The following is a 56,544-nucleotide window of genomic DNA, read 5'->3' on the forward strand; positions in this document are numbered from 1 at the left end:
AACGAAGCGAGGATAGCGACGGGTATGGTGGACGATACTTTCCTTCCGACGGTTCTGGTTGTGGACGACGAACCGCAGGTCCTTGCCGCCATTGCTGACACGCTCGAGGACGATTTCCATGTCCTGGTCAACGCTTCGCCTTTGTCGGCCATAGAGACGTTGCGCGAGACGAAGGACCTCTCGGTCATCATTTCCGATCAGCGCATGCCGGGGCTGAGCGGGCACGAGTTCCTGACGCGCGCGAAAGAAATCTCCAATGCGACGCGCATTCTCATCACCGGCTATTCGGACATGGATGCCGTCGTCGCGGCGGTCAATTCCGGCCGCATCTTCGGCTATATCTCCAAGCCGTGGGACCCGACGAAGCTCAAGCATCTCATCCGCCAGGCCGCCGATCATTGCGAGCTCTTGCGGGCGCTCACCGACGAGCAGCGCCTGCTCAGCAACCTGATGGATAACGTCCCGGACGCGATCTACTTCAAGGACAGCGAGCACCGTTACCTGCGCAGCAACCGGGCCCATGCCCGCGCCCTGGGGCTCAAGGACCCGACGCTCGCGATCGGGAAGCGCGCCGGCGATTTCCTGCCTCCCGAGCAGGCGCAGCTCCTGGAGGACGAGGACGCTCGCGTCCTTCACGCGATGCAGGCCCCGTTGAGCACCGTGGTCAAGCTGCAGGCCAAGGGCGAGGAGCCGCGCTGGCTCTCGACGACCCGGGCGGCAATCAGGGACGAGGTCGGCAAGGTCGCGGGGCTCGTCGCCATCGCACGAGACGTCACCGCCGATCAGCTGGCTGAGGAGCGGCTCCGCGAGGCGCACGATCTGCTCGAGCGCCGGGTCGAGGAGCGTACGGCCGAGCTTACCGCCACGGCCGAGCAGCTGGCGGTCGCCCGGGCCGCCGCCGAGGCCGCGAACCGCGCGAAGTCGCAATTCCTCGCGACCATGTCCCATGAGCTGCGCACGCCGCTGACCGGCCTCATCGGCTTTCCCGAACTCTTGCTGCGCACACAGCCCGACCCGGACGAGCTGCGCCGCTTCCTCGAGCTTCAGCGCGACGCCGGCCGCGCACTCCTGGCGCTCGTCAACGATATTCTCGACCTATCGAAGATCGAAGCGGGCAAGCTCGAGCTCGAGCAGGTCCCGTTCGAACCGCGGGGCATCTTCGCCGGGTGCGAGGCGCTCGTCGTCCATAACGCGGAGGCCAAGGGGCTCGCGGTCGAGAGCCGGATCGACGGGAGGGTGCCGAGCTGGCTCGTGGGCGATCCGATGCGCCTGCGGCAGGTCACGCTCAATCTGCTGAACAATGCAATCAAGTTCACCGATGCCGGTCGTGTCTCGCTGACCGCCGACTGGATCGAGCCCATGCTGGGCAATACTGTGCCGGGCGGCACCGCGCTCCGCGTCACCGTGGCCGATACCGGCATCGGCATTCCGGCCGACCGGCTCGACCGGCTGTTCCAGGAATTCAGCCAGGTCGATGATTCGACCAGCCGACGCTTCGGCGGATCGGGACTGGGCCTCGCCATCTGCCGGCGCCTGGTCGAGCTGATGGGCGGCCGGATCGGCGTCGACAGTGTTCCGGACCGGGGCAGCACGTTCTGGTTCGAAGTGCCCGCGACGATCGCGCCGGCGACGAGCGCCGACGGGAACGAGCCCGCAGATGCGGAACAGCCGAGCACCGCCGCGCGCTCTGTCCTGCTGGCCGAGGACAGCGCGCCGGTCCAGATCCTCGTCACCGCCCTGTTGGAGACGGCAGGGCACCGCGTCGACGTCGTCGACAACGGCGCCGCCGCCGTCCAGGCCGCCAAGGCCGGCAAGTACGACCTCATCCTCATGGACGTGCAGATGCCGGTCCAGGACGGCCTCGCCGCGACACGGGAAATCCGTGCCGCCGAACACGGTGGTCATCGCATCCCGATCGTGGCGCTGACGGCCAATGCGACGAGCGACGAGCTGGAGCGGTGCCGGCAGGCCGGCATGGACGTCTGCCTGACCAAGCCGATCGACCTCGATCAGCTGATCGCGACGATCCAGCGCCTCACCCCCGACGCGGCCACGGAGTGAGCGCCTGTGGCCCCAGCACTCTTTCTGCTCAGCTTCACCCTCGGCCACCAACGTTACGCGCTGCACCTTGCCGCCGTGGAGCGCGCGGTCCGCATCGTCGAGATCGTGCCGCTGCCCGAGGCGCCGGACATTGTGCTCGGCATCATTAACATGCACGGGCGCGTCATCCCGGTTGTCGACACCCGCAAGCGTTTCGGCCTCGCTGCCCGCCGCCCGACGCTCGACGATCATCTGATAGTCGCGCGCACGAGCAGCCGGTCCGTGGCGCTGCTGGTCGATCGCGTGGGCGACGTGCTGGAGTTGGCACCGGCGGACGTGATTGCCGCCACCGATATCCTGCCGAACATGGCCTATGTCGACGGCGTCGCGAAGCTCAAGAACGGCACGATCGTCGTGCACGACCTCACGACGTTCCTCTCGCTCGATGAAGAGGCGAAGCTCGATGCGGCGGTTGGCGCCGCGGCGGAGGCTTCCCATGGATTCTAGCCTGTCCGACGGACTGCTCGCGCGCTTCAGCGACTATCTCGCGGCGCAAGTCGGGCTGCACTTTGCGCCGGATCGCTGGACCGAGCTCACGCGGGGGCTCGACCGGGCCGCTGCCGACCTCGGCTTCGCTGACGCCGCCGCCTGCGTGCTCCATCTGCTGTCGACCGGTCTCACCCGGGCGCAGATCGAGGTGCTGGCGAGCCATCTCACGGTCGGCGAGACCTATTTCTTTCGAGAGCCGCGCAGCTTCGAGGTGCTCGCGACCCGGGTTCTGCCGGATCTCATCCAGGCTCGGCGGGCGGACGGCCGGGCGCTCCGCATCTGGAGTGCCGCCTGCTGCACGGGCGAGGAGCCCTATTCGATCGCGATGCTGCTCGATCGGCTGATCCCCGATCTCGCCGACTGGAACATCACGCTGCTTGCGACCGACATCAATCCGCAATTTCTGCGGCGCGCGGAGGAGGGGGTCTACAAGGACTGGTCGTTCCGAGGCGTCGGCCAGGATATCAGGGACCGGTACTTCACCCGGGAGCCCGACGGCGGAAGCCGCATCGTCCCGCGCATCAAGGCGATGGTGACCTTCTCCTACCACAATCTGGTCGAGGACCGCTTCCCGTCGATCGACAGCAATACGAACGCGATGGACGTGGTGCTGTGCCGGAACGTGCTGATGTATTTCAGCCCGGATCGGGCGCGCGCGGTCGTGGGCTATCTCCATCGGGCCTTGCGGGATGGCGGCTGGCTGGTGCCGAGCGCCGTCGACGGCTCGCCGGCGCTCTTTGCCCCCTTCGTCCTCGCCGATGTCGAAGGCACGACGCTCTACCGAAAACAGGCGGCCGTCGTCCCGCAGCCGCGACCGCCGGTGCGGCCGATCGTCCCAGCGCCGGCACCGATGGCGCCGCGACCCGAGCCGATCCGCAGCGTCGAAGGCCAGCCCGATCCCTGCCGCGCGGCATCCGCGCTGCACGATCAGGGGCGCTATGCCGAGGCCTCGGAAATCCTGGTCAAGTATCTGGCGAGCCGCCCGGCCGACGTCTCGGCCATGCTTCTCCTGGCGCGGACCTATGCCAATCAAGGTCGCCTTGCGGATGCGCTGCATTGGAGCACAAAGCTGGTCGCGGCCGATCGGCTCAACGCCGGCCACCATTATCTGCTGGCCATGATCCAGCAGGAAATGGGCGCGCTGGCGGATGCGGCCGCTTCGCTGCACCGCGCGCTGTTTCTCGATCCCGGCTTCGTGCTCGCCCATTTCGCGTCGGCCAATCTCGCCCGGATCGAAGGCAAGCGCCCGGAGGCACGCAAGCATTACCGCAATACCTTGGAGCTGCTCAGGGGACGGGCGCCGGGCGACGTGCTGCCCGAATCCGAAGGACTGACGGTCGACCGGCTCCGCGAAATCGTCCGTCACGCCGCCGAGATGGTCGAGGGAGGGAAGCCGTGACCGGAGCTAAATCATGACCGACTGGGAGGCGATCCATCGGCGCCTGGCGCAGATCGAGGCCGCGCTGAGCCGCGGCAGCCGGCGGAGCGCGCAAGCCATGCGCGACGTCCTGCGCGAGCGCGCTGAGGTGATGGCACGCCCGATCGGCACGCGCCGGGTCGCCGATGATCAGGTCGAGTTCCTCGAATTCGCCGTGGCGGGCGAGCGCTACGGCATAGAGACGGCCCACGTCCGCGAGGTCGCGACGATCAGCGGGGTGACCCGGGTGCCCGGCGTCCCGGCGTTCATCGGCGGCATCGCCGCCGTGCGCGGCCAGATCCTGTCCGTCCTCGACATCGCCCGCCTGTTCGATCTGCCGCCGTTCGACGGGCCGGCGGCGGAGCGGCTCGTGGTGCTCGAAGCGCCGGACATGCCGGTCGGCGTGCTCGCGACGGCGATCCATGGCGTGCGTGCCGAGCCGCCGTCCGAGATCGAGACCTCGCTGCCGACGCTCGGCGGCGGGCGCGCACCCTACCTGCTCGGCGTCGACCGTACCGGCGTCGCCATCCTCGATGCCGCGGCGCTGCTCGCGGCCCAGGAGGTCATCATCGGAGTGGACGCGGCGCAATAGAACCAAACCGAAAACAACCACCGAGCCGAAGCGCGACAAGGGGGATCGTCATGAAATTTTCCGTCGGTGCTAAGATCTGGGCCTGCCTGGGGGCCGTTCTGCTGATCCTGCTCATCGTCGCGGCAGTCTCGTACCAGAATACGCAGAAGCTGACCCAGACAGCGATCTGGCGCGCGCATAGCTTCGAGGTGCAGGTGGCGCTTACCGGTCTGCTGTCGGTCCTGCAGGATGCGGAAACCGGCCAGCGCGGCTATCTCATCACCGGCGAAGAGCGGTATCTCGAGCCCTATCAGACGGCAGTCCGGAACATCGACCGCGCGGTGCAGTCGCTGAAAGACCTGACGGCCGACAATCCGGCCCAGCAGCGCAACATCGAAGCCCTGCGCGCGCCGATCAAGGACAAGCTGGACGAGCTCAAGGAAACCGTCGATCTGCGCCGGGCACAGGGCTTCGAGCCCGCCCGGCAGATCGTCCTGACCGACCGCGGCAAGCAGGTGATGGACGAGGTGCGCCGCCAGATCACCGGCATGCAGGCCATCGAGAGCGAGTTGCTGCGGCAGCGCGAAGCGGCGATGACGGCGAGCTCGGAGAATACGCTCTGGGTGATCCTGGGCGGTGCCACCATCGCGGCGCTGTTCGTCATTGCCGCCGGCTATTTCCTCGGCCGGAATATCTCGGGCCCGCTGCGCGACATCACCGTGACCGCCGAGCAAATCGGCGGCGGCGATCTGACGGTCAGTACGCCCACCAATACCGTGCGGACCGACGAGATCGGCATGCTCGGCCGGACGTTCCACGCCATGACCGGCAAGCTGCGGGTGCTGATCCAGGAGATCCGCGAGGGCATCAATGTGCTGGGCACGGCGGCGAACCAGATCGTCACGATCACGGCCCAGGTCGCCGCCGGCGCGTCCGAGACGGCGACGGCGCTCGCCCAGACCAGCGCCACGATGGAGGAAGTGAAGAAGACCTCGCAGGTCTCGAGCGAGAAGGCGCTCTACGTCTCGGAAACCGCCCAGAACACGATCCAGGTGTCGCAAAGCGGTCGCCGGGCGGTCGAGCAGTCGATCGACGGCATCAGCAAGGTCCGCGAGCAGATCGGTGCGATCGCCGAGGCGGTCATGCAATTGAGCGAACAGGGCCAGGCGATCGGTGAGATCGTCGCCTCGGTCAACGACCTGGCCGAACAGTCCAATCTCTTGGCGGTCAACGCCGCGATCGAGGCGGCGCGCGCCGGCGACCAGGGCCGGGGCTTCGTCGTCGTGGCGCAGGAGGTGAAGAGTCTCGCCGAGCAATCCAAGCAGGCGACGGCACAGGTGCGCACGATCCTGGGCGATATCCAGAAGGCGACGGCGACCGCCGTGCTCGCGGCGGAGCAGGGCAGCAAGGCGGTCGATACGAGCGTGAAACTGTCGGTCGAGGCGGGCGAGGCCATCGAGCGGCTGTCCCAGAGCATCGCGGTTGCGACCCAGGCCGCAACCCAGATCGCCGCGTCGAACCAGCAGCAGCAGGTCGGCATCGATCAGGTGGCGCTCGCCATGGAGAACATCCGGCAGGCGAGCGTGCAGAACCTGGGCGCCACGAAGCAGGCCGAGAGCGCAGCGCAGAACCTGAACGAGCTCGGCCATAAGCTGAAGGCGATGGCGGTGCAGTATCGAGCGTAGAGCGAGGTCGGTCGATGACCCGTCAGGACGAACAGCTCCTGAAGAAGCTGCTGGCCATGTTCGAGGTCGAAGCGGAGGAGCATCTGAGCGCCATCGCCACCGGACTGCTGGCGCTCGAGCAGAACCCGGCGGACGACCGGCGGCAGGAGCTCATCGAGACGACCTTTCGCGAGGTCCACACGCTGAAGGGTGCCGCCCGGGCGGTCAATCTCGAGGTCGTGGTCGAACTCTGCCACGCGCTCGAGACCGTGTTCGCCGTCTTGAAGCGAAACCGGCTGACGCCGCCGGCGGAGCTGCTCGATCTGCTGCATCGAGGCTTCGCGCAGATCAGGGAGCTGCTGCCCGGCGGCGCGCAGGAGGGATCGCGCGAGGCCGCGGCGACGGTGATCGAGAGCCTCGGCCAGGCGACGAACGGCCTTGACGGCCCGGCCGGCATTGTCGTCCCCACGACGACAGTGACGCCATTGGCGCCGCCCCCGACGCTTCCGCCGCCTGCCGCGACACCCGCCCGGCCTGGCGCGCCGCGGCAGACGGTGCGCATTGCCACCACCAAGCTCGACGCCCTGCTGCATCAAGCGGAGGAACTGGTCGCGGCAAAGCTTGCCGCCGCCCGGCAGGCGAGCGAACTGAGCGCGCTTGCGGACGAGCTCGCCCATCGGAGGAGGGTCCGCGACCAGGCCCGCCGCTTCGCCGGCGCCGACGGGTCCACCGGGCTGGCGGCTGCCGACGACGAAACCTACCGGTGGGTTGCCGACCGCCTGGCCGGTCTCGCCAGTGCCGCGCGAGACGATTTTCGATCGCTCGGCAAGATGATCGACAATCTGCTCGACGGCACCAAGCAGGTCCTGATGGTGCCGTTCTCGGCCGTGCTCGAGCCACTGCCGTCGGTCGTGCGCGACCTGTCGCGCGCTGAGGGCAAGGAGGTGGAGCTCGTCGTCCGGGGCGAGGAGCTCGAGATCGACCGGCGCATCCAGGAGGAAATCAAGGACGCGCTGCTGCATCTCGTCCGCAATGCGGTCGATCACGGCATCGAGGCGCCGGCCGAGCGCGTGCGCCGGAACAAGCCGGCGCGCGGCGTCATCACCATCGCCATCACCCAACATGACTCGGGCCGGGCGGAGCTCGCGATCAGCGACGACGGCGCCGGGATCGATCCGGCCGGCCTGCGCCGGGCGGCGCGCCAAGCAGGCCTGATCTCGGCAGAGCAGGACGCGGCGATGAGCGATGCGGACGCGCTTGCGCTCGTCTTCCGCTCCGGGCTGTCGACGAGCCCGATTGCGACCGACCTGTCGGGCCGTGGCCTGGGGCTCGCCATCGTCCAGGAGAAGGTCGAACGGCTCGGTGGCTCGGTGCGCGTCGAGGCCCGGCCCGGGGGGGGTACGAGCTTCCGCCTCGTGCTGCCGGTGACGCTCGCCTCGTTCCGCGGCGTTCTGGTCGAGGCCGCGGGCGCCGCCTTCATCCTGCCGACCCGGCATGTCGAACGGGTGGCGCGGGTTTCGGTCGACGAGATCAGCACGGTCGAAGGCCGCGAGACTATTCGTCTCGGCGGCCGTACGCTGGGCCTGGTCTGGCTCCAGGATGTCATGGGAATACCGGGCGCCATCGACGGCGCCGCCGATCATCGCAACGTCATCGTCCTCAGCTGGGGTGGCCAATCCGTCGCCTTCGCGGTCGACCGGATCCATGACGAGCGCGAAGTGCTGATGAAGGGGCTGGGCCGACAGCTGCGCCAGGTGCGCCATGTTACCGGGGGCTCCGTGCTGCCCACGGGAACGATCGCGCTGATCCTGAACGTCCGCGATCTCATGGACGGGGCGGCGCTGGCGCCGGCACCGACGCGCATCGTCACCGGGCCGCCACGGCGCAAGTCGGTCCTGATCGCGGAAGATTCGATCACGGCGCGGACCCTGTTCAAGCATGTGCTGGAAGCCGCCGGCTATCGGGTCAAGACCTCGGTCGACGGGCGCGACGCCTGGGCCAGCCTCACGGCAGAGCCGTTCGATCTGCTGGTCTCGGACATCGAAATGCCGGGCATCAACGGTCTCGACCTGACAGCGAAAGTGCGGAGCGACCGCACGCTCGCGAACCTGCCGGTCATTCTCGTCACATCGCTCGGATCCGCGGCGGATCGCGAGCGGGGGATCGATGTCGGCGCGAACGCCTACATCGTCAAGGACAGTTTCGACCAGAGCAACCTGTTGCAGATTGCCAGCCGCCTGACGTGAGGAAGTGCTAGTTGATCAGAGTGTTGGTCGCCGAGGATTCGCCTACATTGCGCGAATTCCTGGTGCATATCCTGAGCGCCGAAGCGGATATCCGGGTGATCGCAACGGCCGTTGACGGCGTGCAGGCGGCGGAGGCGGTGGCGCGGCTGCGGCCCGACGTCGTCACGATGGACATCCACATGCCGCGGCTGGACGGCTTCGCCGCGACGCGCCGGATCATGGAAGACCATCCGACGCCGATCGTCATCGTCAGCAGCACCATGAGCGATCAGGTCGCCGCGACCTTCCGCGCGATCGAGGCGGGCGCGCTCGCCTTCGTGCGGCGCCCGCACGGCATCGGACATCGCGAGCATGCCGCGGATGCCGGCGAGCTGGTGCAGACCGTTCGCCTGATGGCGGAGGTGAAAGTCGTCCGACGTTGGCGGAAGTCCAGTATCGGCAGCCGACGTATCGCGCCGACGGCAGCGAGCGTCGGGGCGGGGGCCAAGGGGCGGATCGTGGCGATCGGCGCGTCGACCGGCGGTCCGATCGCGCTCCAGACTCTTCTCAAGGGCCTGCCGTCGGACTTTTCGGCCCCGCTCGTCATCGTGCAGCACATATCGCCGGGTTTCGTCGAAGGCTTCGTCGATTGGCTCGGCGGTGCGTCGTCCTTGCCGGTTCGTCTCGCCCAGCATGGCGAGCCGCTGCTGCCTGGGCATGTCTATCTGGCGCCGGACGGCAGCCACATGGGTGTCACGGCCGACGCCATCCGCCTCGACACCGGTCATGCGGAGAACGGAAGCCGGCCGGCGATTTCCTATTTGTTCAGATCGGTTGCCGAGAGCTTCGGCGCGAACGCGGCCGGTATCCTGCTGTCGGGCATGGGTGCTGACGGTGCGGCGGAGCTGAAGGCGCTCCGGGAGCTCGGCGCCACGACCGTCGCCCAGAGCAAAGAGAGCTCGGTCGTCCACGGCATACCGGGTGTTGCCATCGACCTCGGGGCTGCCGGTCACGTGCTGGACCCGGTCGAAATTTCGAAGCTGCTGACCCGCTGGGCGTCATAGCGATTTTGACAGTAAGCTCGCCTACACCGTGCTGCAGCGCCTGATCGCGCTCGCCAAGACGACGAGCGCGCGGGGCACGGTCATCACGATTGCCGCCGGATGATCCGCGACGCCGGGCGTTAGCCCTCGTGCAGGAGGCCAGTAGTTCTCAAGCCTGAACCCGCGCGAGAGGAGAGAGCCATGACCGGCGACGCTGCCTTTCTGTTCGATCTGGACGGTACGCTGATGGACAGCGTCTACCAGCACGTCCTGTCCTGGGCGGAGGCCCTGGACGCGGAAGGCATCCAGGTGCCGATCTGGCGCATTCACCGGCGCATCGGCATGAGCGGCGGCCTGTTCGCGCGCGCGCTCATGCGCGAGTCGGGACTGGAACTCGACGAGGAGCTGCGCGCCAAGCTCAGCCGCGGCCATGCCCAGGCCTTCCTGCGGCGGCTCGACGGCATTCGGCCGCTGCCGGGGGCAGAAGCGCTCTTGAGCCATCTGACGGACATCGGCATCGCCTGGGCCATCGCGACCAGCGGGCGCGCCGAGACCGCGCTGCCGATGATCGAGAAGCTGGGGCAGCCGATGGACCGGTTGACGATCGTGACGCGCGATCAGGTGGCGTTCGCCAAGCCGAACCCGGACCTGTTCATCGAAGCGGCTCGCCGGTTGAACAAGCCGCCCAGCCAATGCTTCGTCGTCGGCGACAGCATCTGGGACATGCTCGCCGCCCAACGGGCCGGTACGCTGGGCGTGGGGCTGCTCTCAGGCGGTTATGGTGACGACGAGCTCGTGCGGGCCGGCGCCTTTCGCGTGTTCGGCGAGCCAGCCGACCTCCATGCCGGGCTGTTCGAGCTCGGCATCCGATCTTGAGCATCGTGCCGAGGGTGACTGCTTTCCTTTGCCGATCATCGGCTTGACCGAACGCTGAACGTCGTCGCAGGCTTGACGCCCAGTGGTCGCGCTCTGCCCGAGCGGCGGCGCGCCCGGAAGCCTGTGTACCCGTTGCTGGTGTGCTATCGTCGCCGTCACACACCGCTCCGGGGGCGCGGGTTCCCTCGATTGCAGCGAAAGTACGAATGCGGCCAGCATGTTGACGAAACCGGCGGAGCCACGGGGCAAGGCGCAAATCGCGAACTTGATTCGCCGAATCGAGACCGCCAATTTTTCAGCCGATCAGGTTGCTGCGGCCGACGAGCTGGCGATGCTCGCACGGGACAGTGGCGACGATTCGGTGCTCGCCGAGGCGCTCGGCTGTGCCCAGCAGGTCTATTACAACGCCCGTCAATGGCGTGAGGTGGCCGATCTCGGTGTGGAATCTGCCGGGCTTTTGTCGGAGCGCGATCAGCGCTTCGAGGAGTGGCGCTGCTGCTACTACACCGGCCAGGCATCGCTGCACCTTAGCCGTATGGGCGAGGCGCTCAGTTGGCTTGATCGCGCGAGTGCGCTCGCGGTCGAAATGGGGGATGTCATCCGCCAAGGACGGTCCCTCAACGTGACCGGCATCGTCCTCGGCAGTCTCAGGAACTATCAGGGCGCGGAGCTCGCCTACGAACGGGCGCTGGCCTTGTGCGAGGAGGCGAACGCGGATGGCGACCGCCTTCTCGTGCTCAATAATCGGGTGCAGACGCTGCTCTATCGTGCCCGTGAGGAAAGCGACAAAGTGCTGGCCGCACAGCACGCTCAGGAACTGCTCGATATTGTCGACGACAAGTTCCAGGCTGAGATCAAGGAAAAATGGCCGGTCTTTACCGATGCGGTCGCCGATACAGCGGCCCAATGCCATCTGATTCTCGGCAACTACCAGACTGCCATCGACATCTTTGGCCGGATCAAGGAGTCTGCCGATTCGGCTGGTAATTCCTACCTCAGGAACGGCTGCTATATCGGTATGGGCGAAGCGCTTCTCGGCCTCGGCAAATATCGAGAAGCGATCAGCAGCTGCGCGCAAATCGACGCAGCCCAGGTCTCCGGCCTTTTGTCGTACTCGCAGTCCAAATACCACGAGCTGCTCGCCGAGTCGTATCGACAGACCGGAGATTATGAAAACGCGCTAAAGCACTTTAAGGCTCATCATGATCTCTATGTGCTGATCAACAACGACTATGCCGAACAATATGCGAGCTACGTATCGGTTGCGCTGGAACTCGAGAAAAGCAAATCCGACCTCGCCACGTCCCGACGGCTTGCGGACGATCTTCGGCAGGCCAAGCAGCAGGCCGAGGATGCCAGCAAGGCGAAGTCGGAATTCCTCTCCAACATGAGCCACGAGTTGCGCACGCCGTTGAATGCGATCATCGGCTTCTCCGAGGCGCTGCTCGAGGGCGTGCTGGGGCCGATGGAGGGCAGGCATCGCGAATATGTCGGCGACATCCATGCGAGCGGCCGGCATCTGCTCGAGCTGATCAATCAACTGCTCGACATCTCGAAGGCCGAGGCAGGCAAGATCGAGCTCAGCGAAGAGGTCGTCCCCTTGGTCGACGTGATCCGTGACGCCAAGATGCTGGTGCGCGAGAAGGCGCTTGCGAAGGGCGTCATCATCGAGCCGTTTGCCGGCAGCCCGCTTCGCGTCTGGGCGGATCGGCTTCGGCTCAAGCAGTGCCTCATCAATCTGCTGTCCAACGCCGTCGAATTCACGCCAGCGGGCGGCAATGTCGCCGTTCAGGTCGACGTCGACGTCGGGGGCGTCGGCATCCATGTCGTCGACACAGGCGCCGGCATTGCCGCGGAAGACGTGCCGCGGGCGTTCGAGCGGTTCGGTCAGGGTGGCCGGGGTCGTGCCGCGAGCGGGACCGGGCTCGGCCTGCCGTTGACCCGGCAGCTCATCGAGCTCCATGGCGGTTCGGCGGAACTCGTCAGCGAGTTGGGCCGAGGCACCACCGTCACACTTCGGCTGCCGAAGTCGCGCCTCCGCGCCTAAACGTCCTTCGAAAGCGTTTTCGGTTCGGAAGCAAAAGGGGCCGTCGCAGCCGCGACCGCCCCTCTGCGGGCCGGCTATTTCGACGAGCTGGACGGGACCGTGATCGTCGTCGTCCGCGCCGCCGGCGGAAGCACATACTGGTAAGGAGTCGAGCGAAGGCTCGAGCCGCTGCTGCTGCTCGGCGGCGTGGGCATGGACCGCCCGCCGTGTGGCGCGCCAGCCGCAAGAGCCGGAGCCGTGACCGCAAGAGTTAGGGCAAAGCCTGCAACGAGATATTTTAGCAAAATTGTCCCCCGGATTATCAAGCTTAGGGTCATTGCTTATATGGATTTCGCAAATCCGAAGAAATGATTATATTTCGAAGATAAATATCAATTTTGTGGAAAGTTTTCATTTCTCCGGACCGACTGACCTCTGTCTATGCTCCGAACAGTGCTGCAGGCAAAAGTCATTGCATTCCCAGCGAGTCCACGGATGGGCGCACGGCGGGCGAAAGGTTCTCGGCGCCGTCCCCGACATAAGCATTGCGCCGATCGATTCAACCTTTTTTCTATTGCTGGTTGGGCGTTCTTCCCTTGGTCGAAACGCGCATTGTCCGCACGAAGTCTTCGCAAGTGGAGGAGCTGCTGCGATCGCTTTGGCACGAACAACGCCGCCTCTCAGCTTTCCCGTGCTGGGGCCTTCTGGCTAGAATGCAGCGCGAGCCGAAAGTCGACCGACAGGAGGCGCCCGGCGCAGCCGCGGCGTTGGCACGGCAAGGGGGCACGACAGGGGGGCGAGGTCCGATGCGCAAGCGACTTCTTGGGTCTGCTACCGTTCTCGCCGCCGTCGGGACGCTTTGGCTCGGCGCGATGCCGCCTCGCGCACAGGCGGCGAGCGGTGGGTTCGCGCTCGTGGTCGGCGAGGCCGGCTACAGCGGCCTGCCGGCGCTTGCCGGTTGCGCGCTGTCGGCGCATGCGGTCTCCGCCGCGTTGCGCGGGCTCAACTTCACCGTGGACGAGCAGGACGATCCCAGCAGCGGCGCGCTCTATGCCGCGCTCGGCGCGCTCAAGCGGCAGCTCGCCGCCCAGCCCGATGCGCCGACGTTCATCTATGTCTGCGCCTATGCCATGGGGTACGAGGGCCGTCCGTTCCTGCTGCCGGCCTCGGCCAGTATCGGCCGGCCGGCCGATGTGCTGACCCAGGGCTTGCTTGTGAAGTCGCTGCCCGACGCGATGCCCGCCAGCCGATCCGCGGCGGCCGTGCTGGCGCTTGACGTGGTGCCGGTGCCGACATCGGTCTCAGGCGAGGGGGGCTCGGGCGAAGGGGCATCCCTGGCGCTCGATGCCGCGGTGCCGCCGACATCGCCCTCGACCCTCGGCTATCTGGCGGCGGCGAACACGCCGCAGGGCAATACGCCGCTGGCGCTGGCCGCAACCCTGGTGCCGCTGCTGCACGGATCGACGATAGAAAGCTCCAAGCTGCTCAGCGACGCGCAGCAGCGCCTGGCCGGGACGAAGGCCGCGACGGTGGCGGCACTTCGACTGCCGGACGCCGGGCTGTTCCTGGCCGGCACCGTGCCACCCACGGCTCCCGTTGCGGCAACACCGCCGGCTTCGCCGGCTGCCGCCACGACGGTCCTGCCGGACGAGGACCAGATGACCGAGGCCCAGCGCCGCCAGGTGCAGCATGCCTTGGCACGGCTCGGCTATTACGACGCCCAGACGGACGGCGTGTTCGGTCCCGAGACCCGGGCCGCGATCCGCCGCTGGCAGCATGAGCAGCACGCACCGATGACGGGCCATCTGACCGCGGGGGAGGCCAGCAAGCTGGCGACGACATGGGACTGAAAATCAAATTCAACCTGGTGATGCTGGCGGCCTTCATCGTCGGCCTCGCACTCGCGGCGGCCTATTCCTGGCGCGTCGCCGAGGAGACGGCGCGGAGCGAGGTGGAGCAGCTGGCATCCGTCATGCTCGAGGAGGCCAATGCCGTTCGCCACTACACGGACGCGCAGATCGGCCCGCTGCTCGCCGAACAGAACCAGCTGCATTTCCTGCCGCAGACCATTCCGTTCTATGCGGCGGAAACGACGATGCGGGCGCTCGGCGAGAAATTCCCCGACTACGGCTATAAGGAGGCGGCGCTCAACCCGACGAACCCGGCCGACCAGGCGACCGAGTGGGAGGCCGGCATGATCGACGCGTTCCGGCGCAATCCGACGCTGACCAGCCTCACCATCACCCGCGGTTCCCCGACCGGGCCGATCCTGTCGATCGCCCGTCCGGTGCGGATCACGGACAAGGATTGCCTCGGCTGCCACGCGACGCCGCAGATGGCGCCGGCCGCCATGGTCGATCTCTACGGGGCCAAGAACGGCTTCGGCTGGGAGCTGGGTGCGGTGCAGGGCGCGCAGATCGTCTCCGTGCCGATGCAGGTGCCGCTCGCCCATGCCAGGCAGCAACTGCTGACCCAGGTGGGCGGCCTCGCCGTCGTATTCGCCGTCATGCTGGTGATGCTGAACCTGCTGCTGCACTATGTCGTCGTGCGGCCGATCCGGCGTATGTCGCTTCTCGCCGAAGAGGTCAGCACCGGCAGGACCGGGCTGCCCGAGTTCGATGCAAACGGCAAGGACGAGATTGCTTCGCTCGCCGCCTCGTTCAACCGCATGCGGCGCAGCGTGGAGGGCGCGATGCGCCTGTTGGAGACTTGAGCGAGATCGGATCCGCGCCTCTGCCGGAGAGCATCGGCCGTTATCGGGTGGAACGCCTGCTCGGCCGCGGCGCGATGGGCGTGATCTACCTGGCGCATGATCCGGTGATCGACCGCAAGGTGGCGATCAAGCTGGTGCGCGCCGATCTGATCGGCGGGCAGGGGCAGACCGACTATCTCGCCCGCTTCCAACGCGAGGCGCAGGCGGCGGGACGCTGCATGCATGCCAACATCGTCGCGATCTATGATTTCGCGCTGCATGACGGCAATCCGTATCTCGCCATGGAATATGTCGACGGTGCCAATCTGGCCGACGTGCTCCGTGCGCGCGGGCGCCTGGCATCGGAGGCGGCCGTCCGGGTGGCGCTGCAGATGCTGGAGGCGCTCGGCTGCGCCCATGGCATCGGCGTGGTGCATCGCGACGTCAAGCCGGCGAACATCCTGCTGCTGCCGGGCGACCGGGTGAAGATGACGGACTTCGGCGTTGCCCGGTTCGACAATTCGGACATGACGCAGGACGGCACGATGATCGGCACGCCCAGCTACATGTCACCCGAGCAATGTCTCGGCCAAGCCGTGGATGCGCGCAGTGATTTGTTCTCGGTCGGCGCCGTACTCTACGAGATGCTGTCCGGCACGCGGGCATTTCCCGGCCGCAGCGCCACCGAAGTGATCTACCGGCTGATGCACGAGCAGCCGGTAGAGATCGACACGCTGGTCACGGGCGTGACGCCAATGATCGGCGCTGTGTTGCGCCGGGCGCTGGCGAAGGTGCCGCAGGATCGGTTCGGCTCGGCCGCGGAAATGGCCGAGGCGCTGCGCATGGCCTCGGTTGCGCCAGTTCCGCCGCTATCGGCCGCAGATGTGACGGTTTTGGCGCCTGCAGCCGCACGGCCGGCGGCGCCAATCGTTCCGGCGTCGACTATGTCTGCGCAGACGATGCCGGAGCAGACGATGCCTGCGCAGACGATGCTGGCGCGCGTGACACCGGCCGAGGTCGAGCGAGCGGAGCGGGCGCTCGCTCTCCTCCTCGGGCCAATCGCGAAGGTCTTGGTGAAGCGCGCCCTCCAGGATGTCGCGTCACCGGCGGCCCTGTGGGACAGGCTTGCGGCCCATATCGAACGGGAGGCCGATCGGACGGCCTTCCTGCGCCAGCGCGACCGGTTTTAGAGCCGGATCGCATTGGCTGCTTCTAGCCAATGCGATAGTGCTCTGTATTCGCGACTGCCCTTCATTTTCTTCCATGCTGAAAGAGGTGATCACACTCCTTGGCAGCGCCGAACAAGGTGTGATTTTCTTGTTCCGCACACGAATCTACGCACCGGCCCAACTCGAGAGCATCTCCGGAGCTGACACATTTGGATTGGCAGCGGCTTTCTGCGTTAAACAAGATATTGCCGCCCGTTTTCCCGCGATCCACGCCCTCGTTCAGGATCTTTGGATCTGGATTTTCCACATGTTGCCCGAGAGCCTCCAACAATTTACTCATCCATTCCATCTCGGACGATAGAAACAGCACCTTCGCTGAAAGGTACAAGGCAGATACTTCGAGTTCGTTGATTTTAGCGGTCCGATTGACAGCGCCAGGCCCGCTCTGTTGCGCTTGAAGTGCTTTGACCAGCTGACTGTTTGCGACGAATAGGTCTTTGAACTTCAATCCGCGCGCCATCGCCTGGCCGAGGCAATATGAAGACACCCAGATTGCGCCATCATTACTGCCAGCGGGGGCCTTGGCCGGCTCGTCGGCCGCGCTTGCACTGGACACGAAAACAAGAGCGAGAAGTGCGAAAGGCGCGAATGCTGTCGGCAGTGCTTTTGAGCACTTGAAAGTTCCCGCGCTAGACCGCGTGTCCATCAATCGTCTCCCGAGAGACAATGTTCAACAGCGACACCTCAGGACGAAAGCCTGGCTTGTCGCCCTTCAATTGACCCGGGACGCGTGCGGCCCTTCTGCAGATGACGTCACTTGTGGTGATCTCGGCAAAGCGTGACGCTGATAGAGATCGGATGCCCGTCGCTCGAGCGCATGGGTTGCCCCACGCTGCTACAATCGGCGGGCCGCCCCAGGGCCGCCGGCCCGGATGTCAGAGAGTGTGATAGAGCGCGGTCAGACCGGCGACGATCACGCCCCAGCACATGAATGATGCGCCGAAGATCGCGACGACGGCTCGTCGATCGATAAACGCTTGATCTGAGTCAAAGTCTTCGGAGACCGACCAGGCGACCGCTTTCGCCCGAGGTGCCTTTGCACCGACTTGGAGTGGCCGCTTCTCGACGGCAAAGATGCTTTCGAACATGCGAGTTCTCCCGACCCGTGGGTATTATGTTAATCGGCGATCGGGCGCGGCGTTTCACAATTTTCGCGGCATAGCTCGGCGATCCGCTTGTGCTCGGCTACGGGTTATGAAACCCAGCCCTAGAGAAACCGGCGCAGCGGCATCAAGGCCCGCAGTGCCGGCGTGCGCAGCCAGAGCCCACCCCAGGCAAGCGCGCCCAGATAGACGCCGAACAGCGTGTGGCTGAACAACGGATCGTCCAGGCGGAGGTGGCTCGCGATCGCGCCGCCCATGATGCCGGTCAGCAGGATGGCGCCCAGCACCGACGTCCGCGGGATCAGGTAGAGCAGCGTAACGACGGCTTCGAGCGCGCCGATGCCGCGGGCGAGCGTGTCGGGATAGCCGAGCGCCGCGAAGGACTCGGTGACCGGCGCGATCTTGATGAGCTTGATCGTGCTGTCGAAGGCCATGAACAGCACGACGAGGCCGCTCATGACGCGGCCGGTCCAGCGGAGTGCCGCCGGCGCGTCAGGAACGGCGTGGGGCAGGGCGGCGGTTTGATCGACCATGGGGGCTTCCTCCTTGAAGGCGACGCCGTCCCGTCGATGGCGTCTTTACCTTCAAGGACGAAGCTCCGGTGAGGCCGCCGACGACCCCGCGAAAATTTTTTCGCCGGATCGTTCGGTTCGCGGCGGCTCAGTTGTACTGCTTCAGCTCCAGCCGGCCGATCTGGTTGCGGTGGACTTCGTCCGGGCCGTCGGCAAGGCGCAGCGTGCGCGCCGCGGCATAGGCCTTGGCCAGGCCGAAATCGTCCGACACGCCGCCGCCGCCATGGGCCTGGATCGCCCAGTCGATCACCTGGCACGCCATGTTGGGGGCAGCGACCTTGATCATGGCGATCTCCTTCGCCGCCGCCTTGTTGCCGACCGTGTCCATCATATGCGCGGCGTTCAGCACCAGGAGGCGCGTCTGGTCGATCATGATGCGCGCATTGGCGATGCGCTCGAGCGTTACCGTCTGGTCCGCCACCGGCCGGCCGAAGGCGACGCGGCTCTTCGTCCGTTGGCACATTTTCTCGAGCGCACGCTCGGCCTGGCCGATGAGGCGCATGCAATGATGGATGCGGCCGGGGCCCAGGCGGCCCTGGGCGATCTCGAAGCCACGGCCCTCGCCCAGCAGCATGTTCGACGCCGGCACGCGCACGTTCTGGAACAGCACCTCGCCATGGCCGTGCGGCGCATCGTCATAGCCGAACACCGGCAGGTGGCGCAGCACCGTGACGCCGGGCGTCTCGCGCGGCACGATGATCATCGACTGCTGGCGATGCCGGTCCGGATGGTCCGGGTCGGTCTTGCCCATGAAGATGAACAGCTTGCAGCGCGGATCGTTGGCGCCCGACGACCACCATTTGCGGCCGTTGATCACATAGTCGTCGCCGTCGCGCCGGATGGCGCTTTCGATGTTGGTCGCATCCGACGAGGCGACCGCCGGCTCGGTCATGGCAAAGCAAGAGCGGATCCGACCCTCCAGCAGCGGCGCCAGCCAGTCGCGCTTCTGCGCCTCGGTGCCGTAGCGGACCAGCACCTCCATGTTGCCGGTGTCGGGTGCGGAGCAGTTGAACACCTCCGGCGCCCAGAGCACGCGGCCCATCGTCTCGCACAACGGGGCATATTCGAGGTTGGTGAGGCCGGCACCCAGGTCGGAATCGGGCAGGAAGAGGTTCCAGAGCCCGGCCGCGCGCGCCTTTCCCTTCAGTTCTTCGATGAGTGGCACCGGCTGCCAACGATCGCCGTCGGCGACTTCCCGCGCGTAGCGCTCCTCGTTCGGATAGACATGGGCCTCCATGAATGCACCGAGGCGGGCCAGCAGCTCGCGCGTCTTGGGGTTCGGGTCGAAGCTCATGGGGGCGTTCCTTCCGGATTAGCGATAGGTGAGGAGGGTGGCGTCACCGGCCCATTCGAAATGGCCGTGGCCGTTGAGCGTCGCGAGGCCCAGGCGGCCCGGGCGATAGAGGAGCTTGGTGACGCCGCCGTTGACGAGCGACCAGTTGAGCTCGGCCGCGCGCGCCGGCGGCAGGTCCAGGATATGCTGGCACACGGCGGCGATCGGCCCGCCTGACGTGAAGACGATGACGCGGCGCGAGGGGCCGGCGGCGGCGATCAAGGCCTCGAGTGCGCCCAGGCAACGCGCGCGGAATGCATCCCAGGCTTCGCGGTACTCGGCATCGTGCCGGCCACTCATCCAGCGCGCCATGGCGGCCGCGAACATCGCCTGGAAGGCGCTGCGCGACGGTGCGTTTTCGGCGAGCCAGCGGCCGAGCCCGGCCAGATCGCCGGCCTCGGGATGGGCGCGCAGCAGCATCTCGCGATGGTCGTATTCGTCGAAGCCGCGCTCGACGATCCAGTCGGCCGGCGCGGGTGATCCCGGGTTCTCGCTGGCCCAAGCCTCTGCCGTCTGGCGATGGCGCTTGAGGCCGCCCAGCGCCACCAGATCGAAGCGTTGGGCGACCGTGGCATGCCAGCGGCCGAGCACGCGGCCCTGCTCATGACCCACGGGCGAGAGTTCATCATAGTCCGCGGCACCGAACGAGGCCTGCCCGTGCCGCACCAGATGAATCTCGCCCATGGCGCGTTTCCTCCCGCGATCTTGCCGCGAGGATAGGACTGGGCCTACGATCGATCAAATGCATGTTTTTGATGGAAATCCATCAACATGGTTCATGTTCCGCGCCTCGATCTCAACCTGTTCATCGTGTTCGACGCGATCTATGCCGAGGGTGGTGTGACCCGGGCGGCCGAGAAGCTGCATTTGACCCAGCCGGCGATCAGCCACGCGCTCGGTCGGCTGCGCCAGATGTTCGACGACCCGCTGTTCGTGCGCCAGGGCCATGCCATGATCCCGACGCCGGTCGCGCGCAGCATCGTCGATCCGGTGCGCCGGGCGCTCCGCCAGCTCGAGGCGACGGTGACGGAGACCGGCCGGTTCGATCCGGCCGAAGCGCACAAGCAGGTGGCGCTAGGCGTGCATGAGAGCCTGGAGGCGACGGTGCTGCCGGCCGTGATGCAGCGCCTGGTCGAGGCGGCGCCGCTCATCGACGTGACGGTGCAGCCAATCGATCGGCGCCGGCTCGAGGGGCTGCTTGCCGACGGCACGTTCGACCTGGCGCTCGACGTGTTCCTGCCGCTGTCGGGCGACGTCATGCACCGGCGGGTGGCGCAGGACCGGCTGGTCGTGGTCGCCCGGCGCGACCATCCGGCGATCGGCCCGACGCTCGATCTCGCAACCTATCTCGAGCTGGCGCACGTGCTGGTAACCTCGCGCCGGCGCAGCGCCGGGGCGGTTGATGCGGCGCTCGCACGCCTGGGCCTGAAGCGGCGCATCCGGCTGCGCGGCCAATATTATTTCGCAGCCTGCCGGGTCGTCGCGGAGACCGATCTGCTCTTGACCATGCCGGAATATGACGCGCGCCTGTGCAGCCGGCAGTTCGGCAACCGGATCCTGCCGCTGCCGTTCGAGATGCCGCCGATCGACGTGCATCTCTATTGGCATGCGTCGACCGACCGCGACCCGGCCAACCAATGGCTGCGCGAGGAGCTCGTGCGCGCCTTTGCGGCGGCGCCGTTCGGCGAGCGATGAGGGGTGCGCCGGATTGGGCTCGGTCGGACGAAGATGCTAGAACAGGGCGCGACGGGCAGAGCGCATTCATCGGGCAGCGGAAGAGCGAGGTCGTGTTCCCATGAAGGATCCATACAAGGTGCTGGGCCTGGAGCGCGATGCGAGCGATTCCGCGATCCAGAAGGCCTATCGCAAGCTGGCGAAGCTCCATCACCCGGACCTCAACCCGGGCAAGCCTGAGGCGGAAGCGAAGTTCAAGGAGATCTCGGCCGCCTATGCCCTGCTGTCCGATCCGGAAAAGCGCGGCCGGTTCGACCGCGGTGAAATCGATGCCGAAGGGGTGGAGCAGGCCCCGCGCCACTTCTACCGTGACTTTGCCGAGCAGGCCGGCAGCGGCAAGTACCAGTCAGGCCCGAGCTTCAGCGAAGAGGATCTGGAAAGCCTGCTGCGCAACGTCTTCGGCCAGCGCGCGCACGGTGGGGTTCCGCGCCGCGGCGCCGATACCCACTACACGCTCTCGGCCAGCTTCCTCGATGCGGCCAAGGGTGCCGTCCGGCGCCTGACCTTGCCGGATGGCGCGGCACTCGACGTCACCATTCCGGCCGGTCTCAAGGACGGCCAGGTCCTACGCCTCAAGGGCAAGGGAGCGCCCGGCACGTCGGGTGGGTCCGCCGGCGATGCGCTTATCGAAGTGAGCGTGGCCTCGCATCGGTTCTTCCGGCGCGAAGGCAACGATATCATCGTCGAGCTGCCGGTGACCATGCAGGAGGCCGTGGCCGGCGCCAAGGTGCGCGCACCGACGATCGACGGGCCGGTCAATCTCACCATCGCGCCGCATTCCAGCGGCGGCACGCGGCTCCGGCTCAAGGGCCGCGGCATCGCGGGCGGCCATCAGTATGTCGAGCTGAAGATCGTCGTGCCCACGGGCGAGGAGCCGGAACTCGAAGCCTTCCTTGCAACCTGGCAGCCGCGCCATCCGTTCGATCCGCGAGCGGGCATGGAGGAGATCCGATGATGAAGCTCGAAGCGATCGTCGCCCGGTTTCCGGACCTGGAAGTGGCCGAGCTCACCGCCTGGGTCGAACTCGGCTGGGTCCGGCCGGCCCGGGAAGCGGCAGACTGGCAGTTCGACGGTGTCGACCAGGCCCGCGTCGGCTTGATCTACGATCTCCGGCGGCGCCTCGGCGTGCAGGAAGACACGGTGCCGATGGTCCTCTCGCTGCTCGACCAGGTCTATGCGCTCCGCGCGACCTTGAAGGCGGTCGGCGCCGCGATCGATCGGCAGCCGGCCGAGGTGCGCGATGCGGTCCGCGCCGCGCTCACCGAGGCCGATGCGCCATGATCGATCCGGCGGGCGACGGAGAGGGGCATCAGCCCCGCCCGTCGCCGCCGAAGATTGATCAGCCGGCGTCCGGCGTCCCGTCCGGAGTCTGGGACATCGCAATGAAGCTCTCGGCCCCGTGCCGATCGATCAGCAGCAGGATCGGCTTCTTAGGAGTCTTCTCGGCCTCGGCGAGGAGCGCCTTCGCGTCCTCGGGTCCCTTGACCGACTGGCCGTCGACCCGCTCGATCACGTCGCCGCCCTCGAGCCCGACGCTGTCGGCGGCACTGCCGTTCTCGACATGGGTGATGACGGCGCCCTTGGTATCGCGGCCAAGATGCAGGCGACTGCGCAGCGCCGAATTGAGCGACGTGAGCCTCATGCCGAGCGTGGCGTGGTCGGTGCCGTCTTCGTCGCGACGGTCGGCCGAGGCGACCTTCGCCTCGTCGAGATGGCCGACGGTCGCTTCGAGCTCGACCGGCTTGCCGTGGCGCAGCACGGTCAGGCGGACGGTCGTCCCGGCCGATGTCTCGGCAATGAGGCGCGGCAGGTCGCGCGTCTTGTCGATCGACTGGCCGTTCACCTGGCGGATGACGTCGCCAACTTCAACGCCCGCCTTCGCTGCGGGGCCGCCGGACTTGACCGAGGCGACGAGCGCGCCCTGGGGCCCGTCCTTGTCGATGCCGATCGCCGCCGCCAGGTCCGGCGTCACCTGCTGGATCTCGACGCCCAGATAGCCGCGGTCGACATGGCCCTTGGCCTTGATCTGGTCGATCACCGCCTTGGCCGTGTCGGACGGGATGTCGAACGCAATGCCGACATTGCCGCCGTTGGGCGAATAGATCGCGGTATTGATGCCGACGACATGGCCATCGAGATCGAAGGTCGGGCCGCCGGAGTTGCCGCGATTGACCGCCGCGTCGATCTGCAGGTAGTCGACATAGCTCGAGCTGTCGAGCGAGCGGCTCTTGGCCGAGATGATGCCCTTGGTCACGGTGCCGCCGAGCCCGAACGGATTGCCGACGGCCAGGACCCAGTCGCCGATCCGCTCCTTGCCGCTGTCACCCCACTGCACGTAGGGCAGCGGCTTCGGCGCATCGATCTTGAGCAGCGCCAGGTCGGTCTTGGCGTCCTTGCCGACGATCTTGGCGCGGTGCTCGCTGCCATCCTGGAACACGACCGTGACCTTGGCCGCATCGCCGACCACATGGTTGTTGGTCACGACATAGCCGGCCGGATCGATGATGAAGCCGGAGCCGAGCGCCATCACCTGGGGCCGTGGACCGGGCGCCATGCGGCCCGGCTGCTGTTCGAAGAAATGCCGCAGCATGTCGTCGAACGGCGTGCCGCCCGGGAAACCGGGGAGTTGCTGGTCGTCCGGGGCGGCGTCCTCTTCATCGGCGACGGGCGCCGCATCGCTCTTCTCGACCACCGAGATATTGACGACGGCGGGCAGCACCTTGTCGACTTCGGGCGCGAAGCTCGGCAGGGGCTGCTGCTGGGTGGGCGCGGCACTCTCGGGCGCACTCCCTTCAGGTGCGCCTTGGGCAAGCGCCAGCGAAACAGGTCCGGCGGCGAGCGCGCTCGACAGGGCCAGCAGCAGGGCGATGCGGGTCTTCCGGCGCCGTGGCTGCGGAGCGGGATCGATATCCATCATCAGGGTCCTCGAAAATCTGGTGTGCCGGCCGGAGGCTTTCGCCTTCGGTCATCCGCCACCAGATTTCGGCAGGCGAGATTACGATAGCCCGTTCCCGGCATTAACAATGTGTAATGCGCCGTGCAGCAGGCCCAGAACCGAAGGCGGGCCTTGCGTATCGGTACTTCGGAGATGCGGCGACGAGTTGCCGCATCTCCGAAAGCGAGGTCAGACAAGGGTAGTGTCTCAGTTTGAAATCTGCCGCCGTTGACCGATCTGTCGCCAGGTGCCCCGCGACGCCATATGCTTAGCGGAAAGCATAGGAGCGGAAGGCATGCGATACGAGGTCGTCATATCGACCCCCAGGGAGACTCAAAGAGTTCCGGGCTCGCCCACATTCGCCACGCAGGCAGATGCTGAGGCATGGGCGCAAGAGAAGTTCCCGTTCGTAACGGCCGGCCTCGAAGCGATCATCGTGCGGGCCGTACAGGAGCAGGGGAATGCCTAAGGGACCCCAAGGCCAGAAGCGCCCCGGCGACGTGATCGGCGCCGCCATCATGGTCGGCAAGATCGCCACAGGCGAGATCACCGAGTCGCAAGAGGACGACGGCAAGGACCCGGCCGCGAAAGCGCTCGGCAAGAAGGGCGGAGCTGCTCGGGCAGCAAGCATGACGCCAGAGCAAAGGTCTGAGATTGCTAGGAAAGCCGCCGCGAGACGGTGGGGAAAATAGCAAGCATATGGGCGACATGATGTGGCGAATGCTTGCAAAGCGCCGCTGAGCAAGCATATTGTGATGCTTCTCAGCAAGCACGAGTGCATCCCATGGCCGATTCTGCAGAAACGCCTCAAAGCAAAGGCGGCAAAGCGCGCGCCGAGCGGTTGTCATCTGATGATCGCAGGCGAATTGCGTCTGAGGCGGCGCAAGCGCGTTGGTCTGCCGCCGCCGAACTACCGGAAGCGAAATACACGGGCGTCCTGACGCTCGGCTCTGCGTCACTGCCTTGCGCGGTGCTGAGCGATGGTCGGCGCGTCGTCTCGGAAAACGGGATAACGAACGCCATCCTGGGATCGCGTAGCGGGGCCTCGAAACGGATGAAGAAGGCTTCCGCGGAAGGCGGGGCCCCAATCCCCCTTTTTATTGCCCCAGAGCGCCTTAAGCCCTTCATAACACAGGAAATGTTGGATGGGCCCCTAAGGCCCGTCGCCTACCGCGAAGGCCGCAGCACTCTGACTGGTTATGACCCCGTCGTGCTGCGGGTAGTCTGTGAAATTTGGCTGAAAGCGCGGGCAGAGAAAAAGCTGCAGGATCAGCAACTCGATAAGGCGCAGAAGGCAGAGCTTCTGATGCGGGCTCTGGCCGACGTCGGCCTGATCGCACTTGTCGATGAAGCGACAGGCTATCAGAAGATCAGGGCTCGTGACGAGCTGCAGCGAGTGTTGGCCGCATACATTGCTCCGGAACTTCTGCCTTGGGCCAAGCGGTTTCCGGATGCCTTCTACGAACATCTTCACCGCGTGCGCGGCTGGAAATACGAACCGGGCAGCAATGCTCGGACCGCTTACATTGGAAAACTGACGAATGAGCTAATCTACCAACAGCTTCCGAACGGCGTTCTAGATGAATTGAAGCAGAAGAACCCGAGAGATCCAGAAACAAAGCGGCGAAAACATACACATCATGAGTTCTTAACGGCAGATATAGGGCATCCTCATCTTGAAAGACAGATTGTTTCTGTGACAACCTTGTTATCAGTGTCTGATGATTGGACAGAATTCGCCAAGCTATTCTGTAAGAAGTTCCCACCTGGACCTGGCGACCTTTTCGCACTAAAGCCGCCTGACAAATAAGCGACGCATACCATAGGGCATCGCCCACCTAGGCATTCAGACGCCACTATGATGCGAGCGTAAGTGCGCCCGCACATGCTCGCGACGGAGCGCAATTATGCTTTACGCTAAGCATAAAAGTTCATATCATATGGACATGAACAAGCTCCCGCTCGCTAAGCGCACCCAGATCCTCGCCATGCTGTGCGAAGGCTCATCCATGCGGTCGATCTCCCGCGTGGTGGACGTGTCCATCAACACGGTAAGCAAGATCCTCGTAGAAGCGGGCGAGGCGTACTTAGCGCTACATGACGAGACGGTGCGTGACGTGAAGGCGAGCCGTATCCAGTGCGATGAAATCTGGTCGTTCTGCTATGCCAAGGAACGGACCCTACCGACCGCCAAGGCGGCGACTGACGGCGCGGGCGACGTCTGGACCTGGACCGCGATCGACGCCGACACCAAGCTAATCGTCTCATACTTCGTCGGCGATCGGTCGGGGCAGTCGGCAATCGCCCTGATGGACGATCTGTGCTCGCGCCTGCGCAACCGGGTCCAACTCACCACAGACGGCCACCGCGCCTATCTGGAAGCGGTTGAGGGTGCGTTCGGCGGCGATGTGGACTACGCCCAACTCGTGAAGCTGTATGGCGAGGTCCCGCAGTCGTTCAAGGGCCGCTACAGCCCGGCCGAGTGCCTGGGCGCCAAGAAGTATCGGGTCGAAGGCGAGCCCGATCTGGCGCACGTCTCGACCAGCTACGTCGAGCGCCAGAACCTCACCATGCGGATGTCGATGCGTCGGTTCACCCGCCTGACCAAAGCGTTCTCGAAGAAGCTCGACAACCACATTCACGCGCTGGCGCTCTACTTCGCCTTCTACAACTTCTGCCGGGTCCATAAGTCACTGCGGGTCTCGCCCGCGATGGCGGCGGGCGTGAGCGATCGGCTATGGTCCATGGAAGATATCGTGGCGCTGATCGACGCGCGGGCCGAGCCCGTGAAGAGACCGAGGACTTACCGGAAGGAGGCAATGAAATGAGACGCCTGATCGGAGCCTCGTTTCTTTTCATCGGCATTGTCCCGATTAGCGCCCTACTCTTGCTGTATTTCCTCTGGGCGCGGCACATGTACACTGTTGGCATTTCTCCAGACACACGAACCGAATTGATCCTGATGGTCGTTGCGGATCTCGCTTGCCTCGGATCTGGCACCTACCTCCTGGCCCGCTCTCGAAAAACTTCAAACTGAGACACTACCCAGACAAGGGCGAGGTGGATGCTGCGGAATTCGTCCTTCATCATCGGCTGTTCGGTGCAGGCGACCGACGGCCTGTCAGCCATTACGGTCTGCCGACCGACTGGATCTGAACGGCTGTGGTCCTGCGCCGGGGATGGATACAGGGATTAGAGGCTGAGCGCTTCGTCGATGGCGCGGCGCGGGTCGAGGGCGGCGCCCTCCGCCAGCAGCCGGTCGAGCTCGTCCGGCTCGAGGGCCGCCTTGAGCTGGGCGGTCAGCCGATCGAAGCCCAGCTGTTCGGTTGGCTCGCGCCGCGTGCCCTCGCGGCGATAATGGGCGTCGCTGAATCCCAGGAGGCGGGCGGCCTTCTCGAGGTCGCTCAGCACGGCGCCGGCGACCGCCAGATGCTCGATGCTGATCACGACCAGGAACTTCGACTGGGTCTCCTGCGCACGGATCAGCGCTTCGCGGGCGGCCGCGCGCGCCTCGATCGGATCGTCGACTGCCAGCAGGTAGGCCGCGAGATTGGCAAGACCGTTGGCGAGGCGATGGACGCGCCGCTCGGCCCGGCAATAGTCGATATAGGCGCGGCACTGCGCGATGGCGTTTGCGTATTCGCCGAGCGCGAACTCGGTTTCGGCGAGATTGCAGCGCGCGCTGAAGATGCCGACCGAATCGCCATGCGCCTCGGCGTGGCTGAGCGCCTCGGCATAGAGCGCCTTGGCCGCCGGCACTTCGTTCGCGAACAGTTTCAGGTGGCCCAGCGAATTGGCGCAGCGGCCGCGCAGCTTCCCGGCACCTGCCGCGGTCAGCAGGTCATACGCCTCGCGCAGCTCGCGCTCGGCCTCCTCGTGCCGGCTGAACCGCATGATCGCGTTGCCAGCGACGGTCAGCGCGTCGCCGAGGCCGACCCGGTCATCCGTCCGACGGAACAGCGCCACGGCCTCCTCGGCGAGCGGCAGCCGCTTGGCGTCGTCGCGATAGGGGGCGAGGCGCGCGCGGGCGAGCAGCAGGCGGGCGCGCAGGTGGTCGGGTATCGCTTCAGGCGTGCCCGCCAGCTCGAGCCAACGGCGCCCTTCGTGCTGGAGCGCCGTCTCGGTCCAGAGCAGCGGCGAGGCGGCGGCGAGCTCGAGCCCGATCGACCGGCCGATGCGGCCGCCGAGCGCGGCATCGAGGGCAGCGCGGATATTGTCGAGATGCGGCTCGATCGCGGCGAGCCAGGGCTCCGTCGCGACATCCTTCCAGTTCGCTTCCGCGTCGGTCATCCGCGCCAGATAATAGCGGGCATGACGCGTCTGCGCCTCGATCCGCTCGCCCTCGGCCTCCAGCCGGTCGAGCGCGTAAGCGCGCATGGTTTCTAGCAGATGGAAGCGGCGCTCCCGGCCTGCTTTGCCGGCCACGATCAGCGATTTGTCGACGAGCGCGCCGATGAGATCGAGCGCCTGCCAGGAGGACGCGCCAGCGCCTTCCAGCACCCATGCCGCGGCATCGATCGTCCAGGCGCCGGCGAAGACGCCCATGTGGCGGAACGCACGCCGCTCCTCGGCGGAGAGCAGCCCGTAGCTCCAGTCCATCGTCGCCTGCAGCGTGCGCTGCCGGGCCGGCAGCCCGCGACCGTCGCTGCCGGCGATGCGGAAGCGCTCGGTGAGGCCGCTCGCGACCTCGGCGACGCTCATGACCGACAGCCGGGCCGCGGCCAGCTCCAGCGCCAAGGGAATGCCATCCAGCCGCCGGCAGATCTCGGCGACGGCGCCGACCGTTGTCGCGTCGACGGTGAAATCCCGGTCGACGGCGCGCGCCCGGTCGGCGAACAGGCTGAGGGCCGCCCAGCGATCTGCCGCCGTCTCGTCCAATTCCTCGTCGCCGGGCGGCACGGCCAGGCTTTCAACACGGAACAGGCTCTCGCCGATCAGGCCCAGCCGTTCCCGGCTGGTCGCGAGCAGCCGGACTTCCGGGCAGCGTCTGAGCAGGGTCTCGGCGAATTCGGCCATGGCGGCCGCCAGATGCTCGCAATTGTCGAGGATGATGAGCGTGCGGCGGCGCTGCAGGGTTACCAGCACCGTCTCGAGCGGCGGGGCGTTGCCGTCGGTCGCGATGCCGAACAGCTTGGCGATGACGTTCGGCAGCAGGCTCGCGTCATTGAGCGCGGCGAACTCGGCGAGCCAGATGCCGTCGGGGAAGCTCTCCTGCATCTCGGCGCCCAGCTGGATGGCGAGGCGGGTCTTGCCGATGCCGCCCGGGCCGACCAGGGTCACGAGCCGGTTGCGCTCGAGTAGCGGCCGGAGTTCGGTCAGCGCCTGTTCGCGCCCGACGAGCGGCGTCAGCTGAGACGGCAGGTTGTGGAGCGCACGGCTGAGCGAACGGAGCGGGCTGAAGCCCGTCGGCAGGTCCGGGGCGGATACCTGGTAGATCCAGGCCGGCTCGATCAGGTCGCGCAACTGGTGCGGCCCGAGGTCGATCAGCTGGACGTCCGGGTGCAGCCAGCCGCCCAACGCGTCACGCGCCGCATCCGATATCAAGATCTGCTCGCCGTATCCGACCTCGATGAGCCGGGCGAGGCGGTGCAGCGTTGGGCCGAAGAAATCGCCGTCGCGCGGCTCGACCGGGCCGCAATGCAGCGCCATCCGGACCTTGAGGCCGCCGATGTCGGTCCAGTCCTCGGCGACGAGCGCGCGCTGGGCGTCTATGGCGGCGACCAGCGCCTGCCGCATGGTCGGGAAGACCACGCCCAGGCCGTCGCCACGCGACTTGAACACCTGGCCGCCGTGGAGGGCCACCGCCGCGCGCAGGATCGCGTCGTGCCGGCGCATCGCGGCGCGCATGGCCTCGGGTGCCAGTTCCCAGCGACGGGTGCTGCCTTCGATGTCGGTGTAAAGAAAGGCAGCACCGACGCTGTCCGGCCGAACCTCGGGCCCCGGGGCGGTATGTGACGCGGTGGAAAACGGCATGCTCATCTCGTACGCGGACCCCCGGCCGACGGGAAGATCCATTCGGTACAGGCGGCTCCCGATGGAGCATAGAGCAAAGCCCCCGGGCTCGACACTATCTTGCCGGGCAGGGGGCAGCAGCAAGGATCGAACAAGGCGTCGGGCGCGGCGGGGCATGGAAGGTGCCGCCCGCTCGCGCCCAACACGCCGGGTTCAGTTGTTGTTCAGCTTGTCGGACACGTCGACCGCGTTCGGCCTGAGACCGTCAGACACATCGACGGCATTCGGCCTCAGGCCATCGGACACGTCGACGGCATTCGGCCGGAGACCATCGGACACGTCGACCGCGTCCGGCTGTATATCATCGGACACGTCAACGGCATCGGGACGAATGCCATCGGACTCATCGGCCACCTTCGGCTTCGGATCCTGGGGGTGGGGAGCGGCGCTGTGCTTGGACGACATGTTGACCTCCGCTAACGCAAAAGAGCTTCGACGACGGTGCCCGGCGGAACCGCTGCGGCGACTATCCGGGAGAGACACCCCCCATGCGTGTGACGCAACTCACAGTCGGGTGGCCGTCACACCTCGGCGGCGATCTCGCGCAGGGCCTCGAGATCGTCGAGCAGGATCATGCCGTCGCGCAGCGTCAAAACACCGTCTTTCTGCCAGCGCGAGAGCTGCTTGTTGATGCTCTCACGCGACAGGCCGACCAGATTGCCGATCTCCCGCTGCGACTGCCGGATGATCGGGGTCCGTTCGCGCGGCCGATCTTCCGTGGCGCCGGCCAGGACCAGGAGCTTCTTCGCGAGCCGGCTCGGCAGGTTCAGGAACAGGAGATCCTCGACCTGTTCCGTCGTGCGCCGGAGACGCTGGCACACCACGCGCAGCAGCCGGATCGCGACCTGGGGATGGGCGTTGAGGAACGGCAGGAAGTCGCGCCGATGAATGACCAGCAGGGTGCAGTTCGTAGACGCGGTTGCATCCGCGGTCCGGTCGGAGCCGTCGAGCAGTGCCACCTCGCCGAACACCTCGCCCTCGCGCATTACGGCCAGCACGATCTCGCGCCCATCGGCCGCCGGCGCGCTGATCTTCACCTCGCCGGTCACCACCGCCATCATGCTCTCGCCCGGCGCGCCCTTGTGGAAGATCGGCGCTTTCGCACGGACCTCCTCGATCCGGGCGACCGCAATCAACTGATCGAGTTCGTCAGTCGACAACTCCCGAAACAGTTCATGATTGCGGAGAATCCTGGCCCTCAGGGCAGGGGGGCAAGACATTCGCACTCCTTGGTCGCGATGATTGCACCGAATGTACGGTTTCTCCCAATACCTCACTTATAGAGGAACTGGTGGAAAAAGGCGCCAGGAGTTGTGACCCGGCTCACATTACCTGGCGTCGCCACCGTTCTAACATCGCCCGCAAGAGTTACAAGCAGGAGCGAAGAAATGATCCAAAGGTCAATCGATGCGCCCGCGCCAACGCTCGATGCCCGCTGGATCATAGCGCTCTGGGTCGCACTTCACGGCACCGGTGCCCTGTCGACCGCGGGAGGCGAGCTGGTGCTGGCGGCGGATGCGGCATGTGCGGCAGCCGGCAATGCGATCCTGGCGCTCGCGACCCAGCTCGACGGCGAGACCGCCCGGGCGATCCGTGCAGCACTTCGGAAGGTGCCCGGCGTCACCGCCGGCTCGACCGAAAGCGTGAGCGATGCGCAGGTCGAGGACGCGCTGAAGCGGCTCGGTATCCGCCTGTTCGACGACGCGGGCGCCAACCGCCCGCCGACATGTGGCATGGCGGTCGCCGGGTTCGGCAAGATCACCTGGACCGACGGGAGCGCCGCCAGCTAGGGCGCCGCCAGCCGGGCTGCAGCCCGCGGTTGCCCGCCGGCGGATAGGCAGGCATCCTTCTCCTCAACGATAAATTGGGGGGATGTCGGACATGCGTCACGGGCTTATGGCACTCGGCCTTGCGGCCACCGTTGCTGGACCGGCTGGGGCCTACGATGGCCTGGTCGAAAAGCAGAGCTTCACCTATCCCGGCGCCTTCACGACCGTCGGCGGCGCCACGATCGCCCAAGTCAAGGTCGGTTACGAGACGCTCGGCAAGCTCGACGCGGCCGGCAGCAATGCGATCCTGATCCCGCATTTCTTTTCCGGCACCTCGCATTTCGCCGGCCGCTACAAGGCAGACGACAAGGCGCCCGGCTATTGGGATGCGCTCGTCGGGCCGGGCAAGCCGCTCGACACCGACAAGTATTTCCTCATCAGCGTCGACAGCCTGTGCAACATTAACGTGAAAGACGGCATCGCGGTCACGACCGGCCCGGCCTCGATCGACCCAGGCACCGGCAAGCCCTACGGCTCGCATTTTCCCGAGGTGCAGATCCGCGACTTCGTGACGGTGCAGAAGGCGCTGCTCGACAAGCTTGGCGTCAAGAAACTGCATGCCGTCATGGGCGCCTCCATGGGCTCGATGCAGAGCTATGAATGGGCGGCGTCATACCCGTCGATGGTCGAGCGATTGATCGCGGTCATCCCGTCGGCCCAGGCCGACGCCTACACGATCGAGCGGGTGCGCCACTGGGGCGACATCGTCAAGCTCGACCCGAACTGGAAGCACGGTGACTATTACGGCGGGCCGGAGCCGCTCGACGGCCTGACCATGGCTTTCAAGGTGCTTTCGCTCGACACGCTTGCGCCTGAATGGGGGGCGGCCCAGTTCGGGCGCAAATGGGCCGATCCGGCCAAGGACCCGGCCAAATCGCCGGACAATCTCTATGCGGTTGAAACGGGGGCCGATGCCGCGGCGCTGTCGCGCGCCAAGGCGGCCGACGCCGGCAACTTCGTGTGCCTGGTCCGCGCGAACGAGCTCTTCACGGTCGGCGGCAAGGACGATCTGGCCGAAGGCTTGAAGACGGTCAAGGCCAAGACCCTGCTGCTGCCGTCGCACAACGACCACCTGCTGTTCGCCGACGCGACACGCCATGTCCGCGACTTGCTGGATGCGCAGGGGACCAAGGTCGAGTACCACGAGCTCGACGGTCCTCTGGGCCATGTGAACGGCGTCGTCGGCATGGGCCAGGCGGCCGCGATCGTGCAGAAGTTCCTGGCGGAGTAGGGGGCGGCATCACTTCAGTCCGCCACGGCCGCCTTGTGCCCGCGTGACGCATCTGGAATGGAGCAAGGATCGGGCCAAGGCCCCGCGCGGGGCGCATGGCCGCCTTCCGGGCCTAGGCAGGGGCACGCGTTCGCGGCATGATGCGCGCCCCAAAAGATGGGCCGGGTAGAGGGCTGGTTGATGTCGACGGAAGCACCGAAGCAGTATGATTTTGCCGCCACGGAAAAGAAGTGGCGCGAGGCTTGGCTCGCGTCCGGCACCTATGCCTGGGACCCGTCCGTGCCGCGCGATGCCAGCTACGTCGTCGACACGCCGCCGCCGACCGTGTCGGGCTTCCTCCATATCGGCCATGTCTACAGCTACACGCAGACCGACCTGATCGCGCGCTTCCAGCGGATGGCCGGCAAGAACGTGTTCTATCCCATGGGGTTCGACGACAACGGCCTGCCGACCGAGCGGCTGGTCGAGAAGCGCCGGAACATCCGCGCCACCGACATGAGCCGTGAGGAATTCATCCGCATCTGCCACGAGGAGGTGCAGGAGGCCGAGCAGGATTTCCGCAACCTGTTCCGCGAGATCGGCCTGTCGGTCGACTGGAACCTCGAATACCAGACGATCAGCCCGCATTCGCGCCGCATCTCGCAGATGTCGGTGCTCGACCTCTACGGCAGGGACCATCTCTATCGCCAGATGCAGCCGACCTTGTGGGACCCGGTCGACCGCACTGCGATCGCCCAGGCCGAAGTGGTCGAGAAGGAGAGCGCCGGCACGCTCTGGCAGGTCGCGTTCGACGTCGCGGGCGGCGGCCAGCTCGAGATCGCCACGACCCGGCCGGAGCTGATGGCGGCCTGCGTCGCCCTCATGATCCATCCGGAGCACCCGCGCGCCAAGGAACTCACCGGCAAGACGATCGTGACGCCCTTGTTCCGGGTCGAGGTGCCGGTCGTGCTCGACGAGCGCGTCGATCCGGAAAAGGGCACCGGCATGGTCATGTGCTGCACCTTCGGCGACCAGGTCGACGTCGAATGGTGGCGCGAGCACAAGCTGCCGCTGCGCGTGATCCTGACCAAGGAAGGCCGGGTCGGTGACCTGTCGGGCATCGGCGGCGAGGGCTGGCCGAGCCAGGATCCGGCCAAGGCCAAGGGGGCGGCCGAGCAGCTGACGGGCCTCAAGGTCAATGCGGCGCGCGAGAAGATGGTCGAGCTCCTGACCGCCGACAATCGCGTCACGGCCGCGACACCGGTCACGCGCATGATCCCGGCGGCCGAGCGCTCGGGCGCGCCGCTCGAGCTCTTGGTCACGCCGCAGTGGTTCGTGCGCGTGCTCGACAAGAAGGAGGCGCTCATCGAGAAGGGCCGCCAGATCAACTGGTACCCGGACTACATGCGCACCCGGTTCGAGATCTGGACCGAGAACCTGAAATGGGACTGGTGCATCAGCCGCCAGCGCTATTTCGGCGTGCCGTTCCCGTTCTGGTATTCGAAGCGTGCCGGCGAGGAAGGCAAGATCATCCCGGCCCATCCGGACGACCTGCCGGTCAACCCGCTGGTCGACCTGCCGCGCGGCTACACGCGCGACGAGGTCGAGCCCGATCCGGACGTGATGGACACCTGGGCGACGAGCTCCGTTTCGCCGCAGATCAACGCCGGCGCCGTCGCCCAGCGCTACGCGGCCGATCCCGAGCGCTTCGCCAAGCTGTTTCCGGCGGACCTCCGGCCGCAGGCGCACGAGATCATTCGCACCTGGGCGTTCTACACGATCGTGAAGTCGCACCTGCACGAGGACAAGGCGCCCTGGCGCGACATGGCGATCAGCGGCTGGTGCCTGGCGCAGGACCGCTCGAAGATGTCGAAGTCCAAGGGCAACAACATCGACCCGCGCGGACTGCTTGGGCGCTATGGCGCCGACGTGGTGCGCTACTGGACCGCGACCTCGAAGCTCGGCCTCGACACGGCCTATTCGGAAGACGTGCTCAAGGTCGGCAAGCGGCTGCAGACCAAGCTGTGGAACGCGGCGCGCTTCCTCATGCTGCAGCTCGAGGGTTTTGAGGGCGAGCCCACGACGCCGGCGGCGGATGTGGCGAAGGGCCTCATCAGTGAGCCGTTCGACAAATGGGTGCTGAGCCGCCTGGGCCGTACGGTCGAGCGCGCGACCAGCCTGTTCGAGGCCTATGAATATGCCGATGCGCTCGAGACGATCGAGCGCTTCTTCTGGGCCGACCTCTGCGACAACTACCTCGAACTGGTGAAGGCGCGCTCCTACGGCGAGACCGGGTCGGAAGCAGGCAAGCTGTCGGCGCATTACACGCTGTGGCACTGCCTCGAGACCGTGCTGAGGCTCTTCGCCCCGGTCATGGCGCACCTTGCGGAGGAGCTTTACCACCAGCATTTCCCGGCGCGCGCCCAGGCCTGGGGCTCGGTCCATGCGCTGGGATCCTGGCCGAAGCTGGCGGACCAGGCGATCGACGAGGCGGCCGAGGCGCTGGGTGCGGCCGGCGTCGGCATCCTTGGCGCCGTGCGCAAGGTCAAGAGCGAGCGCAAGGTCTCGATCAAGACGCCGGTGACGAAGCTCGCGGTCGCCCCCGCGGCCGAGCCGGTCGCCGGGCTCGAGCGGCTGTTCGCCGACCTGGCCCCGACCGTGTCGGCCACCGGCATCGAGCAGGCAGGCTCGCTCTCGGGCGACACGGTCGCAACCGAGGACGGCCGGCACAACCTGGTGGTCGAGCTGGCGGTTGCGGGTTAATTCACGCGAGCTCCATTATACCCGATACCCGTCATGGCCGGGCTTGACCCGGCCATCCACGCGCTTTAGCCGCTTCGTCGGCTGATTGCGTAGAAAATTCGGCGCCTCGCTTGGCAACGGCCCCGTGGATGCCCGGGTCAAGCCCGGGGATGACGTCGAATTTTATCTTTGGAATCGACCCTCAGAACACCGGCTTGCGCTTCTCGGCGAACGCCTTGAGGCCTTCCGCAAGTTCGGCCGAGTGCTTGCTCGCCTCGTAATCCGCCTGGGCGGCGGCGCGGTCGAGCGTGCCGCGGGCGATGGCGTTCAAGGTCCGCTTCATGCCGCGGATCGCCTCGGGCGCGTTGCCGGCGAGGATGCCCGCGATGGCGTCGGTTTCGGCCGCGAGCCGGTCGGTCGGCACCAGCCGGTCGAGATAGCCGATCGCGAGCAGGTCCGCGGCCGGCACCGGCTCAGCCAGCAGGAACAGGCGCTTGGCGGCGGCGAGGCCGAGGCGGGCGACCGCGCGTTCGAGCCCGCTCGGATAATAATGGATGCCGAGCCGCCCGGCCGGCATGACCAGTTTCATGCCCTCGACGCCGATGCGGAAGTCGCACGCGAGCGCCAGGTCCGTGGCGCCGCCGTAGACGCTGCCCTGGAGGGCCGCGACTGTCGGCCGTGGGAAATCTTCGAGCCGGTCGACGACCTCATCGAAGCCGACGCTTTTGGCGCCCCCATTGGACTCATTTGGACCGAGCGCGTTCAGGTCGAAGCCCGAGCAGAAGCTGGGGCCGGTCCCGGTCAGCACCAGGACGCGCAGGTCCGGGCTCAGCGCGAGCTCGTCCAGCATCGCCATGAGCATGGCGAGGTCGGCCGGCTCCAGGCGATTGTGCAAGGCCGGACGGTTGAGCCGGATCGTCGCCCGCGCACCGTCGCGGGTCAGCACCGGCGGGCTCGGGGCGATCGCCGACATCAGCTCAACTCAAATGGCTCGGGCATTGCTGCCCGATAGCCCTCACGCTGTGGAAAGCGCACTTCGACGCGGCGGCGCGCGTTTTCAACGTCCTCGCCATAGACGAGATAGCGCCGCCCGCTGAGCCAGTCGCCGTCCTCGGCCGCGGCGCCGTCGAGCCGGATCGGCACCAGCCAGGGGCGGTGCGTCGGCTGGATGATCTGGTCGAGCACATAGACGACGCTCGGCACCCGGTTGCGCGCATCGACGAGCCGCTGACGCTTTTCCTCGAGTGCCGCTTCGAGCCGCGCCAGCTGCTGCTCCAACTGGGCGATCATCCGCTCGTCCCGGTCGATCGAGGCCTCGTTGGCCTTGGCGTCGTTGTGAGCGGTTGCGAACTGCTGGGCCAGGATTTCCGCCTGCTCCGGGATCGACCGCAGGCGGACGCGCAGATTTTCGGCCACGACCATGAGAATGATGACCGCAACGATGGCGAAGACGAGCAGTGTGCCGAACGTGCTGGCGGAGACGAGATCCTGCATCATCGAGCCTCTCGCGTCATAGGGTCTTCGTGCCGACCCGCTCGGCCGGCCGGATGGTGAAGCCATCGGCGGTGGGAAAGCGGGCAAGGGCCGCCGCGATCGCCGTCTGCAAGTTCCGGCTGCGTGCGCGCACGATGCGCGGCCGCGACCAGAGTTCGCGCTCCGGCCCCTTCGCGTCGCCGGGTTCCGACCGCCGGGTGCGCGACACGATGAATTCGAAGGTCGGCATGGCTGTATCGCTGCCGCCCAGCTCGAACACGAGGGTGTAGACCATCTGCGGCACGGTTTTGAGCTGCTTGTCGAGCTTCTTCGCCTCGCTCTCGGCGGCCGCGAGCTTGTCCGAGAGCTCGCGCTTGCGGACCTCGAGCTCGCCCACCTTGCCCTTCGCCTCGACGCGGGCTTTGCGGGCGTCCGTCACCGCCTTCTTCGAATCGGTCAGGCCATGGCGCTCCTCGGCCGCGCGAATGAGCGGGCCGCGCAACGCGAGGCAAGCGACGATCCCGAGCACGGAGAAGGTCAGTATGGCGATCAGCAGGATCGACATGCGCGCAAGATGTCTCGTTGTCGTATGGTTGGTTCTGTCATGGCCCAGCGATGGCGCCAGCGTCAATGGTTTGAGAAAGCGTCAAAGGTCTAAGAAAAGGTAATGATTGGAACGGCATCGCCTGAATCGCCGCGGGAAGCGTCGTCGGCGCTGATACTTACAACCGAGGGTATCCGTCTCAGGGTCCGGGTCAAGCCCGGCGCGTCGCGCCAGGTGGTGCTCGGCCGTTCGCGCCTGTCGGACGGCGCGGCGGTCGTCGTGATCGCCGTCTCGGCGCCGCCCGAGGGTGGCAAGGCGAACGAGGCAGTCGTGGCACTCCTGGCGAAGCTCTGGGGCGTGCCGCGCAGCCGCATCGCCATCCGAGTCGGGGCCACCAGCCGGACCAAGCTGCTCGAGGTCGAGGGCGACCCGACGACGCTCGCGAGTCGTCTTTCCCAATGGCTGCTCACCCTGCCTGAAGTCTGAACGGCTCCGGTGCTCGCGGCCGTTCGCGGCCGGTCACTTCACCGTGAAAGCCCTGGTTTCCTGTGGCACCGGGGCAATCTTCCCGTGAGTGTGTTGCGTCGGCATGGCCGGTGCGCGACCATCTCGTCCGATAGGAAGCATGCTTCGGAGGGGCGAGACCAGCAGCACCGGCGGGGAGATCCAATGATGATCTACGACTGTAGGGGGCTCGAGGTCACGGCGGCCAATCCGGCCGCGGTTCTGGCGTTCGACCGGGCGATCGAGGCCGTGTTCGGCCATCGCACCGATGCCGGCGCCGCGCTCGAGGCCTGCCTTGCGGCCGATCCGGAAATGGTGCTGGGCTGGGTGCTGCGCGGGGCGGCCCAGCTGCTGCTGGCGCGTCGCGAATGCGTCGCCGCTGCCGAGGATGCGATCCAGCGTGCCGAACGGAGCCTCGCGGCGCGTGGCGGCACGGTGCGGGAGCGGCGCTTGGTCGCAGCCCTTCGCGCCTGGGTCGCTGGCGACATGCGCGCCGCCGCCGAGCGGATCGACGAGGCGCTGGCGCTGGACCCGCTCGACGGGCTGGCGCTCAAGCTCGGCCATGGCCTGAAATTCATGCTGGGCGATCTCGCCGGCATGCGGCGTAGCCTCGAGCGGACAGTGCCGCACTGGCGCGCCGACGTGCCCGGCTGCGGCTATGTGCTCGGCTGCCACGCCTTCGTGCTGGAGGAGTCGGGCGATCTCGTCCAGGCCGAGGCGGTCGGCCGGCAGGCGCTGGCGCTGGCGCCGCGCGATGTCTGGGGCGCCCACGCGGTCGCCCATGTGTTCGAGATGCAGGGACGCGTGCAGGACGGCATCGCCTGGCTCGAGGCCCAGTCGGCGCAGCTGCCGGGGGTCAACAACTTCGCCTATCACATGCATTGGCATCGCGCGCTGTTCCATCTGGCGCTGGGCGAGAGCGACCAGGTTCTGGCGCTCTACGACACCGCGATCCGTGCGACGCAGACGGATGATTACCGCGACATGGCGAACGCCGTGTCGCTGCTGTGGCGGCTCGACGCGCAGGGCATCGACGTCGGTCGGCGTTGGGACGAGCTGGCCGACCTTGCCGACGCGCGCGGCGCCGACCCGACGCTGGCCTTCGCCATGGCCCACCGGGCGATGGCACTGGCGGCGAGCGGCCGGCGCGACCGGCTTGTCCAGCTGATCGGCGAGCTCGACCGCTGGGCCGTGACCAGCGGGGCTTCGCAGGCGAGGATCCTGCGCAGCGTCGGCTTGCCGTTGCTGCGGGCGATCGCCGCCGAGGCGGCGGGCCAGCCTGATCAGGCGGTCGACCTGCTGTTTCCAATCCGCGCGCGGCTGCAGAGCCTGGGCGGCAGCCACGCCCAGCGCGATCTGTTCCACTGGTTCCTGACCGACGCCGCGATCGCGGCTGGCCGGCGCAGCGAGGCGTTCGAGCTGCTGGCCGAGCGGACGGACCGCCATGCGATGACCGACTGGGCGGCCGACCGGCTGACCGGGTTGGTGGCGATGGCGGCGTGACGCTCGGCCGCGTCCTCGCGCGCGGCCGCCTGCTGGCCTTCGCCGGTCTTCTTCTGATCGGCTGCTTTGGCACCGGCCGGGCTCAGGCCCATCCGGCCGACGACGGCGATCCGTGGGTGACGCTGACCGTAAACGGGCTCGACCGGCATTACCTGCTGCACGTGCCCCCGACGCGTGTGTTAGCGTCAGCGGCAGAGGGGCGCCCGCTGCCGCTGGTCATCGTGTTGCATGGTGCTGCGGGCGACGCGCGCTCGACCGCCGACATGACGGGCTTCAGCCCGCTTGCCGACCAGGCGGGCTTCATCGCGGTCTATCCCGAGGGAACGAGCATCGGCGTCGAGCCGCCGCGCCAGACCTGGAACGCCGGCTTCTGCTGCGGCGCCGCCGTGCGCAACCATGTCGACGACGTGGCGTTCCTCGCGGCGCTCATCGACCATCTGGCCGCGGACCAGCCGGTTGACCGGCAGCGGATCTATCTGACCGGCCTGTCGAACGGCGCCATGCTGGCCTATCGCTTCGCTGCTGAACATCCGGAGACGGTGGCCGCGATCGCGCCCGTGGCCGGCACGATCGGTGGCACGGCTGGCACTGGTCAGCCGCCGATCACGATCGAGCGGCCGCACCGTCCGGTGCCGGTCCTGATCATCCACGGCATGATGGACGGCTATGTGCTCTACCGTGGCGGCGTTTCGCCGAACCTCGGCATTCCTGGCCGGTTCAACGTGTCGGTCGACGATGCCGTGCGCTTCTGGGCCGCGGCCGACGGCTGCGCCCGGCCGCCGCGGTCCGGCGCCACGGCCGACGGTCGCGTGCTGTTCTTGGATTATGCCCGGTGCCGCGGACGCGCCGAGGTGCGGCTCGTTGCACTGGCGCAAGGCCCGCACGAATGGCCGGTCGCGATCGAGCGGCCCGACGGCGGCACGGAGCCGACGGCGGCGCTCATCTGGCGCTTCTTCCGCCAGCACCTGCGATAGGCTCATCGGCGATAGGCTCACCGGCGATAGCTTACTGGCCGAGCGTCAGCAGGAGTCCGAGGGCCGTCGCGGCCATGATCGCGACGGCGAGCCAGCCCAGCACCGTCAGCCGTCGGCCGAGGACGAGCTGTCCCATGATCCCCGGCTTGACCGCGATGAGCATCATGAGGACGAGCACGGGGACGGCGAGCAGCCCGTTGATCACGGCGCTCCACAACAGCGCGTGGATGGGATCGATCCTGGCGAAGTTCATCGCGACGCCGGCGATGGTCGCGGCCAGGATGCAGCCATAGAACGCCCGGGCCTCGTGCGGTGCCCGGGCGAGGCCGACCGGCCAGCGTCGTCCTTCGGCGATGGCGTAGGCGGCCGAGCCCGCCAGCATCGGCACGGCGAGCAGGCCCGTGCCGATGATGCCGAGCGAGAACACGGCATAGGCGAAGCGGCCGGTCGCCGGGCGCAAGGCCTCGGCGGCTTGAGCCGTGGTGGCGATGTCCGTGATGCCGGCCTCGTGCAGCGTCGCCGCGACGGTCACGATGACCGCGTAGGCGACGAGCGTCGCGAACGCCATGCCGATGGAGGTGTCGATGCGGATCCGGTTGACCTCCTCGCCAGCCAGCAAGCCGGTCGGGCTGTGCCGGCGCAGCTTCGGCAGGCCGCGCGCCCGCTCGCCTTCGAGCGAGGATTGCCAGATGAAGAGATAGGGGCTGATCGACGTGCCCATGACCGCGACGAACACCGCAATCGCGGAAGCATCGAGCGGTAGCGACGGCACCAGCGTGTGATAGAGCACCCGATGCCAGGGGATGGGCACGCTGAAGGCGGTCAGGAAATAGGCGAACAGTGACAAGGACGCCCACTTCATGAACGAGACATAGCGGTCATAGCGCAGGAATGTCAGCAGCCCGGCACAGAGGCCGCCGAACAGCACGACATAGAGATGCGGCGACCCGCCTACGAGGAGGCGCAGGACGTCAGCCATGGCGCCGAGATCCGCGCCCAGATTGACGACATTGGCGAACGCCACGAGGGCAACCACGGGCTTCAGGATCCAGAGCGGATAGTGCCGCCGGATGATCCCGACGACGCCCGTGCCGGTGGCCCGCCCGATACGGGCGCTGATCTCCTGCGTGATCGCCATCAGCGGGTAGCACAGCAGCATGATCCAGCACGCGGCATAGCCCAGCTGGGCGCCGGCCTGGGAGTAGGTCGCGATGCCGCTCGGATCGTCGTCCGTGACGCCGCTGATCAGCCCAGGCCCGAGATGGCGCAGGAATTCCAGGCGACCAGGCGCCCTCTGCTCGGTCGTGCCGTCGGCCTTGCTCAGTCGCTGCGACAAGCCTGCCGTTCCCCCGTAAGCTCGCTATCGCGGCACGTAGACCACGCCTGCCGGGCTCGGCGCAACTACCCGATCGCGTCCCCTGCCTACTCTTTTCGCTACGCGGGCAGCGTCACCGTCGCGCGCAGGCCGCCCTCGGGGCAATTGGTCAGCGTGATGTCGCCGCCGTGGCCGCGGATGATGGTGCGGGCGACCGACAGGCCGAGGCCGACGCCGCCGGTATCGCGGTTGCGCGAGCCTTCCAGCCGGAAGAATGGCTGGAACACCTGCTCGGCCAGCTCCGGCGCGATACCCGGGCCGTCGTCATCAACCAGGATGGTGACGAGATCGCCGTCGCGGTGGAGCGATAGCCGCGCCATGTTGCCGTACTTGACCGCGTTCTCGGCCAGATTGCCGATGGCGCGGCGGATGGCTTGGGCGCTGCAGGGGACGATGACCGGCTCGCCCGGCTCGTAGGCGACGGGCAGGCCGCTGTCGCAGAGATCGCTCGCGAGCTGGTCCAGCAGCTGGTCGAGGTCCTGCGGCGCGCGCGGCTCGCGCACCGCGTCGTCGCGGGCGAAGGCGAGCGTCGCGGCGATCATCGACTCCATCTCGGCGATGTCGTTGAGCATCCGTGAGCGCTGGGCATCGTCCTCGACGAACTCGGCCCGCAGCCGCAGCCGGGTCAGCGGCGTGCGCAGGTCGTGGGAAATCGCCGCCAGCATCTGGGTGCGGTCGTTGACGAAACGGCGCAGGCGCTCCTGCATCCGGTTGAACGCCTTGGCCGCGAGCTTGACCTCGCGCGGGCCGGTCTCCGGCAGCAGCGGCGCGTCGACCGAACGGCCGACCGCGTCGGCCGCGGTCGAGAACTGGCTGAGATTGCGCGCGGCCCGCCGCGCGAACCAGAGCGAGCACAGGACGATGACGAGGCCGAACGCGCCGATGCGCAGCAGCATGCGGATCCAACCGAAGGCGGGCGGCGGGCCGTGGAGCGTTATCTCGGCCCAGCAGCCGTTGAGCAGCTGCACGCCCACATGGCCGAACACCTCGGGGCCATGCAGGCCCATCCGGAAAGCGCGCGGCTCCGGCTCGCCGGCACCGGGACCAGCGGCCGGCTCGCCTGGGGGCGGGCCGTCGGGCGCGACGCCGGGACCGTGCGATGCCAGATCACGCTGCGCCAGATCATGCGGCGGGGGCCCATCCGGCGGTGGTTCCGGCCGTCCATCCGGGCCGGTCGGCGGTGGCGGCGGCTCGCCATCGGGGTGAAACGGGCCACGGCCGCGAAGTGTCACGATCTGGCGGGACGGGTCCGGCAGATAGTCGCCGAGATGGAGCTTCAGATAGAACGACAGTTCGTTGAGCGGCGAGAAGCCCTGGGTGCGGACGAGGTGCGTGTCGAGTGGGATGCGCGCTGCGGGGCCCCGCGGTCCCGTCTCCGTCGGCATCGGCGTGTTGCGTACCGTCACCGTCACGATGTCGCGCGACAGTGCGGCGCCGGCGGCGACGCACTGATCGGCCGGTGCCGCATCCAGCTGCTTGATCACCGAGGCGACGCGCTCGGGCAGGCGCTGCAGGCCGAAGTCGAACGCCTCGATCTCGAGATCGATGAGGCCGATCGCCACGGCCTGCACCAGGATCAAGTTGACGAGCAGGATCAGGGCGACGTGGGCGAACAGGCTGTCGAAGGCGAAGCGGGCGAGGAGCCGGCGCATCAGTGTTGGCCTATCAATCCTGGCCAATGACCTGGACGGCCGGGGTGAACATGTAGCCGCCGCTGCGCACCGTCTTGATCAATTGCGGGTCCTTGGGATTGCGCTCGATCTTGCGCCGGAGCCGCATCACCTGGATGTCGACGCTGCGGTCGTAGAGCACGGCGGCCCGGCCGCGGGCAAGGTCGAGCAGCTGGTCGCGCGTCAGCACCCGCTGCGGCCGTTCCGCGAAGGCCTGCATCAGGTCGAACTCGCCGCTCGACAGCTGCACGAGCTCGCCCGCGCTGTTCCTAAGCTCGCGCTTGGCGAGGTCGAGGCGCCAGCCGTCGAACGCCAGCACGCGGCCGCCGGTCGCGACCTCGACCGCGAGCGCGGGCAGGGCGCCGACGCGACGCAGCACGGCCCGGACCCGCGCCAGCAGCTCGCGCGGGTTGAACGGCTTCGCGAGGTAATCGTCGGCGCCCATCTCGAGCCCCAGGATGCGGTCGATCTCCTCGCCCATCGCCGTCAGCATGATGACGGGGATCGTGCCCTGGGCGCGCAGCTTGCGGCAGAGGCTCAAGCCGTCTTCGCCCGGCAGCATGAGGTCGAGCACGACGAGATCGATGCGCGAGACCTCGAGAATCCGCATCATCTCTGCCCCGTCGCGAGCAGTGGTGATGCGCAGGCCGTGTTTGCTGAGGAATTGGGAGACGAGGGAGCAGATCTCGCGGTCGTCATCGACGACCAGGATGTGGGGCGTGCGTTCCATGGCGGGGGCACCGTAGCATGGGATACCGCGTTCCTGTCGCCGGCCATCGGGTAACGGCTGGTAACCTGGGTTGGCGGTTGAAACGAAGTGTTACAAAAACCGGCGTGCCAGTCATTCTCCCGATATCCGGACCGATTAGAACAAACCCCGGCCCACGATCGATTGCGGGCGTACGGAGGGGTGGATGGCATCGAACTTCAAGAACGGCGGCCGCATGCTCAAGGTGGCGGCATTCGTCGGCGGCTTTGCCCTCGCGCTCGGCCTCGGCGTTGCGGAGCGGGCGCACGCCCAGCAGCATACGGGCGTGCAGCGCACGAGTCTGGGCGAGCGCGCCGGGTTCGACCCGGCGGTGCATTTCGCCCGGATGTGCGACACCATGGAAGCGCGTCAGGCCGGCATGCTCGCCTACGCCGAGGTGCGGCTCGGCATCACTGATGCCGAGCGCCCGGCCTGGACGAAGTTCGCCGGCACGGTAAAGGCCGCCGCGGCCCCGATGAAGCAGGTTTGCGCCAGCGTGGTCGCGCAGCCGGCGCCGAAGACCCTGCCGGACCATTTGCACCGCATGGAGCAGATCGAGACCGCGCGGCTCGAGCAGCTGAGGCAGATCACGCCGGCGGTCGAGGAGCTTTACGGCAGCCTGACGGCAAAGCAGAGGGAGATCGCCGATCATCTGGTGGGCGACATGATGCATGAGCCCGGTCCCCAGGGTCCCGGGTGCGGGCCGCACCATCCGCCCATGGACGACGCCCCCGCGCCGGCTAACGCGCCGAACTGACCATGGCCCACCTGGTTCGGGCGACCGCCGTCCTGGCGGTCCTCTGGTCTGCCTTCGCGATCGGCGAGGCGGTCGATCCGGCGTTCTTCACCTGGACCGGCCGCCTCGTCCTGGCGGTGGTCGGCGCCCGTATCTGACAATCGCTTACCGCACTGGCTTCAGATCTGGGGCCGGGCGCGCTCGGCGATCGCGCGCAGGTCGATGCCGGAGGGCAGAGTCCCGAACGCGCCGGCTTGACCGCTGCCGAGGCGTGAGGCGCAGAAGCCGTCGGCGACGGCCGCGTCCGAGAAGCGGATGAGGAGGGCGCCTTGCAGCGCCAGCACCAGCTTCTCGACCAGATGGCGCGCCCGGCTTTCCTGGAACCCGTCGCGCGCCACTTCGTCCGTCAGCGCCTGGACATGGGCGTCGAGCCGGCGGTCGGCACCCTGGGCGGTGCGGATCTCGGCCAGCACCAGGTCGAGTGCCTCGGGCGTCTTGGCGAGGGCGCGCAGGACGTCGAGGCACATGACGTTGCCGGAACCCTCCCAGATCGAGTTCAAGGGCAGCTCGCGATAGAGCCGACCCATGATCGCTTCCTCGACATAGCCGTTGCCGCCCAGCACCTCCATCGCCTCGGCACCGAGTGCCGGACCCCGCTTGCAGATCCAGTATTTCGCGGCCGGCGTCAGCATGCGGCGGAACGCCGTCTCGGCCGGGTCGTCCTGCCGGTCGTAGGCGCGCGCGAGCCTGAGGACCAGCGCGGTTGCAGCCTCGCTCTCGATCGCGAGGTCGGCCAGCACGTTGGTCATCAGCGGCTGGTCGATGAGCCGCTTCTGGAAGGCACTGCGGTGCGCTGCATGATGGGTCGCCTGCGCCACCGCCTGGCGCATGAGGCCGGTCGAGCCCAGCGCGCAGTCGAGCCGCGTATAATTCCCCATCTCGATGATGGTCGGCACGCCGCGGCCTTCCTCGCCGACGAGCCAGGCGATGGCGCCGTGGAATTCGACCTCGCTCGACGCGTTCGACTTGTTGCCGAGCTTGTCCTTCAAGCGCTGGATATGCACCGCGTTGCGGCTGCCGTCGGCCAGGAAGCGCGGCAGGAAGAAGCAGCTCAAGCCACCCGGCGCCTGGGCCAGCACCAGGAATGCGTCGCATTGCGGGGCCGAGAAGAACCATTTGTGGCCGTCGAGCCGATAGGCCGTGCCCGGCCCGCCGCCGTCGAGCGGCGTGGCGCGCGTCATATTGGCACGCAGGTCCGAGCCGCCCTGCTTCTCGGTCATGCCCATGCCCATGAGCGCGCCGGTCTTCTGCGGCGCCGGGATGATCCGTTTGTCGTATTGGCGGGAATAGAGCCGCGGCAGCCATTCGGCGGCGAGCGCCGGCGCCTTCTTCAACGCCGGCACGACGCCGTAGGTCATGGTCGTGGGGCATTGCACGCCGGCCTCGACCTGGACCATCAGGATGACGCCCGCGGCGCGGGCGACATGGGCGCCGGGCTTAGGCTCAGCCCAGGGGCGCGTATGCAGCCCTTCGCCGATCGCAAGCGCCATGAGCTCATGCCAGGCCGGATGGAACTCGACCTCGTCGATGCGCCGGCCGTAGCGGTCGAACAGCCGCGGCACGGGCGGATAGGCGTTGGCGAGCCGGCCGGCCTCGATCGTCTCGGCCCGTCCGAGCCGCCGGCCGAAGTCACCGAGCTCGTTCAAGGCCCAGTCGGCGCCCTCGCGCACGACCGCTTCCTTGAGCGCGCGGTCGGTGGCGAACAGGTCGTAGTCGACGAGCGGTGGCGGCTGGTTCAATACCTCGTGGGTCTCGAACGGGGCGGGGGCCATGGTCATCGCGCTCGATCCTCCCTCGGGCACCCGCTCGCCCGATTGTGACCGCAGGGCCGGTTGACGGCCGCCCGATCGGGTCGGAGAGTGCGCCTCGCATGCAGCATACAGGATCACCATGACCGCGCACGAGACCGCACCCGCCACGGCTGCCAAGGTTGCCGACCAGATCGCTGCCACGCTCAAGGCCTATGGCGGCGCGTTCGCCGTCGGCATTCCGGGCAACGACGTGCTGGAGACGATCCGCGCCTGCGAGGACCAGGGCATCCGCTTCGTGCTGGCCAAGAGCGAGCCGTCGGCCGCCTTCATCGCCGATGCGATCTGGCAGGTGACGGAGCGGCCGGTGGCGCTCATCCCGGCGCTCGGGCCCGGCCTCGCCAACGCGATCTCGGGCCTGGCCGGTGCGCTTATGGAGCGCTCGGCGCTCCTGGTGCTGACCGGTGAGGTGGCAAAGCCCCAGGCCGACATCTATACGCACCAGGTGTTCGACCATGTAGCGCTCGCGAAGCCGGTGGTGAAATACGCGGCTGACCTCAACGGCCAGCGCGCCGCGCAGCAGACGGCGAAGGCGCTCGACGTGGCGTTGGCCTATCCGGCCGGACCGGCGATGCTGAACATCCCGGCCGACGTCAATCGCCAGGCAGCGAAGCCGGCGGTGATCCCGCAGCCGCCAAAGCGCCCGCGCATCGCCCTCACCGCCGACGAGGCGGCACGCCTGAACAAGCTCATCGATGAAGCCGCCCGGCCGCTGGTGCTGATCGGCCGCGGCGCGCTGCGCCAGGGCGTGCCCGAGGCGCTGGAGGCCTTTGTCGACGCCCGTCAGCTGCCGTTCTTCGCGACCTACAAGGCGAAGGGCGTCGTGTCGGACAAGCATCCGCTGTCGCTGGGCGCGGTCGGCCTCAGCCCGATCGTGGATGCGGTCAACCTGAAGCAGGTCGATGCGGCCGATCTCCTGGTCCTGGTCGGGTTCGACCCGATCGAGCTGCGCGACGCCTGGCTCGACGCTTGGGGCGTGGAGCGCCGTGTGATCTCGCTCGACTGGGGCTCGCTCGACCATCGCGTCTTCCCGATGGGCGAGGAGGCGTTCGGCGACCTGCCGACCGTGCTAGGGCAGCTGACGCCCGCGACAGCGACGCGGCGGGCGACGGGCCATGTCGCGGCCCATCGCGCCGAGGTCGCGGCGATCGTCCGGCCGCGCGATCCCGTGGGCGCCATTAGCCCGGCCGGCCTGTTCAAGGCGGTGAGCGACCGAGTCCGGCCGGACTGGCTCATGACTGTCGACGTCGGCGCCCATCGCATCCTGGCGAGCCATGCGGTCGACTGTGTCACGCCCGGCCAGATGCTGCAGTCGAACGGGCTCTGCTGCATGGGCTATGCGGTGCCCGCGGCGATCGGCGCGCAGTTGGCCCGGCCGGACAAGACGGTCGTGGCGCTGGTGGGCGACGGCTGCATGCTGATGAGCCTCGGCGACCTGGCGCTCGCGGCTGAACTCGACTTGCCGCTCGTCGTCGTGGTGCTGAACGATGACGCCTTGAGCCTGATCAAGCTGAAGCAGGCCAAGATGCAGATGGCACCGCAGGCGGTCGATTTCCGCTCGCCGCGCTTCGCCGACATTGCCCGCGGCATGGGCGGTGAGGGCGTCCGGGTCGACAATCTCGCGGACTTCGAGGCAGCACTCGACGCAGCGGTCGCCCGCCGGCGCTTCACCGTCATCGATGCGGTGGTCGATCCGGCGGAGTATCTCGAGCAGATGTGAGCGCCGCTGGCCGATCGCGCCGATCTGCGGGAGCTAGCTACTGGCACCGCCGAGGCGCGTGATCGTCGCCAGCAGCAGATCCAGGTCGATCGGCTTGGTCAGGAAAACATCCATGCCTGCTTCCCGGCAGCGTTCGAGCTCTCGGCTCGTCGCGTTCGCCGTCAGGGCGATGATTGGAACGCGCCGGCGGCCAGCTTCGGCCGCTCTGATCAGGCGGGTCGCCTCGAGCCCGTCCATGACCGGCATTTGCAGATCCATGATGATGAGATCGAAGGCGCCAGCCGTCGCGGCACGGGCCGCGGCGGCGCCGTCTTCCGCGAGTTTGATCTGATGGCCGGCTGTTTCGAGGACTGCGGTAACGAGAACCTGGGTCGCCTTCGTGTCTTCCGCCAGGAGAATTCGCTGCGGTCGAGCGGCAACGACCGGCGCAGCCATCGCCTCGTCCGGCTTCTCGACGGCCGTCAGCGGCAGTTCGAACCAGAACTCGCTGCCGCGTCCCTCGGTGCTGTGAACACCGATCTCGCCATCCATGAGCTCGATCAGGCGCCTGCAGATGGCAAGGCCGAGCCCGGAGCCGCCGAACCTGCGGCTGGTCGAATCGTCGACCTGGCTGAACTCCTGAAACAGGCGTCCGAGCCGATCGGCCGGGATACCGATGCCGGTATCGGTCACCGAGAAATGGATGCGGTGCGCGTCTGTCGGCGCGTTCGCCGCGTCGACGGCCAAGGCGATGCTGCCGGTGTTCGTGAATTTCACGGCGTTGTTCAGCAGATTGAGGATCACCTGACGCAAGCGCGTCGAATCGCCCAGCACATGGCGTGGTACCGCCTCGTCGATGACGACGCGCAATTCCAGGTCCTTGGCGTTCGCGGCATAGGCTGCCAAGGCTTCGCAGCCGGATATCGCGGCATGCAGATCGAACGGCACGATCTCGAGGTCGAGCTTGCCGGCCTCGATTTTCGAGAAGTCGAGAATGTCATTGACGAGAGCGAGCAGCGCGCGTGCCGCGTCCCGCTGGAGTTCGAGAAAACGCTTGAGTTCCGCCGGGTCGAAATCCTTGCGCAGCATCAGCTCGGCAAAGCCGATGATGCCGGTAAGCGGCGTGCGCAGCTCATGGGTCAGCGTCGCTAGAAACCGAGATTTGGCCTCGTTCGCCGCCTCGGCGGCGCGGCGCTCGATCACGGCTTGCGCGCGGTCGCGGCGCACGCGGGTTTCCTGCAGCTCCCGCCCGACCGCGGGAATGAGCCGCTTGAGGTTGCGTTTGGCCAGGTAATCCTGCGCCCCGCCCGTCATCGCCGCGACGGCCGTATCCTCGCCGATCGTGTCCGACACGAAGATGAAAGGCACGTCGTCGTCGCGGCTGCGCACCAGGGCCAGCGCGTCGAGACCGCTGAACCGGGGCATCGTGTAGTCGGCCAGTATGATGTCCCACCCCTGGCGGTCGAGTGCTGCGGTCAGATCCTCGGCCGTATCCACGCGGAAAAAGCTCGGCTCGTAGCCGCCGCGTCGAAGTTCGCGGCAGATAAGTTCCGCGTCATCAAAGGAATCGTCGATGATCAGAACGTTCAGCCCGATCGTCATTCTCGCCGCCTCGGTAAGGTCAACCGTTGCATCACCGCATATGGGCGGGAACCTGGTTCAGCAGGAGCCAATAGAGACCGAGTTCGGCAACCGTCTGGGTGAATTGCCCGAACTCGATCGGCTTTCGAACATAGCTGTTCACGCCGAGGCTGTAGCTGCGGATCATGTCCTCCTGCTCGTTCGACGAGGTCAGCATGACGACTGGATGCTGCTTCGTCCTGGCATCCTCGCGAAGCCGCTTCAGGACCTCGAGCCCATCGACTTTCGGCAGCTTCAGGTCGAGCAGGGTCACCGTCGGATGGGTGACACCGCGCCCCTCGTACGCGCCAGTCCCGAAGATATAGTCGAGCGCTTCCGCCCCATCGCGGACGATATCGATCTTGTTCGTCACGTTGGCCTTGTGGAGCGCTCTCAGGATGAGCGCCTCGTCGTCCGGGCTGTCCTCGACCAGCAGGATAGTGCCGTTTTGCATCATGCCTCTCCCGTGCGCCCCGAAAGCGTGAAGTAAACCGTCGTGCCTTGTCCGACGGCGGCTTCGATCCAGACCTCGCCGCCATGGCGGTGAATGATGCGCGAAACCGTCGCGAGGCCGATGCCCGTGCCCTCGAACTCCTCGTTCCGGTGCAGCCGCTGGAACGGCGCGAACAGCTTGTGGACATAGGCCATGTCGAAGCCGACGCCGTTGTCGCGCACGAAGTAGGCCGGCCGCCCCCGCTGCTCCGCGATGCCGAACGAGATCCTGGCCGCCGGGTTCTTGGCCGTGAACTTCCACGCGTTGCCGAGCAGGTTTTCGAGTGCCACCGCCATGAGACGGCCGCTCGCCCACGCCATCGCCCCCGGCGCGATGTCGACGGCGACCGTGCGCGCCGGCTCGCCCTGCCGCAATGTGTCGACGATCTGCTGCGCAATGGCGGAGAGATCGACGTCTGCGTGCTCGAACTGGCCGCGCGACACGCGCGACAGCTCGAGCAGGTCGTCGATCAGCCGCCCCATGCGGACGCTGGCGTTGCGGATCCGGGAGAGGAAGTTCTTCGCCCCGTCGTCGAGCTTGTCGCCGTAATCCTCGACCAGGGCTTGGCTGAAGCCGTCCATGTGCCGAAGCGGCGCACGGAGGTCGTGGGAGACCGAATAGACGAACGCCTCGAGCTCGTGGTTGACCGTCGCCAACTCGGTGGTCCGTGCCAGAACGCGCCGCTCCAACTCGTCATTGAGGGTGCGAACCTCGCTTTCGGCCCGCCGGCGCTCGATGTTCTCGCTTTCCAGTTCCGCATTGGTCCCCGTCAATTTCGCATTCACCACCTGAAGCGCTTGCGCCTGCTCCCGGAGCTCGATCTCCTGGGCGGCGAGGGCGCCCGCCATATGGTTGAACTCACGGGCGAGCAGCCCCAGCTCGTCCTGCGATCGCTCGCGCAGATGGACGTCGCGTTCGCCTCGGCCGAGACGCTCCACGCCGGCCTGGAGTTCCTTGATCGGACGCGTGATCGAGCGTGCCAGGCCGACCGCGATGACGGATGCGATGACGAGCCCCAGCAAGCCAAGCAGCAGGATCGAGTTCCGGAATGTGAGGATCGGCTCCAACGCTTCCGCCTGGTCGACCTTGGCGATCAGGCAGAAACGGCGCGTCGGGATCCAGCGATAGATCGCGATGACCGGCACCGCCCGGTAATCGTCGGTGAGTGCTACGCCGCTGTCGCCCGCCAGGCATTGCCTGAGATAGGGCGACTGGGTCCCGAAGCGCAGCGTGACCTGGTCGAGGATGTAGCGCGGCTGGGTGACGTAGAGGCCCGCGTCATTGACGATGAAATTGTCGTCGGTCGAGTGTCCCTCGGTATCGCGCTCGATGATCCCCTGAAGCTCGGCAATATCGGCACGGCCGACGACGACGCCGAGCAGCTTGCCGTCCGCCTCCTTGACGGGTGCTGAGAAGACGATCGACGGCCCGCCTTCCGGCACGGAGTAATAGGGGCCTTCGACATAGGCAGCCTTCTTGCCCTCGAGAAAGACCGGGCGATCCTCCCGGTATTTGCCGAGGTCGCTCGGATTTGTCGCCACGATGACCTTGCCCGTCTCCGGGTCCAGAACATAGAGCGAAACGAAGGCGCGCCCGGTCTGCAGCCAGACCTTGGACAGAAAATCGTTCAGCCGATCGCGGACCGCGTCGCCTTCCGCCCGGTTCTTTCCTGCTGAAAACACGGCCGGAATGCCGGTCACGAGATAGGGCGAAACCGCAATGGTCTCTATCTCCGAGGTCTTTTGCGCAAACCAGCCCTTGATCCTTTCTTCCTTCTCGGCGGCAAGCGCCGTCAGGCCGGAAATCGTCGTGCGCTCCAGCGCCGCCCGCCCGTTGTAGAAGGCGAACGTCGCGACACCGGCAAGGATGGCCAGGCCGAACAGGACATAGGCAGCCGTGACCCGAAGCGTCAGGCTATGCCGCAGGCTCGCCCACGAGATCAGGCCGCGGGGCCCGCTCGACCGCTCACTTGGCGTGGCGAGCGCCAACGCTCCCAAGGCCTGACGAAAGAGGGGACGCGTCATTCCGGTCCTCCCGTGCGATCACTGAATGGCCGCGCCGGCTTCGTAGATATTCCGCAAGAAAGCCATGGTGAACACGTCGTCCACGGCCAAGCTGCCGGACAATGCCCCTTGCTCCTTCAGAACCTTGGCCATCTGCGCCCAGCGCTCCTCCCGCATCCATCCGATGTGGTCTTCGCCCGTGTTGACCAGTGCTTGGGTTGCTCGCATTTTTTGCGTCTCAAGGTCGGCATCGGCCTGCGGATCGTACGAGCGCACGAACGGGCCCACGAGGGCCGGGTCTTCGACCGCGCCGGTCCAGCCTTTGAGCGAAGCCCGGAGGAAACGCAGAACGAGATCGGGTTGGGTTGCGATGACGGTATCGGTGGTGAACAGCGTGTCGGCGTAGAAATGGACGCCGTAGTCATCGGGATAGATGTAGTTCAGCTTCTGTCCCATCCGCTCCAGGGTCACGGCGAAGCCGTTAATGTAGATGAGCCAGACGTCCGCCGCGTCGGCGGCGAACAGCTTGGGGTCGGAGGGCAGGCTCACCATTCGATAGTCCGTCCGAGCCAGCCCGGCGTGGGTCATCATGGCGAAGAAGTTCGCCGGATCCGTCACGACCCGGATGGTCCTGCCGCGAAAGTCATCCGGCCGCGTGATGCCCAAGCTCGCCTTCGACACATAGACGACCGGGCTGCGCCGGAAGATCGTGGCAATCGCCCGAACCGGCTTCCCGCGTTCGCGCGCGATCAGCAGCTCAGCGGCGCCGGCGATGCCGAACTGGGCGGTGCCGTCAAGCACCGGCGAAAGCAGATCGGCATCGGGCGCGCTTTCGCGGAAGCGGACATTCAACCCTTCCGCTGCATAAAATCCCTGCCGATCCGCGACGTAGTAACCGCCGAAGATTGCCTGATGCGTCCACAGGAGCTGCAGCGCGACGGGGACTGTTTTGTCGCCAGCGACGGCGGCTTCCTGCGTTGCCAAATACGCGAGGAAGACTGCGGTTGCGCTGTACGCAAAGCGCTTGAGAAAGGTCAGCGCTGGTTTGGGGCGAATGCCAAGCGACAGAGGCCACGCAACCATAACGCCCCCGATCGTTACTGGTACGCCGCTCAGCTTCTCACTTTTGGCGGATAAAGTCCCTTAAAAATAGCAACTTTTGATAGGTGCAGCGTAGGCGTGTAGCCGCTCTTCGCGCTTGGGTGAATTGGAGGCTGACGGTGGCGCTCCGCCGTCATCGATGCGGGGGTCGATCCGGCGGAATGTCTCGGGCAGATGTGAGCGCCGCCAGCCGCTCGACCTCGGCTGCCTGCCGGTCGCGCAGCGCCATGATCTCGGTATGGAGCGGGCCGTCGGGCAGGCGCGGCAACAGGCGGTTCAGCTGGCCGACCAGGGCCTGCGTCGCGTCGAGCACGGCGGCGAGCGCCGCCTGCTGCTCGGCCGCGTCGTATTTGGGATCGGCATAGGCCGGGTCGACCTCGCTCAAGAGGCAGGCCGGCGAGGCATAGGGCTCTGTGGGCTCGTCGATCGGCATGAAGTTGATCATCGCGCCATCGTGTCCCGTGCCGCAACGGCTTTCGCCCCGCCTGGTTCTGGGGCATGCTCCGGCCCGTCGTACAAGTTCAAGAGTCGTACAAGTCCAAGAGGAGGATGCCAGCATGGCCGAGACGCGGCAGAGAACCGGTGGCGAGATTCTCGTCGATCAATTGAAGATCCACGGGGTCGATCTGGCTTTCGGCGTGCCGGGCGAAAGCTATCTGGCCGTGCTCGACGCGCTCTACGATGCGCAGGACCAGATCAAGTTCGTGATCTGCCGCCACGAGGCGGGCGCCGCCAACATGGCCGAGGCCTACGGCAAGCTGACTGGCCGGCCGGGCATCTGCATGGTGACGCGTGGGCCCGGGGCCTCGCATGCGGCGATCGGTCTCCACACGGCATTCCAGGATTCGACGCCGCTGATCCTCTTCATCGGCCAGGTCGGGCGCGACATGCGCGAGCGCGAGGCGTTCCAGGAGGTCGACTATCGCCGGATGTTCGGCCAGATGGCGAAATGGGTCGCCGAGATCGACGATGCCGAGCGCATCCCGGAATTCGTGAACCACGCCTTCGCGCTCGCGACCTCGGGCCGCCCGGGGCCGGTCGTGCTGGCGCTGCCCGAGGACATGCTGACCTCGCTCGCGGCCACCGGCGACGCGAAGCCGTACAAGCCGGTCCAGGCCCATCCGGGCCCGACCGACATGGCGGAGTTCCGCGAGCGGCTTGCCAATGCCAAGCGGCCGTTCATGATCGTCGGCGGCGGCACCTGGAACGCTGCGGCCAAGCGCGACATCGAGGCCTTCGCCACGGCCTGGAAACTGCCGACCGGCGTCAGCTTCCGCTGCCAGGACTATGTCGACAATACCCTCCCGATCTATGCCGGCGACGTCGGCATCGGCATCAACCCGAAGCTGGCCGAGCGTGTGCGCAACGCCGATCTGCTGATTGCCTGCGGCCCGCGCCTCGGCGAGATGACCACGTCCGGCTATACGCTGGTCGAGGTGCCGGTGCCGAAGCAGACGCTCGTCCACATCCATCCGGGTGCCGAGGAGCTGAACCGCGTCTACCAGCCGGCGCTCGCGATCAATTCGGGTCTCGCCAATTTCGCGGCCGCCGCGGCCCAACTGGCGCCACCTGCGACGATTCCCTGGGGCGATGCCGCGGCCGAGGCGCATGAGGATTATCTCGCGAACCAGAAGTCGGCCCCGCCGCCGGGCCCGCTCGACATGGTCGCGGTCGTGGAGCATCTGCGCGAGGTGCTGCCGTCCGACGCGATCCTGACCAACGGCGCCGGCAACTACACGGTCTGGTTCCATCGCTTCTACCGGTTCCGCGACTGGCGGACCCAGCTCGGGCCGACGAGCGGCGCCATGGGCTACGCCGTGCCGTCGGCCGTTGCGGCGGCGATCATGTATCCGGATCGCACCGTGGTGTCGCTCAACGGCGACGGCTGCTTCCTGATGAACGGGCAGGAGATCGCGACCGCGGTGCAATACGGTGCGAAGCCGATCTTCCTCGTCATCAACAACGGCATGTACGGCACGATTCGCATGCATCAGGAGCGCCATTACCCGGCGCGGATCTCCGGCACCGAGTTGCACAACCCGGACTTTGCCGCTTATGCCCGAGCGTTCGGCGCCTATGGCGAGGTCGTGACCAAGACCGAAGAATTCGGCCCGGCGTTTGAGCGGGCGCGGAGCGCCGGCACCGCGGCGCTGCTCGAATTGCGGCTCGATCCGGAGGCGCTGACGCCGCGTCAGAGCCTGAGCCAGATCCGTGCGACGGCACTCGCCGCCAAGGACAAGCACTGATCGATCTGGGGTTGTCCGCCGCAGGCCCGCTTGACCCGGCCTGCGGCGGGCTCGAAGCTGTGCGCCAATCGCGTTCCACGAACGGGCATCCCACATGAATTTCAAGCAAGTCACCGCGGCAGCGCTCGCTCTCGGTCTCGCCGGTTGCTCTTCGAGCGGCGGCGGGCCGAGCAACCCGTCGGCGG

51 protein-coding genes (1 of these 51 running past the window's edge) are annotated in these 56,544 nt (G+C 66.9%); 30 read left to right on the forward strand and 21 right to left on the reverse strand.

What is annotated here, in order from left to right; all coding sequences use genetic code 11:
* Positions 1-24: 24 nt before the first annotated feature.
* The 12 genes from IEY58_RS09020 (at position 25) to IEY58_RS09075 (ending at position 16,293) form a co-directional block, all read left to right on the forward strand.
* The gene (locus tag IEY58_RS09020) at positions 25-2,061 is read left to right on the forward strand and encodes a response regulator (RefSeq protein WP_189044809.1); all 2,037 of its coding nucleotides are present in this window, start codon (positions 25-27) and stop codon (positions 2,059-2,061) included.
* A 6-nt stretch (positions 2,062-2,067) separates the two neighbouring features.
* Positions 2,068-2,547 (forward strand): chemotaxis protein CheW, encoded by a 480-nt coding sequence (locus tag IEY58_RS09025; RefSeq protein WP_189044810.1) that lies wholly within the window; start codon positions 2,068-2,070, stop codon positions 2,545-2,547.
* Entirely contained in the window at positions 2,537-3,988 is a 1,452-nt protein-coding gene (locus IEY58_RS09030) for a CheR family methyltransferase (protein ID WP_189044811.1), read from the forward strand. Before IEY58_RS09025 ends, IEY58_RS09030 begins: the two co-directional genes overlap by 11 nt.
* A 13-nt stretch (positions 3,989-4,001) precedes the next feature.
* On the forward strand, positions 4,002-4,598 hold the full coding sequence (locus IEY58_RS09035) for a chemotaxis protein CheW (protein WP_189044813.1): 597 nt from the start codon (positions 4,002-4,004) through the stop codon (positions 4,596-4,598).
* A 50-nt stretch (positions 4,599-4,648) separates the two neighbouring features.
* Complete coding sequence (locus tag IEY58_RS09040) at positions 4,649-6,262, forward strand: methyl-accepting chemotaxis protein (protein WP_189044815.1); 1,614 nt, start codon at positions 4,649-4,651, stop codon at positions 6,260-6,262.
* Between the two features lie 14 nt (positions 6,263-6,276).
* Positions 6,277-8,487 (forward strand): hybrid sensor histidine kinase/response regulator, encoded by a 2,211-nt coding sequence (locus tag IEY58_RS09045; RefSeq protein ID WP_189044817.1) that lies wholly within the window; start codon positions 6,277-6,279, stop codon positions 8,485-8,487.
* Positions 8,488-8,507: 20 nt separating this feature from the next.
* Positions 8,508-9,530, forward strand: a complete 1,023-nt coding sequence (cheB, locus tag IEY58_RS09050) for a chemotaxis-specific protein-glutamate methyltransferase CheB (protein ID WP_229743635.1) — start codon at positions 8,508-8,510, stop codon at positions 9,528-9,530.
* 180 nt (positions 9,531-9,710) lie between these two features.
* The gene (locus tag IEY58_RS09055; protein WP_189044820.1) at positions 9,711-10,385 is read left to right on the forward strand and encodes an HAD family hydrolase; all 675 of its coding nucleotides are present in this window, start codon (positions 9,711-9,713) and stop codon (positions 10,383-10,385) included.
* Between the two features lie 217 nt (positions 10,386-10,602).
* Positions 10,603-12,432 carry a sensor histidine kinase gene (locus IEY58_RS09060; RefSeq protein WP_189044822.1) on the forward strand — a complete coding sequence of 610 codons (1,830 nt, stop codon included), beginning with the start codon at positions 10,603-10,605 and terminating at the stop codon, positions 12,430-12,432.
* Positions 12,433-13,283: 851 nt separating this feature from the next.
* Positions 13,284-14,261, forward strand: coding sequence for a peptidoglycan-binding protein (locus tag IEY58_RS09065; RefSeq protein ID WP_189044824.1), 978 nt, complete (start codon positions 13,284-13,286; stop codon positions 14,259-14,261).
* On the forward strand, positions 14,252-15,124 hold the full coding sequence (locus IEY58_RS09070; protein WP_189044826.1) for a c-type heme family protein: 873 nt from the start codon (positions 14,252-14,254) through the stop codon (positions 15,122-15,124). Before IEY58_RS09065 ends, IEY58_RS09070 begins: the two co-directional genes overlap by 10 nt.
* Complete coding sequence (locus IEY58_RS09075; protein WP_189044828.1) at positions 15,121-16,293, forward strand: serine/threonine-protein kinase; 1,173 nt, start codon at positions 15,121-15,123, stop codon at positions 16,291-16,293. The genes IEY58_RS09070 and IEY58_RS09075 overlap by 4 nt, the downstream gene beginning before the upstream one ends.
* A 61-nt stretch (positions 16,294-16,354) precedes the next feature.
* On the opposite strand, the gene IEY58_RS09080 is transcribed toward IEY58_RS09075, so the two are convergent.
* From IEY58_RS09080 to IEY58_RS09100, 5 genes are all read right to left on the reverse strand, one after another.
* Positions 16,355-16,978: a hypothetical protein gene (locus tag IEY58_RS09080; RefSeq protein ID WP_189044830.1), complete on the reverse strand. Its 624-nt coding sequence runs from the start codon at positions 16,976-16,978 to the stop codon at positions 16,355-16,357.
* A 229-nt stretch (positions 16,979-17,207) separates the two neighbouring features.
* Positions 17,208-17,420 (reverse strand): hypothetical protein, encoded by a 213-nt coding sequence (locus IEY58_RS09085; protein WP_189044832.1) that lies wholly within the window; start codon positions 17,418-17,420, stop codon positions 17,208-17,210.
* Positions 17,421-17,539: 119 nt separating this feature from the next.
* Positions 17,540-17,968 (reverse strand): DoxX family protein, encoded by a 429-nt coding sequence (locus IEY58_RS09090; protein ID WP_189044834.1) that lies wholly within the window; start codon positions 17,966-17,968, stop codon positions 17,540-17,542.
* A gap of 127 nt (positions 17,969-18,095) precedes the next feature.
* Positions 18,096-19,301 carry an acyl-CoA dehydrogenase family protein gene (locus IEY58_RS09095; protein ID WP_189044836.1) on the reverse strand — a complete coding sequence of 402 codons (1,206 nt, stop codon included), beginning with the start codon at positions 19,299-19,301 and terminating at the stop codon, positions 18,096-18,098.
* A gap of 18 nt (positions 19,302-19,319) precedes the next feature.
* Complete coding sequence (locus tag IEY58_RS09100; RefSeq protein ID WP_189044838.1) at positions 19,320-20,024, reverse strand: histidine phosphatase family protein; 705 nt, start codon at positions 20,022-20,024, stop codon at positions 19,320-19,322.
* Between the two features lie 87 nt (positions 20,025-20,111).
* On the opposite strand from IEY58_RS09100, the gene IEY58_RS09105 reads away from it, so the two are divergent.
* From IEY58_RS09105 to IEY58_RS09115, 3 genes are all read left to right on the forward strand, one after another.
* Positions 20,112-21,035, forward strand: a complete 924-nt coding sequence (locus tag IEY58_RS09105) for a LysR family transcriptional regulator (protein ID WP_189044840.1) — start codon at positions 20,112-20,114, stop codon at positions 21,033-21,035.
* Positions 21,036-21,135: 100 nt separating this feature from the next.
* On the forward strand, positions 21,136-22,029 hold the full coding sequence (locus IEY58_RS09110; protein ID WP_189044842.1) for a DnaJ C-terminal domain-containing protein: 894 nt from the start codon (positions 21,136-21,138) through the stop codon (positions 22,027-22,029).
* Positions 22,026-22,355: a chaperone modulator CbpM gene (locus IEY58_RS09115; RefSeq protein WP_189044844.1), complete on the forward strand. Its 330-nt coding sequence runs from the start codon at positions 22,026-22,028 to the stop codon at positions 22,353-22,355. The genes IEY58_RS09110 and IEY58_RS09115 overlap by 4 nt, the downstream gene beginning before the upstream one ends.
* Before the next feature lie 58 nt (positions 22,356-22,413).
* On the opposite strand, the gene IEY58_RS09120 is transcribed toward IEY58_RS09115, so the two are convergent.
* Positions 22,414-23,991 (reverse strand): DegQ family serine endoprotease, encoded by a 1,578-nt coding sequence (locus IEY58_RS09120; RefSeq protein WP_189044846.1) that lies wholly within the window; start codon positions 23,989-23,991, stop codon positions 22,414-22,416.
* Positions 23,992-24,470: 479 nt separating this feature from the next.
* Between IEY58_RS09120 and IEY58_RS09125 the strand changes: the two genes are divergently transcribed.
* The 4 genes from IEY58_RS09125 to IEY58_RS09140 all read left to right on the forward strand — a co-directional run bounded on the left by IEY58_RS09125 (position 24,471) and on the right by IEY58_RS09140 (position 27,046).
* Complete coding sequence (locus IEY58_RS09125; protein ID WP_189044848.1) at positions 24,471-24,701, forward strand: RNA-binding protein; 231 nt, start codon at positions 24,471-24,473, stop codon at positions 24,699-24,701.
* A 92-nt stretch (positions 24,702-24,793) separates the two neighbouring features.
* Positions 24,794-25,819 (forward strand): P63C domain-containing protein, encoded by a 1,026-nt coding sequence (locus IEY58_RS09130; RefSeq protein ID WP_189044850.1) that lies wholly within the window; start codon positions 24,794-24,796, stop codon positions 25,817-25,819.
* 136 nt (positions 25,820-25,955) lie between these two features.
* Positions 25,956-26,837 carry an IS1 family transposase gene (locus IEY58_RS09135; protein WP_229743636.1) on the forward strand — a complete coding sequence of 294 codons (882 nt, stop codon included), beginning with the start codon at positions 25,956-25,958 and terminating at the stop codon, positions 26,835-26,837.
* Positions 26,834-27,046, forward strand: a complete 213-nt coding sequence (locus tag IEY58_RS09140) for a hypothetical protein (RefSeq protein ID WP_189044854.1) — start codon at positions 26,834-26,836, stop codon at positions 27,044-27,046. The genes IEY58_RS09135 and IEY58_RS09140 overlap by 4 nt, the downstream gene beginning before the upstream one ends.
* 155 nt (positions 27,047-27,201) lie before the next feature.
* Here the strand turns inward: IEY58_RS09140 and IEY58_RS09145 are convergent, their stop codons facing one another.
* From IEY58_RS09145 to IEY58_RS09155, 3 genes are all read right to left on the reverse strand, one after another.
* Positions 27,202-29,982: an ATP-binding protein gene (locus IEY58_RS09145; protein WP_189044856.1), complete on the reverse strand. Its 2,781-nt coding sequence runs from the start codon at positions 29,980-29,982 to the stop codon at positions 27,202-27,204.
* Positions 29,983-30,174: 192 nt separating this feature from the next.
* The gene (locus tag IEY58_RS09150; RefSeq protein ID WP_189044858.1) at positions 30,175-30,426 is read right to left on the reverse strand and encodes a hypothetical protein; all 252 of its coding nucleotides are present in this window, start codon (positions 30,424-30,426) and stop codon (positions 30,175-30,177) included.
* Between the two features lie 116 nt (positions 30,427-30,542).
* On the reverse strand, positions 30,543-31,181 hold the full coding sequence (locus tag IEY58_RS09155) for a Crp/Fnr family transcriptional regulator (protein WP_229743598.1): 639 nt from the start codon (positions 31,179-31,181) through the stop codon (positions 30,543-30,545).
* 228 nt (positions 31,182-31,409) lie between these two features.
* Here IEY58_RS09155 and IEY58_RS09160 point away from each other — a divergent pair, with 228 nt between their 5' ends.
* The 3 genes from IEY58_RS09160 (at position 31,410) to IEY58_RS09170 (ending at position 35,823) form a co-directional block, all read left to right on the forward strand.
* The gene (locus IEY58_RS09160) at positions 31,410-31,811 is read left to right on the forward strand and encodes a hypothetical protein (RefSeq protein ID WP_189044862.1); all 402 of its coding nucleotides are present in this window, start codon (positions 31,410-31,412) and stop codon (positions 31,809-31,811) included.
* Between the two features lie 91 nt (positions 31,812-31,902).
* The gene (locus tag IEY58_RS09165; RefSeq protein WP_229743599.1) at positions 31,903-33,081 is read left to right on the forward strand and encodes an E22 family MetX-like putative esterase; all 1,179 of its coding nucleotides are present in this window, start codon (positions 31,903-31,905) and stop codon (positions 33,079-33,081) included.
* A 180-nt stretch (positions 33,082-33,261) separates the two neighbouring features.
* Positions 33,262-35,823 carry a valine--tRNA ligase gene (locus tag IEY58_RS09170; protein WP_189044866.1) on the forward strand — a complete coding sequence of 854 codons (2,562 nt, stop codon included), beginning with the start codon at positions 33,262-33,264 and terminating at the stop codon, positions 35,821-35,823.
* A 181-nt stretch (positions 35,824-36,004) separates the two neighbouring features.
* Here the strand turns inward: IEY58_RS09170 and IEY58_RS09175 are convergent, their stop codons facing one another.
* From IEY58_RS09175 to IEY58_RS09185, 3 genes are read right to left on the reverse strand one after another with little or no spacing between them, the layout of a single operon-like run.
* Complete coding sequence (locus tag IEY58_RS09175) at positions 36,005-36,775, reverse strand: enoyl-CoA hydratase/isomerase family protein (protein WP_189044868.1); 771 nt, start codon at positions 36,773-36,775, stop codon at positions 36,005-36,007.
* Complete coding sequence (locus tag IEY58_RS09180; protein ID WP_189044870.1) at positions 36,775-37,299, reverse strand: hypothetical protein; 525 nt, start codon at positions 37,297-37,299, stop codon at positions 36,775-36,777. Before IEY58_RS09180 ends, IEY58_RS09175 begins: the two co-directional genes overlap by 1 nt.
* Before the next feature lie 13 nt (positions 37,300-37,312).
* Positions 37,313-37,840, reverse strand: coding sequence for a hypothetical protein (locus IEY58_RS09185; RefSeq protein ID WP_189044871.1), 528 nt, complete (start codon positions 37,838-37,840; stop codon positions 37,313-37,315).
* Between the two features lie 102 nt (positions 37,841-37,942).
* Between IEY58_RS09185 and IEY58_RS09190 the strand changes: the two genes are divergently transcribed.
* The 3 genes from IEY58_RS09190 to IEY58_RS09200 all read left to right on the forward strand — a co-directional run bounded on the left by IEY58_RS09190 (position 37,943) and on the right by IEY58_RS09200 (position 40,800).
* Positions 37,943-38,305, forward strand: coding sequence for a DUF167 domain-containing protein (locus IEY58_RS09190; RefSeq protein ID WP_189044873.1), 363 nt, complete (start codon positions 37,943-37,945; stop codon positions 38,303-38,305).
* Positions 38,306-38,488: 183 nt separating this feature from the next.
* Positions 38,489-39,826, forward strand: coding sequence for a tetratricopeptide repeat protein (locus tag IEY58_RS09195; protein WP_189044875.1), 1,338 nt, complete (start codon positions 38,489-38,491; stop codon positions 39,824-39,826).
* Positions 39,823-40,800 (forward strand): extracellular catalytic domain type 1 short-chain-length polyhydroxyalkanoate depolymerase, encoded by a 978-nt coding sequence (locus tag IEY58_RS09200; protein ID WP_189044877.1) that lies wholly within the window; start codon positions 39,823-39,825, stop codon positions 40,798-40,800. Before IEY58_RS09195 ends, IEY58_RS09200 begins: the two co-directional genes overlap by 4 nt.
* A gap of 31 nt (positions 40,801-40,831) precedes the next feature.
* Here the strand turns inward: IEY58_RS09200 and IEY58_RS09205 are convergent, their stop codons facing one another.
* The 3 genes from IEY58_RS09205 to IEY58_RS09215 form a co-directional block, all read right to left on the reverse strand.
* A complete protein-coding gene (locus IEY58_RS09205; protein ID WP_229743600.1) occupies positions 40,832-42,136 on the reverse strand; it encodes an NRAMP family divalent metal transporter in 1,305 nt (434 codons plus the stop codon).
* A 98-nt stretch (positions 42,137-42,234) separates the two neighbouring features.
* Positions 42,235-43,827: an ATP-binding protein gene (locus IEY58_RS09210; RefSeq protein WP_229743601.1), complete on the reverse strand. Its 1,593-nt coding sequence runs from the start codon at positions 43,825-43,827 to the stop codon at positions 42,235-42,237.
* 13 nt (positions 43,828-43,840) lie between these two features.
* Positions 43,841-44,575 carry a response regulator gene (locus IEY58_RS09215; RefSeq protein WP_189044879.1) on the reverse strand — a complete coding sequence of 245 codons (735 nt, stop codon included), beginning with the start codon at positions 44,573-44,575 and terminating at the stop codon, positions 43,841-43,843.
* Between the two features lie 184 nt (positions 44,576-44,759).
* On the opposite strand from IEY58_RS09215, the gene IEY58_RS09220 reads away from it, so the two are divergent.
* Together IEY58_RS09220 and IEY58_RS34600 are read left to right on the forward strand one after the other, a co-directional pair.
* Positions 44,760-45,350: a Spy/CpxP family protein refolding chaperone gene (locus IEY58_RS09220; RefSeq protein WP_189044881.1), complete on the forward strand. Its 591-nt coding sequence runs from the start codon at positions 44,760-44,762 to the stop codon at positions 45,348-45,350.
* Between the two features lie 2 nt (positions 45,351-45,352).
* Positions 45,353-45,487 (forward strand): hypothetical protein, encoded by a 135-nt coding sequence (locus IEY58_RS34600; RefSeq protein ID WP_268237559.1) that lies wholly within the window; start codon positions 45,353-45,355, stop codon positions 45,485-45,487.
* A gap of 21 nt (positions 45,488-45,508) precedes the next feature.
* Here IEY58_RS34600 and IEY58_RS09225 read toward each other — a convergent pair whose 3' ends face one another.
* Positions 45,509-47,167 (reverse strand): isovaleryl-CoA dehydrogenase, encoded by a 1,659-nt coding sequence (locus tag IEY58_RS09225; RefSeq protein ID WP_229743602.1) that lies wholly within the window; start codon positions 47,165-47,167, stop codon positions 45,509-45,511.
* A 112-nt stretch (positions 47,168-47,279) separates the two neighbouring features.
* Between IEY58_RS09225 and IEY58_RS09230 the strand changes: the two genes are divergently transcribed.
* Positions 47,280-48,917 carry a thiamine pyrophosphate-binding protein gene (locus IEY58_RS09230; RefSeq protein ID WP_189044883.1) on the forward strand — a complete coding sequence of 546 codons (1,638 nt, stop codon included), beginning with the start codon at positions 47,280-47,282 and terminating at the stop codon, positions 48,915-48,917.
* A 33-nt stretch (positions 48,918-48,950) separates the two neighbouring features.
* Here the strand turns inward: IEY58_RS09230 and IEY58_RS09235 are convergent, their stop codons facing one another.
* From IEY58_RS09235 to IEY58_RS09255, 5 genes are all read right to left on the reverse strand, one after another.
* Positions 48,951-50,498: a hybrid sensor histidine kinase/response regulator gene (locus IEY58_RS09235; RefSeq protein ID WP_189044885.1), complete on the reverse strand. Its 1,548-nt coding sequence runs from the start codon at positions 50,496-50,498 to the stop codon at positions 48,951-48,953.
* Between the two features lie 31 nt (positions 50,499-50,529).
* A complete protein-coding gene (locus IEY58_RS09240; protein WP_308422403.1) occupies positions 50,530-50,973 on the reverse strand; it encodes a response regulator in 444 nt (147 codons plus the stop codon).
* Complete coding sequence (locus IEY58_RS09245; protein WP_189044887.1) at positions 50,970-53,033, reverse strand: sensor histidine kinase; 2,064 nt, start codon at positions 53,031-53,033, stop codon at positions 50,970-50,972. The genes IEY58_RS09240 and IEY58_RS09245 overlap by 4 nt, the downstream gene beginning before the upstream one ends.
* Before the next feature lie 18 nt (positions 53,034-53,051).
* Entirely contained in the window at positions 53,052-54,095 is a 1,044-nt protein-coding gene (locus IEY58_RS09250; RefSeq protein WP_189044889.1) for an ABC transporter substrate-binding protein, read from the reverse strand.
* Positions 54,096-54,246: 151 nt separating this feature from the next.
* Entirely contained in the window at positions 54,247-54,558 is a 312-nt protein-coding gene (locus tag IEY58_RS09255; protein ID WP_189044891.1) for a hypothetical protein, read from the reverse strand.
* A 112-nt stretch (positions 54,559-54,670) separates the two neighbouring features.
* Between IEY58_RS09255 and IEY58_RS09260 the strand changes: the two genes are divergently transcribed.
* Both IEY58_RS09260 and IEY58_RS09265 read left to right on the forward strand, forming a co-directional pair.
* A complete protein-coding gene (locus IEY58_RS09260) occupies positions 54,671-56,359 on the forward strand; it encodes a thiamine pyrophosphate-binding protein (RefSeq protein ID WP_189044893.1) in 1,689 nt (562 codons plus the stop codon).
* 94 nt (positions 56,360-56,453) lie between these two features.
* Positions 56,454-56,544, forward strand: partial view of a trypsin-like peptidase domain-containing protein gene (locus IEY58_RS09265; protein ID WP_189044894.1) — the start only. 1,235 nt of this gene lie beyond the right edge of the window; the window shows 91 of its 1,326 coding nt (coding positions 1-91); its start codon is at positions 56,454-56,456; its stop codon lies off the right edge, out of view.

The organism is Aliidongia dinghuensis (genome assembly GCF_014643535.1).
GTDB lineage: Bacteria > Pseudomonadota > Alphaproteobacteria > ATCC43930 > CGMCC-115725 > Aliidongia > Aliidongia dinghuensis.

Coding starts and splice junctions, on each gene's coding strand:
- IEY58_RS09130 (WP_189044850.1), top strand. CDS start 24,794: ATGGCCGATTCTGCAGAAACGCCTCAAAGCAAAGGCGGCAAAGCGCGC.
- IEY58_RS09150 (WP_189044858.1), bottom strand. CDS start 30,426: ATGTCGTCCAAGCACAGCGCCGCTCCCCACCCCCAGGATCCGAAGCCG.
- IEY58_RS09255 (WP_189044891.1), bottom strand. CDS start 54,558: ATGATCAACTTCATGCCGATCGACGAGCCCACAGAGCCCTATGCCTCG.
- IEY58_RS09090 (WP_189044834.1), bottom strand. CDS start 17,968: ATGGTCGATCAAACCGCCGCCCTGCCCCACGCCGTTCCTGACGCGCCG.
- IEY58_RS09030 (WP_189044811.1), top strand. CDS start 2,537: ATGGATTCTAGCCTGTCCGACGGACTGCTCGCGCGCTTCAGCGACTAT.
- IEY58_RS09170 (WP_189044866.1), top strand. CDS start 33,262: ATGTCGACGGAAGCACCGAAGCAGTATGATTTTGCCGCCACGGAAAAG.
- IEY58_RS09115 (WP_189044844.1), top strand. CDS start 22,026: ATGATGAAGCTCGAAGCGATCGTCGCCCGGTTTCCGGACCTGGAAGTG.
- IEY58_RS09260 (WP_189044893.1), top strand. CDS start 54,671: ATGGCCGAGACGCGGCAGAGAACCGGTGGCGAGATTCTCGTCGATCAA.
- IEY58_RS09235 (WP_189044885.1), bottom strand. CDS start 50,498: ATGACGATCGGGCTGAACGTTCTGATCATCGACGATTCCTTTGATGAC.
- IEY58_RS09195 (WP_189044875.1), top strand. CDS start 38,489: ATGATGATCTACGACTGTAGGGGGCTCGAGGTCACGGCGGCCAATCCG.
- IEY58_RS09035 (WP_189044813.1), top strand. CDS start 4,002: ATGACCGACTGGGAGGCGATCCATCGGCGCCTGGCGCAGATCGAGGCC.
- IEY58_RS09070 (WP_189044826.1), top strand. CDS start 14,252: ATGGGACTGAAAATCAAATTCAACCTGGTGATGCTGGCGGCCTTCATC.
- IEY58_RS09225 (WP_229743602.1), bottom strand. CDS start 47,167: ATGACCATGGCCCCCGCCCCGTTCGAGACCCACGAGGTATTGAACCAG.
- IEY58_RS09120 (WP_189044846.1), bottom strand. CDS start 23,991: ATGATGGATATCGATCCCGCTCCGCAGCCACGGCGCCGGAAGACCCGC.
- IEY58_RS09180 (WP_189044870.1), bottom strand. CDS start 37,299: ATGATGCAGGATCTCGTCTCCGCCAGCACGTTCGGCACACTGCTCGTC.
- IEY58_RS09055 (WP_189044820.1), top strand. CDS start 9,711: ATGACCGGCGACGCTGCCTTTCTGTTCGATCTGGACGGTACGCTGATG.
- IEY58_RS09145 (WP_189044856.1), bottom strand. CDS start 29,982: ATGCCGTTTTCCACCGCGTCACATACCGCCCCGGGGCCCGAGGTTCGG.
- IEY58_RS09045 (WP_189044817.1), top strand. CDS start 6,277: ATGACCCGTCAGGACGAACAGCTCCTGAAGAAGCTGCTGGCCATGTTC.
- IEY58_RS09230 (WP_189044883.1), top strand. CDS start 47,280: ATGACCGCGCACGAGACCGCACCCGCCACGGCTGCCAAGGTTGCCGAC.
- IEY58_RS09165 (WP_229743599.1), top strand. CDS start 31,903: ATGCGTCACGGGCTTATGGCACTCGGCCTTGCGGCCACCGTTGCTGGA.
- IEY58_RS09185 (WP_189044871.1), bottom strand. CDS start 37,840: ATGTCGATCCTGCTGATCGCCATACTGACCTTCTCCGTGCTCGGGATC.
- IEY58_RS09125 (WP_189044848.1), top strand. CDS start 24,471: ATGCCTAAGGGACCCCAAGGCCAGAAGCGCCCCGGCGACGTGATCGGC.
- IEY58_RS09190 (WP_189044873.1), top strand. CDS start 37,943: ATGATTGGAACGGCATCGCCTGAATCGCCGCGGGAAGCGTCGTCGGCG.
- IEY58_RS09105 (WP_189044840.1), top strand. CDS start 20,112: ATGGTTCATGTTCCGCGCCTCGATCTCAACCTGTTCATCGTGTTCGAC.
- IEY58_RS09175 (WP_189044868.1), bottom strand. CDS start 36,775: ATGTCGGCGATCGCCCCGAGCCCGCCGGTGCTGACCCGCGACGGTGCG.
- IEY58_RS09085 (WP_189044832.1), bottom strand. CDS start 17,420: ATGTTCGAAAGCATCTTTGCCGTCGAGAAGCGGCCACTCCAAGTCGGT.
- IEY58_RS09245 (WP_189044887.1), bottom strand. CDS start 53,033: ATGACGCGTCCCCTCTTTCGTCAGGCCTTGGGAGCGTTGGCGCTCGCC.
- IEY58_RS09080 (WP_189044830.1), bottom strand. CDS start 16,978: ATGGACACGCGGTCTAGCGCGGGAACTTTCAAGTGCTCAAAAGCACTG.
- IEY58_RS09095 (WP_189044836.1), bottom strand. CDS start 19,301: ATGAGCTTCGACCCGAACCCCAAGACGCGCGAGCTGCTGGCCCGCCTC.
- IEY58_RS09210 (WP_229743601.1), bottom strand. CDS start 43,827: ATGCGCCGGCTCCTCGCCCGCTTCGCCTTCGACAGCCTGTTCGCCCAC.
- IEY58_RS09040 (WP_189044815.1), top strand. CDS start 4,649: ATGAAATTTTCCGTCGGTGCTAAGATCTGGGCCTGCCTGGGGGCCGTT.
- IEY58_RS09215 (WP_189044879.1), bottom strand. CDS start 44,575: ATGGAACGCACGCCCCACATCCTGGTCGTCGATGACGACCGCGAGATC.
- IEY58_RS09220 (WP_189044881.1), top strand. CDS start 44,760: ATGGCATCGAACTTCAAGAACGGCGGCCGCATGCTCAAGGTGGCGGCA.
- IEY58_RS09240 (WP_308422403.1), bottom strand. CDS start 50,973: ATGATGCAAAACGGCACTATCCTGCTGGTCGAGGACAGCCCGGACGAC.
- IEY58_RS09110 (WP_189044842.1), top strand. CDS start 21,136: ATGAAGGATCCATACAAGGTGCTGGGCCTGGAGCGCGATGCGAGCGAT.
- IEY58_RS09140 (WP_189044854.1), top strand. CDS start 26,834: ATGAGACGCCTGATCGGAGCCTCGTTTCTTTTCATCGGCATTGTCCCG.
- IEY58_RS34600 (WP_268237559.1), top strand. CDS start 45,353: ATGGCCCACCTGGTTCGGGCGACCGCCGTCCTGGCGGTCCTCTGGTCT.
- IEY58_RS09100 (WP_189044838.1), bottom strand. CDS start 20,024: ATGGGCGAGATTCATCTGGTGCGGCACGGGCAGGCCTCGTTCGGTGCC.
- IEY58_RS09135 (WP_229743636.1), top strand. CDS start 25,956: ATGAACAAGCTCCCGCTCGCTAAGCGCACCCAGATCCTCGCCATGCTG.
- IEY58_RS09250 (WP_189044889.1), bottom strand. CDS start 54,095: ATGGTTGCGTGGCCTCTGTCGCTTGGCATTCGCCCCAAACCAGCGCTG.
- IEY58_RS09160 (WP_189044862.1), top strand. CDS start 31,410: ATGATCCAAAGGTCAATCGATGCGCCCGCGCCAACGCTCGATGCCCGC.
- IEY58_RS09020 (WP_189044809.1), top strand. CDS start 25: ATGGTGGACGATACTTTCCTTCCGACGGTTCTGGTTGTGGACGACGAA.
- IEY58_RS09060 (WP_189044822.1), top strand. CDS start 10,603: ATGTTGACGAAACCGGCGGAGCCACGGGGCAAGGCGCAAATCGCGAAC.
- IEY58_RS09065 (WP_189044824.1), top strand. CDS start 13,284: ATGCCGCCTCGCGCACAGGCGGCGAGCGGTGGGTTCGCGCTCGTGGTC.